Source organism: Marinobacter sp. (assembly GCF_041984545.1).
Lineage (GTDB): Bacteria > Pseudomonadota > Gammaproteobacteria > Pseudomonadales > Oleiphilaceae > Marinobacter.
Genome location: NZ_JBHIXV010000006.1, coordinates 1 through 56,324, shown reverse-complemented (window position 1 = coordinate 56,324; position 56,324 = coordinate 1). Strand labels below are relative to the sequence as shown.

The window sequence follows — 56,324 nt, the reverse complement described above, 5'->3', positions numbered from 1 at the left end:
ATGCCCACTGCGCCGATGCCCTGGTGTGCATTTCCAACTGCGACAAGATCACCCCGGGCATGCTGATGGCCGCCATGCGCCTGAACATACCCACCGTTTTTGTCTCCGGCGGCCCCATGGAGGCCGGCAAGACCAAGCTGTCGGAACACAAGCTGGATCTGGTGGATGCCATGGTGATCGCGGCCGACCCCAATGCCAGCGATGAAATGGTCGAGGAGTACGAGCGCAGCGCCTGCCCCACATGCGGATCCTGCTCCGGCATGTTCACCGCCAACTCCATGAACTGCCTGACCGAGGCCATCGGCCTGGCCCTGCCCGGCAACGGCTCTCTGCTGGCCACCCATGCCGACCGCGAGCAGCTGTTCCTGAAGGCCGGTCGCCAGATTGTGGAGAATGCGAGACGCTATTACGAGCAGGACGATGCCAGCGTGCTCCCCCTGAGCATTGCCTCCATGGCCGCCTTCGAAAACGCCATGGTGATGGACATTGCCATGGGCGGCTCCACCAATACGATCCTGCATCTGCTGGCGGCGGCCCAGGAAGGTGGGGTGCCGTTCACCCTCAACGAGATCGATCAACTGTCCCGCCGTGTCCCGCAGCTGTGCAAGGTGGCGCCCAACTCCCCGAAATACCACATGGAAGATGTGCATCGGGCCGGCGGTATCATGGGCATCCTGGGTGAGCTGGAGCGCGGCGGACTGATCAATACCGATCTTCCCACGGTGCACAGCAAGACCATGCGGGAGGCGCTGGAGACCTGGGACATCATGCGCTCGCCAACGCCCGAGGTGGTGGAATTCTACAAGGCCGGGCCGGCAGGCATCCCTACCCAGACCGCTTTCTCCCAGAGTACCCGCTGGCCTTCCCTGGACGGTGACCGGGAAACCGGCTGCATCCGTTCGGTGGAGAACGCCTACAGCTCCGAGGGCGGCCTTGCCGTGCTCTATGGCAACATTGCCCTCGACGGCTGCGTGGTCAAGACCGCCGGTGTTGACGAGAGCATCTACGTGTTCGAAGGGAGGGCCCGGGTGTTTGAGAGCCAGGATTCGGCCGTGGCCGGGATTCTCGCCGACGAGGTGAAACCGGGAGAGGTTGTCATCATCCGTTACGAAGGTCCCCGTGGTGGGCCTGGCATGCAGGAGATGCTGTACCCCACCAGTTACCTGAAATCCAAGGGGCTGGGCAAGGAATGCGCGCTGCTGACCGATGGCCGGTTCTCCGGGGGAACCTCCGGCCTGTCCATCGGGCACGCCTCACCGGAGGCGGCAGCCGGCGGTGCCATCGGCCTGATCGAAAATGGCGATCTTATCCGGATCGACATTCCCAATCGGACCATCAACGTCGAGCTCGACCAGCGTGAACTGGACCGTCGCCGTGAGGCCCGCGATGCCAAGGGCTGGAAACCGGAGCTGCCCAGAGACCGCAAAGTGTCTGCCGCACTCAAGGCCTATGCGCTTCTGGCCACCAGTGCCGACAAAGGCGCCGTTCGGGATCTTTCCAAGCTCGACTGACCCGCGGAGCGCGCTTCAGGCACAAAAAAACCGCCGACAGACTGTCGGCGGTTTTTATTTGGCTGGCCAGGATTTACCAGAGGGACCAGCCGCCGTCCTCGTCTTCCTCAATGGCGCCATCCTGCGACTGCTCCGACTGCTCGCCAGCGGCTGCCGCGCTGTCCGACGTCTTCGCCTGCGAACCGGAAGTGTTGGCCGTCTGCTCGGGCTTGGCAGCTGCCACCTGCACTTCGATCATGCCAAGAGCCTTCTTGGTCGGCTCATCAAGAATGCCAGTGGCCTGGAGCCCCTGGTCTTTCTGGAACTTCGTCAGCGCGGCCCGGGTGCTGTCGTCCATCTGCGGGCTGACATTGGTTACTTCGTACCCTGCGCCGTAAAGTGCATTTTTGAGTGCAACAATCTCGTCTGCGAATGCCGCGGGGGCAAAGCCCAGGGTAACGGCCAGGCCGGCTGCAGCGGCCAGTCGTCCCAGTCGGGTGGTTGCTTTTCTCATGGTACTCACCTGCTCAACTCCTGATATCCCACCGATATCGGTTTCTTTCTTGTTATGTGGTGCCTATCTCCACAGGCTGGGGCAAACACTTCAAAGACTACCATACTTTTGTCTCATGTCGCCTTGATCGACATCACCTGCCTCTGCCTCCGGCTACTCGGGGCTTTTCGGCCCCCGGGAATCTCGCTCCGCATTGGGGCTCTGGGCCCCTTCACTGAACTCCCGGATAAAAATGCCCCAGAAGGCCATGAACAGGGCGGCCACCAGGGGGCCCATCACGAAGCCGTTCACTCCGAACATGACAATACCGCCGAGCGTTGACAGCAACACGATGTAATCAGGCAGCTTGGTATCCCGGCCCACCAGAACCGGGCGCAGCAGATTATCCGCCAGCCCGATGACCACCACGCCAAACGTGGTGAGAATGGCCGCCTCGAAAATATCGCCAATCGCCGCCAGGTAGATGGCAGCCGGCACCCACACCAGGGCCGCACCCACCGCCGGTAACAGGGAGACAATCGCCATGACAACGCCCCACAGAAGGGCGCCGCTGATGCCGAGTATCCAGAAAATCAGCCCGCCAAGGGCACCCTGGATGATGGCAATCAACAGATTGCCTTTTACGGTTGCCCGTGTGACCTCGGCGAACTTGGCGAACAACAGCCTTTCCCGCTCGTCGCCCAGGGGCAGGGCCCGGATGATCAACTCCACCAGGGCACTGCCGTCCCGCAGCAGGAAGAACGCCAGGTAGACCATCAACGCCAGCCCCAGGAAGAACTGGAAGGTATTCTGGCCAACGCCCAGGGCCTGCCTGGCCAGGAACTGGCTGCCACCGACAAACAGATTGACGGCGCGATCCCGAAGTTCCGCGAAACTGATATCGAACTGGGCCAGAAACGCCTGAATGGCCGGAAACGACTGGTTGACCCGGTCAATATACTCGCCCGGGCGAATCTCGCCGCTCTGGATCTGCTGATAGAGCGCGACGCCCTCCGCCACCAGGGACGTAATCAGCACCAGCACCGGAATAACCACGATCACCAGACAGATAAACAGGGTAATCAAGGCATTGAGATTCGGGCGCTCGCCGAACTTTCGCACCAGCAGCTGCTGGACCGGATGGAAGATCAGGGCGATGGCGACGGCCCAGAAGATCGGCCCGAAAAACGGCTTCATCAGGAAGACAAACGCCAGGGAAACCCCTACCAACAGGGCCAGAAAAGTCCGTGTTTCAAGTTTTGCGTACATAGATCAGGCTGTTCCCCGAAAATGAATCCTGGATTTGGCGCCCGATGCGGTTCAGACCGGGCTGCCCGGCTAGCTAGCCTACCACGCTGTCATGGCCACTGTAGCCCTCTTCGGGGTATAGTGGTCGGTTATTGATCAGCCAACTGACAGGTAATGTTATTGGATTTGGAAACCTTTACCGTTGAATCGGCACTTGAGGCCGCCACAGAACTGCGCCGGGTGCTCGCGGCCAGAACCCACCGGCGCAAAGTCCTCGGGCAGGAGGTGATCGTGCCCGGACAGTTGGGCGAGGCCCTGCAACTGCCCCGGATCATCAACCGGTTGCAAAGCAAGCAGCAGCGACAACGGGAAGCCGGCCTGGAGGATTTCCAGGACCTGTGGCCGACGCTGTCACCCCAGACCCGGGAGCGGGTACTGACGGCCATCGGCTGGTACGACCCGAAGGAACTGGACTGGGACGACAAGCGTTCGAACCGGCGACCGGTGGTCGATCCGGACAGGTGAACCGTATTTAACCGTCGATCCGACTTTGAAATGTCATACTTGACCCATATGTTGGCATTAAGCAGGAGGTTATCTATGACTCAACATCAACATTACACAGCACTTCTGGCCGAAGGCAGCGCCGTTCCCACTCTGCTCTGCGGCCATTGCCACTCCATTCTCTCCCGTGCCCGGATTTTCCGGAACGAGGGCAACCAGCACCAGGACATCGAGTGCCGAACCATCGGACTGTGCTCGGCCGACGATTGTGGCGCGGTGAATTGCTGCGATCAGGCGCTGGCTCGCGTCGACAACCCCGAGCGTCTGTTCGGCATCGCATCCTGACACACAGACAACGCTCTGTTACGCAACTCAAACACAGTAACGTTCCATCTGATTTATCCTGATATTCGACGATTGTAGTAGGGCTGAAACACCCGCCGGGAAGCCCGACAATCACGCATTCAATCAGTCAGGACAGTCGATGGCATGCGTATTCTGAGAACCGATGAAGCCCGCTTCGCCGGCCTTCCGGATTACCCTTTCGCTCCTCACCACCTCAACGTAGCGCCCGGCCTCCGGATGCATTATGTCGACGAGGGACCGCGCGACGGCTCACCGGTGGTGATGCTGCACGGAGAGCCTTCCTGGTCGTACCTGTACCGACACATGATTCCTCCGGTTGCCGGTGCCGGACACCGGGTGCTGGCGCCCGACCTGATCGGCTTCGGCAAGTCTGACAAACCCGCATCGGTGGAAGACTACAGTTACAGTCGGCACCTGGCCTGGCTGGCGAGCTGGCTGGAACAGCTTGACCTGAGCAACATCACCCTGGTGTGCCAGAACTGGGGCTCGCTCCTGGGTCTGCGACTCGCCGCCGAGCACCCTCAGAGGTTCAGCCGTATCATCGTAGGCAACGGCATGCTGCCCACCGGCGATACGCCGGTGCCGACCGTGTTTTCCGTATGGAAGGCGTTTGCCAGCCATAGCCCCTGGTTCCCGGTTGGTCGCATTGTCCAGTTAGGCACTGACCGCACCCTGAGCAAGGCGGAACTGGCCGCCTACGAGGCGCCATTCCCGTCCTCGGAGTTCAAGGCTGGCGCGCGGGCGTTCCCCAAACTGGTTCCAACCGAACCTGGCTCACCGGACAGCCTGGCCAATCAGGCCGCCTGGCGGGTACTCGAGAAGTGGAAAAAGCCCTTTATTACCTGTTTCAGCAACGGCGACCCGATCACCCGGGGTGGCGAGAGAACCATGCAACGCCGCATTCCCGGCGCCCATGGCCAGCCCCACATTACACTCCGGGGTGGCCACTTCCTCCAGGAAGATTCACCGGAGGACTTTGCCCGGATCGTCATTGATGCCCTGAGATCGGAGTTGGCCGCCTGAGGCGGGGCGTTATCCGAACACCTTATCCGGGCACCTTATCCGAGCACCTTACCCGAACACCGTTACCGTCTGGCGACTGAGCGCGACCAGCTCGCCGCGTGCCGTCCAGATACCGGCCTGGGTATGTCCATAACCCGCGCCGGCCTGGTCAATCGACGCTTTGTACAGCAGCCAGTCGCCCGGCTCGATGACTGGCCTGGGGTGCAGGATATCCAGCGCCCAGCTCAGGGAGCTGGCGCTGACCGGTTTGCCAAAGTGAGGCAACAGGGCCGGAGGCCAGGCATCCACCAGCGCGACGATGTGAGCATCGGTGAATGTCCGGGGAGGGGTCCGGAACTGCATCCAGCCGCCCATTTCCCGCCCACCCTTGCCACTGAAGGGAAAGTGACCAAACGCCCAGCGCATCTCGATGTGCTGAACGAAATCGGGAGTCACACCCGGGATATGATCAAGGCTCGGGCACTGGTCTACCGGGGAAGCGTCCGGCGCAGGCTGTGGCTCCAGTTGCACCTGTGATTCCCGGTCACCGCCGAAGCTTGCCAGGCACACCAGCCGCGGCTCGCCGTTCTGCATGATCCGGCCCTGCACCTGGCTGACCGCCCGCCCCTCACGCAGAATGTCTGTTTCGAAGCTGGCTGGCACCCCGGGCTCCACCGGCCCTACGAAGGAGACCTGCATGGATCGCATGGCACGATCCTTGGGTACCCTCTGCGCCATACGTTCAAACACCAGCGCTGCCGTAAGACCACCAAAGGTCGCCCGCCCCTGTGACCAGCTTTTGGGCATCGCCAGTGGCTGGCCGCTGTCGGCGGCCTGTAACAACTCATCAAAAGTCATCGTGTGTTTCCTGTTAGCAACCTATCGGGATAAGGAGCAAGATTGCCCAATATCCGCCGACAACGCAACGGCGCATCCCCGGCAACTACCTACGCGACGGAATTGGTTTTTCATACAAAAAGCTGGACAAAACCGCTATACTGCGCCCACATCATGCATGGCCATTGCCCGGCCATGCTCTACCTCCCGAATTCCGAGTAAATCCATGTCTGAATTGACCTTTGCCGAACTGGGGCTTGATCCGGCCGTCCTTGATGCCGTCTCCGCCGTTGGCTACGAAACCCCGTCTCCCATCCAGGCGCAGTCCATCCCTGCGCTGCTGGCGGGCAATCACCTGCTGGGCGTTGCCCAGACCGGCACCGGCAAGACCGCCGCGTTCGCCCTGCCCCTGCTCAGCCGGATCGACGCCTCCATCGCCGAGCCCCAGATTCTGGTGCTGGCACCGACCCGGGAACTGGCCATCCAGGTGGCAGAAGCCTTCACCACCTACGCCAGCCGATTCCGCAACTTCCATGTGCTGCCGATCTACGGTGGCCAGGACTTTTACCCCCAGATCAAGGGGCTGCGCCGCGGTGCCCAGGTGATCGTAGGCACACCGGGCCGGATGCTGGATCACCTGCGCAAAGGCACATTGAAGCTGGACAACCTGAAGGCACTGGTTCTGGACGAAGCAGACGAAATGCTGCGCATGGGCTTTATTGACGACGTTGAGGCGATTCTTGCCAAGACGCCGGAGAACTGCCAGCGCGCCCTGTTCTCGGCCACCATGCCGCCACAGATCAAGAAGGTGGCCCAGACTTATCTGAAGAACGCCACCGAAGTGCGGATCGAGAGCGAAACCCGCACCGTGGAGCGCATTGCCCAGTTCGTGCTGCCGGTCTACGCCGAGCGCAAGCTCGACGCCCTGACCCGCATCCTCGAAGTGGAGCCGTTTGACGCCTCGATCATCTTCGTGCGCACCAAGGCGGAAACCACCCTGCTGGCCGAGAAGCTATCCGCTCGCGGCCATGCCGTGGCGCCCCTGAATGGCGATCTGAACCAGCGCCAGCGGGAACAGACGGTGGAAGATCTCAAGCGCGGCAAGAAAGACATTATCGTGGCAACGGACGTGGCGGCACGCGGCCTGGACGTGCCGCGCATTACCCACGTGATCAACTACGATGTGCCTTACGACACCGAAGCCTACATCCACCGGGTTGGCCGCACCGGCCGCGCCGGTCGGGAGGGCAAGGCCATTCTGCTGGTTACGCCCCGGGAGCGGAGCTGGCTGCGCACTCTTGAGCGCGCCACCAACTCCCCGATGCAGGCCTACGAGCTGCCCTCGCCGGTGGAACTGAAGAAAATGCGCGAGCAGCAGTTTGAAACCCAGCTGCTGGCGTTCGCCGAAGACAAGAAGCTGGCCAAGACCATGGCCCTGCTGGACGAGATTGCCGAACGCAACGAAATGGACATGGCCATGGTAGCCGGTGCCCTGGCCTGCTGGATGGAGGCCGCCCAGCCTGGATCACTGCCACTGGAGCAGCCAGATGCCCTGCCGGTGGTTTCCGCCACTCCGCCGCCCCGTCGCGATCGCAAGGGTGGTCGCCCGGGCGAGCATCGCAAGGGCCCCAAGGGCGGCTTCAAGAAAGGTCGTGGTGGCCCCGGAGCCAAGGGAAAAGCGCCCGGCAAGGGTGGCAAGCCCTCAGGCAAGCGCCCTCCGCGTCAGGCCGACGCCAAGCGCTGATAAACCACGAAACTGTAGTCGTAAGGGTTGTTGTCGGACGCGGAGAAATCCTCCCGTCCGATTTCTTCCCATTCATCCCAGTTCACTTCCGGAAAGAACGCATCTCCATCCACCTCGGCGTGTACCTGGGTGATGTACATGCGATCCACCATCGGCAGGGCCTCGGCGTATATCTGCCCGCCACCGATGATCATCACCTCGTCACCCCCTTCGAGCTCCGCCTGAGCTTCGGCCTTTACCAGGGCCTCCGGCAGTGACGCAGCGGCCACGGTGCCTGCTGGTGCCTCCCATGCCTCACTCCTCGAAATCACCACATTCATTCTGCCTGGCAGCGGCCGGCCAATGGAGTCCCAGGTTTTCCGCCCCATGATGATGGGCTTGCCCATGGTGGCCTGCTTGAAGTAGCGGAGGTCGCCCGGCAGGTACCAGGGCAGTTTGTTGTTGCGGCCGATGACCCGGTTGCGGGACATGGCAACGATCAATGCTTTTCTCATGTGCTCGCCTGTCTCGATCGGTCAGATGGCAATGGGCGCCTTGATGCCCGGATGCGGGTCATAGCCCTCAAACTCGAAGTCCTCCAGCTCGTACTCGAAGATACTTGCCGGCCGGCGCTTGATCACCAGCGTTGGCAGCGGCCGGGGCTCGCGCTTCAGTTGCTCGAAGACAATGTCGTCGGTCAGGTGGTTCTGGTAAAGATGGCAGTCACCAAAGGTGTGGACAAACTCGCCCACGTCCAGGTCGCACTGCTGCGCAATCATGTGGGTAAGCAGCGCATACGAAGCGATGTTGAAGGGCACGCCCAGAAAGAGATCCGCACTGCGCTGATACAGCTGACAGGAAAGCCTGCCATCGGCCACGTAGAACTGGAACAGGCAATGGCAGGGGGCCAGCGCCATCCGACCCTGGCGGACATTGTCCTGGGGGCCAATGGATTCGTCCGGCAGCTCCGCCGGATTCCAGGCCGAGACAATCAGACGCCTTGAATTCGGCTTGGTGCGGATCTGCTCGATCACCTCGCTGATCTGATCGACTACCTCGCCGCTGGGGCACTGCCAGCTGCGCCACTGCTTGCCGTAGATGGGGCCCAGGTCGCCATTCTCCAGTGCCCATTCGTTCCAGATGGACACTTTCCGCTCCTGCAACCAGGTGTTGTCAGTGGAGCCACGCAGGAACCACAGCAGCTCGTAGATGATGCTGCGCAGATGAACCTTCTTGGTGGTCACCAGGGGGAAACCTTCCTGCAGGTTGAAGCGGATCTGCCGGCCAAACACAGACCGGGTTCCAACACCGGTCCGGTCTCCCTTGTCAAACCCGTTGTCGACAACGTCCTGCATCAGGTCGAGGTAGGCTTTCATCAAGCTTGTCTCCGGTAAGCAATGAACATCAGGACAGCGCCGGCGACGATCATGGGAGCGGACAGGACCTGCCCCATGGTCAGCCAGTCAAACGCGAGGTAGCCCAGCTGTGGATCGGGCTGACGCACGAACTCCACCATGAACCGGAACACCCCGTAACCGATCAAAAACAGCCCCGACACGGCCATGGTTGGCCGCTGACGGGACGAAAACCACCACAGAATCACGAACAGGGCCACGCCTTCAAGTGCAAACTGGTAGAGCTGGGACGGATGCCGGGCCAGGGAGTCTGGCGCGGTTCGGAACACCATGCCCCAGGCCACATCCGTGGGCTTGCCCCACAATTCACCATTGATGAAATTCCCGATACGCCCGGCTCCCAGGCCTACCGGCACCAGGGGGGCGACAAAATCGGCTAGGCGCCAGAAACCACAACCCACCTTACGGCCGTACCACCACATGGCAAACATGACGCCGAGCAGCCCGCCGTGGAAGGACATTCCGCCCTCCCATACCCGGAACAGCCAGAGCGGGTCGGCCAGGAAGGCATCAAAGTTGTAGAACAGCACGTAACCGAAACGGCCCCCGAGAATAACGCCGAGGGCCAGATAGAACAGCAGATCCCCCATCTGTTCCTCATTGATCGGCGACCAGGGCTTGCGGGTGCGCAGGCGGCCCAACCACCAGCCTGCGACAAAGCCGACCAGGTATGTCAAACCGTACCAGTGTATTTTCAGGGGGCCGATGGCGATGGCCACCGGGTCAATCTGGGGGTGCTGCAGCATCAACTACCTCTCAGCTCAATAGAAAACGGAGCCCCACCAGCAGAAGCATGATGGAGAAAATTCGCTTCAGGCGATTGGCGTTCAGTCGGTGTGCCAGATTGGCGCCAACACGGGCGAAGAATACGCTGGTGAGAATCACACCAACCAGGGCCGGCAGGTAGATAAAGCCCACGCTCAACCCCGGTAGTGCCGGATTCTGCCAACCGGTCCAGATGTTTCCGAGTGTACCCGCAATGGCGATGGGCAAGCCGCAGGCGGCAGAGGTGCCAACCGCCTGTTGCATGGTCACATTTCGCCACACGAGATAGGGCACGGTCAGCGTACCTCCGCCAACGCCAAAGATGGCAGAGGCCCAGCCAATGCCCCCGCCCGCTACGGTCAGCCCTCGCGAACCCGGCAGACCTCGATCCGACTTCGGATCCACCTGAAAAAACATCTTGAGACTCATGACAATCACGAAAACACCGATGGTAAGCTCAAGAGCCCGACCACTCAGCAGCGACGCAGTCCATGCCCCGGCCAGCGCACCCACGACGATTCCGATCACCATGGGGCGGAACAGTTCCCACCGAACGGCTCCGTGGAGATGGTGCGACCGGATGGAGCTGACCGACGTGAACATGATGGTAGCCAGGGAGGTGCCAACCGCAAGATGGGGGGTGATATCCGGGTCCATGCCCTGCAGGTCAAAACTGAAGATCAGCACCGGCACAATGATCAGACCACCACCGATGCCGAACAGGCCGGCGAGGGTGCCCGCGAAGGCTCCGAGGGCAAGGTACGATGCAAGAACGAAAAAAATAGTCATGGACAGGGGGCACCCGGAAAAACCAAGGCTGGTATGATACACAGCGCAACGGTCAACTTCATTACCATTAACTGTGGGAGCGACATCCGCCACCATGTGCCTGATTGCCTTCGCCCTGGGCCAGAATCGTCACTTCCCTCTGGTGGTTGCCGCCAACCGGGACGAATTTTTTCGGCGACCCACTGCCGCCATGGACTGGTGGACCACCAATAACGGTAACCGGGTCCTTGCGGGCCGCGATTTGCAGTCCGGCGGAACCTGGCTGGCCGTGACCTCCGCTGGCGAGGTCAGTGCCGTGACCAACGTGCGCGAAGGTGCTTCGGAAACCGGCTGCATCAGCCGTGGGGAGTTGCCGCTTCGGGCGGTGGAGAGCTCCCGGGAGGAGCTTGCCGACCACCTTCACAACCGGGGCGACCGGTATTCCGGCTTTAACCTGGTCCATCTGACGCCTCGAAGTGGATGGTATTACAGTAACCGGGATGCCCATCCAGGGCGTCATATTCACCGCGGCGTCTACGGTCTCAGCAACCACCTGCTCCAGACGCCCTGGCCCAAGCTGCTTCGCCTTCGCGAAGCGGTTGGCGAGACCGTCATGGCTGCAGGCGACGATGCAGAGGGCCTGCATCGTCGCCTGATACCGTTACTCCAGGACACAACCCCCGCACCAGACCGCCTGTTGCCAGACACCGGCGTGGGCCTGGACACCGAACGCTTCCTGTCTTCTCCATTTATCGCCGGCACCGACTACGGCACCCGCGCCACCACCATCGTCACCGTCTCTGCCGCAGGCGACATCCAGGTTACCGAGCAATCCTGGGGTCCGGATGCCGAAGCCGGAGAACGGCGTCGCTTCCACTGGCAGCGATAGCGCTCAGGCTCTGATATAATCCGCCAAATTCTGTTACCCGATCGGAGGGTCCCTGATGGCCGGTGAACAAGGCACCACGTCCATAGCCGACTTTGAGAAATCCCTTGATGAGCTGGAGAAGCTGGTTCGCGATCTGGAACAGGGCGAGCTGTCCCTGGAGCAGTCTCTGACCGCCTTCGAGCGAGGGGTGAAACTGACCAGGGAATGCCAGCAGGCACTGAAAAGCGCGGAGCAACGGGTGGAGCAGTTGATGCAGAACAGCGATGGCAGCCTCGAGACGCGACCGTTCTCTCCGGATGATGCCGAGTGATGTCAGCACAGAACTCGTTTGCGATAGACTTTCTTGAGATCTGCCGGGCCCGGGTAGACGCGGAACTCGACCGCTGCATCAGCAGGGAATCCGCCTCTGATCGCTTGCAGGCCGCCATGCGTTACAGCGTGCTTGGCGGTGGCAAAAGAATTCGACCGGCCCTGTGCCTGGCAGCCGCCCGGGCAGTCGGCGACACCGGGGACAACGCACTCGCCCCGGCCTGCGCCGTGGAACTGATCCACGCCTACTCACTGATACACGACGACCTGCCGGCCATGGACGACGATGACCTGCGCCGGGGCCGTCCCACAACCCACATTGCCTTTGATGAAGCTACTGCCATTCTGGCCGGCGACGCCCTGCAGGCCCTGGCCTTTGGCCTGCTTGCCGATGCCACAGGGCCGTCCGAATCCGCCCGGCTTACCATGGTCCGCGAGCTTGCCCGGGCCAGTGGCCACGGTGGCATGGTGGGCGGCCAGGCCATCGACCTGGAGGCCGTGGGCAAGACCCTGACCCTCGCGCAGCTGGAAGTAATGCACCGGCACAAGACCGGCGCCCTGATTGAAGCCAGTGTCCGTATCGGCGCTCTCTCAAGCCCCCGGACGCGGGAACAGGACCTCGAGGCCCTGGCCGGATACGCCAGAGCCCTGGGCCTGGCGTTTCAGGTGCAGGATGATCTGCTGGACATCGAGGGAGACACTCAGGTGATTGGCAAGCGACAGGGTTCTGATGCCGCCAGGGCCAAGCCCACCTACCCCGCCCTGCTTGGCGTTGATGGCGCCCGGGCTCGCCTTGCCGAATTGCTGGACAACGCCCAGCAAAGCCTGGCCGTGTTCGGCCCTGAAGCCGACCCACTTCGTGCCATGGCCGATTACGTGGTGGCGCGGAACCACTGAGTTCTCTCGACCGAGTTCTGTGCATTGAGGTCTCACCATTGAATGCTGGCGCCGGAAAGGCGCACACTGGACATCAACATTTTCGTAACAACTGGCCCTGTTTGTGTGAAACAGCCTCCCCTGTTCCCTTATAATGCCAGGCAGTTACGGAACGTACCGGAAAGACCCGAGCAGATGCAGGACACATACACTTTCAAGGAAATCCCGTCGCAACGGCCCAACACACCGTTGCTGGACCGGATTGATGAACCCGCCCAGCTACGAGAACTGGCGCCAGAGCAGCTGACCCAGCTGGCCCGGGAGCTCCGGGCGTTTCTGCTGTGGTCCGTGGGCCAGACCGGCGGCCACTTCGGCGCCGGCCTGGGCGTGCTCGAATTGACCGTTGCCCTGCACTATGTCTTCGAAACCCCGCGCGACCGCCTGGTGTGGGACGTGGGCCACCAGGCCTACCCGCACAAGATCCTGACCGGCCGCCGGGAGGCCATGGGCAGCATTCGCCGCAAGGGAGGCCTGGCGGGTTTCCCGAAACGGGCCGAAAGCGAGTACGACACCTTCGGCGTGGGTCATTCCAGCACCTCCATCAGCGCGGCACTGGGCATGGCCATCGCGGCCCGTCTGCACAAGACCGGCCGCAAGAGCATTGCCGTTATCGGCGATGGCGCCATGACCGCCGGCATGGCGTTCGAGGCCCTGAACCACGCCGGCCACCTGCATGCCGACATGCTGGTGATCCTCAACGACAACGACATGTCGATTTCCCGGAACGTGGGCGGGCTGTCGAACTACTTCGCCAAACTGCTCTCAAGCCGAACCTACAATCAGGTTCGCGACAGCAGCAAGAAGGTACTGCAGGGAGCGCCCCACCTGATGGCCCTGGCCAAAAAAACCGAGGAGCACTTCAAGGGCATGATTGCCCCGGGCACCCTGTTCGAGGAGCTTGGCTTCAACTACATTGGCCCCATCGACGGCCATGATCTGCCTCTGCTCGTCGAAACCCTGGAAAACATCCGCGAACTGGAAGGCCCGCAATTCCTCCACGTGGTGACCACCAAGGGCAAGGGCTTTGCGCCAGCCGAAGCAGACCCGATCGGCTATCACGCCATCAACAAGATCGAACCGGTGCCGCCAAGCAAGCCCGAGCCGGTCAAACCCAAGGCCGCCAGGCCCAAGTACGCCAATGTCTTCGGCCAGTGGCTGTGCGATGCTGCTGAACAGGACGAGCGCGTGGTGGGCATCACGCCGGCCATGTGTGAAGGCTCGGATCTGCTTGCCTTTTCGCAACGGTTTCCCGACCGCTATTTCGATGTCGCCATCGCCGAACAGCACGCCGTCACCCTCGCGGCCGGCCTGGCCTGCGATGGCGCCAAGCCGGTGGTGGCCATTTACTCCACTTTCCTGCAACGGGCCTACGACCAGCTGATACACGACGTGGCCATCCAGAATCTGGACGTGCTGTTTGCCATCGACCGCGCCGGCCTGGTGGGCGAGGACGGCCCCACGCACGCAGGAGCGTTCGACATCAGCTACCTGCGCTGCATCCCTAACATGGTGGTGATGACGCCCTCGGACGAAAACGAAACCCGACAGCTGCTGCAGACTGGCATGTTGTACGACGGGCCCGCTTCGGTACGCTACCCCAGGGGAACCGGGCCCGGCGCGACCATCGAACAGGCACTGACACCGCTTGAGATCGGCAAGGGGCGCCGTATCCGGGATGGTAAGAACGTCGCCATACTGAACTTTGGCACGCTGCTGGCGCCGGCCCTGGAGGCTGCAGAGGCGCTCGGCGCCACCGTGGCTGATATGCGCTTCGTCAAACCCCTGGATGAGGAGTTAGTGCTGGAGCTGGCCGAGCAGCACGATGTTCTGGTGACCCTGGAAGAGAATGCCGTTGCCGGCGGTGCGGGCAGCGCGGTCACCGAGTTTCTCAACAGCCGCCTGGTGTCCATGCCGGTACTGCAACTGGGACTGCCGGACACATTCATGGACCACGGCAAGCACGGCGAGTTGCTGTCAGAGTGTGGCCTGGATGCGGCGGGCATTGAAGCTGCCATCCGCGACCGGCTGGAGCAGCTCAGTCACCAGAACCTGAAAGTAGTCAAATAGCGGCATCCGAAGAGACGCCAGCCGCCACAAAAAAAGCCCGCCTGTTGAGCGGGCTTTTTTCTGCGCCATTGGTTACGGACCCTACACCTCAGGATCGTCGTCCTGATGGGTCTCCAGCCAGTGGCCAAGCTTCGACTGCTTGGTGTCGAGATAATGCTCATTGTGCGGATTACGGCCCACATGCAGTGGCACACGCTCGGCAATATCAATACCGTAGGACGACAGCGCTTTGACTTTCCGCGGATTGTTCGTCATCAGCCGCAGGCTCTTGATACCCAGGTGCTCCAGCATGTCCTTGCACATGCTGTAATCCCGCAGGTCTGCGGCGAAGCCCAGGCGCTCGTTGGCTTCAACCGTATCGGCGCCCTGGTCCTGCAGGTGATAGGCGCGGATCTTGTTGAGCAGGCCAATGCCCCGACCTTCCTGGCGCAGGTACATGAGAATGCCACGTCCTTCGCGGGCAATGCTGCGCAGCGCTTCTTCCAGCTGATAGCCGCAGTCACAGCGCATGCTGTACAGGGCGTCACCGGTAAGACACTCGGAGTGGGTGCGGGCAAGCATCGGTTCGTCACTGTCCAGATCGCCCAGAGTCAGGGCAACGTGCTCCTTCCCGGTATCCGGCTCCTCAAAGCCGTGCATGTCGAATACCCCGAACGGGGTCGGCAGCCGGCAGGTCTGGATGTAACGAACAGCCACAGTGCTTCCTCGTGGTTCAGTCAATCGGGCCGCGCATTCTATCACGGGCCCGCCCGCTTGGCGTAGTCTATCCACTGTCGCTCCTCCGGCGTGGTCTCAGTAACCAACACTTACGAGCGCAGCATCACGCCAGATCAGGAATGACCGGCCACCCAGTGCCCGCTGCGACCGCCTTTTTTCTCAAGCAGTCGGACAGCATCAATCTCCATGCCACGGTCCACGGCCTTGCACATGTCGTACAGGGTCAGTGCGGCAACGCTGGCCGCAGTCAGCGCTTCCATCTCGACGCCGGTCTGGCCAGACAGCTTGCAGCGGGTGAGGATGTACACCGAGGCGCCGTCTTCGCCGGGCGTCAGCTCGACCTTCACCGACGTCAGGTTGAGCGCGTGGCAGAGGGGAATCAGGTCGTGGGTTTTCTTGGCCGCCATAATGCCGGCAATGCGCGCCGTGGCGAGTACGTCGCCCTTGGGGTGTTCGCCATCGATGATCATTTTCAGGGTGGCGGGCGCCATTCGGATGGTCGCCTCGGCCCTGGCTTCCCGTTCCGTGACCGCCTTGTCGGTCACGTCTACCATCCGGGCTTCGCCCTTCTCATCCAGATGCGTCAATTTTGCCACTGCTGTCTCCCGTTTGATGCTAGCTGGTGTTGGCAGTCATCCTGCCACCAGAATCCAATGCCCGCGATGCCCTGGGCCCCGTGGCGCCGGGCGATCTCAAGATGGCCAGTGCTCATGCCCCCGAGCGCGTAGACCGGAAGCCTCGCCGCTGCCACCAGATCGGCGAACCGCGACCAGCCCATACCGGATTCGCCCGGATGGCTGGGGGTCGGCAACACGGGCCCCAGTACTGCGTAGTCTGCGCCCAGGGATTCGGCGTGGGCGAGCTGCTCGGCCGAGTGACAGGAAACCCCGAGCCAGCTGCTCGCCGGAATCGGCCGCTCCGATAGCTTCTCCGCCTCCCGCCACGGCAGATGCAAACCGGCGGCGCCTGGTGTCTGCCCGCAGCGCTCCGGCGAACCGTGCACGAGCACATCGACCCGGTTCGCCTGCGCCAACGCCACCGCTTCCCGAGCGAACTGACGATAGTCAGCCTCCTCCAGCGACGGCGCCCTTAGCACCACCAGAGCCGGCGGCTGCCCGGTCAGGGATTGAGCCAGGCAAGACACACCCTGGCCCACTGAGCCGATGGTGCCGGTCAACGCCAGCGCCGCAGGCAGACGCAGGGCGCGGATGATCGGTCGATTGGCCGCCGGAAACTCCTCGTCACACAGGCTTTCCGGACAACGCCATTCCACAGGCTGTCCTTCCCGCCCTACCGGCTCGCCGTCGGCGTCTGTGGTGCGCCAGACGTCCAGCAACACGCATTTGTCGCCATAGTCGTGACGGATGGTGATAACAGGCGTAAGTCCGGACTCTGACAGCCTCAGACCGGTTTCCTCGTGAATCTCTCTCACCAGGGCCTGCTGCACCGTCTCGCCCGGTTCCACCTTGCCCCCGGGGAACTCCAGCAAACCACCCTGGTGGGCATGATCAGGCCTCCGGGCAATCAGTACGCGCCCCGATCGTTCGATGACCCCGACCGCAACATGAACTAGCTTACTGGTCATGCTTCCGGGCCACTCAGGTGCGATATTCGGCGTTGATGGTCACGTAGTCGTGGGAGAAATCACAGGTCCACACGGTTTCGCGAACATTACCGCGCTTGAGGTCGATGGCGATGGTAATTTCTTCACCGTTCATGACCGCCTGGCCACGAGCTTCCGAATAATCCTCGGCTCGCCCGCCGTTGCGTACGAGACAGACATCGCCCAGGTAAATTTCCAGGGCCGCCAGATCGAGGTTCTCGACACCGGCCCGCCCCACGGCCGCCAGAATGCGCCCCCAGTTCGGATCCGAAGCGAACAGCGCGGTCTTGACCAGCGGTGAGTGAGCGACAGTGTAGGCCACATCCAGCGCCTCCTGCTGAGACGCTGCGCCGGCCACGTCGATGGTAACAAACTTGGTGGCTCCCTCGCCGTCCCGGACAATGGCATGGGCCAGTTCCAGGTAGACGGACTCAAGCGCCTCCCGCAGCTTCGGCAGCTGCGGACTGTCCGCCGTGATTTCCGGGCCGCCGTACTGGCCGGTTGCAACCAGCATGCAGGCGTCATTGGTGGAGGTATCGCCATCAATGGTGATGCGATTGAACGACTTTTCACCCAGCTCCGAGGCCAGGGTCTGGAGCAGCGCAGGCTCGATACGTGCGTCGGTGCCGATGAAGCCGAGCATGGTGGCCATGTTCGGGCGAATCATTCCGGCACCCTTGCTGATCCCGGAAATGGTAACCGTGTGATCTCCCAGGGTTACCTTGCGAGTGGCGCCCTTGGGCCGGGTATCGGTGGTCATGATTCCCCGTGCTGCCTCTGCCCAGCGGTCTTCCCGCAGATCGGCCAGAGCCTCGGGCAGGGCCGAGACTATCTTCTGAACCGGCAGCGGCTCACCAATCACGCCGGTGGAAAACGGCAGGATCTCCACATCTCGCGCACCCGCCTGACTTGCCAACGCCTGGCAACAGGCCTCCGCGTCATGCAGGCCGCGGGCACCGGTTCCGGCGTTGGCGTTACCGGTATTGATCAACAGGTATCTGGGAGCGGCTTCGGCCAGGTGACGGCGACTGAGCGTAACCGGCGCGGCGCAGAACTGGTTCTTCGTGAAGATACCGGCCACCCGGCTGCCCTGGGCAAGCTCGAAGACCACCACATCCTTGCGCCCCGGCCTTTTGATCCCGGCGCTGGCAATGCCAAGCCGGAGACCGGCCACCGGATGAAACTCGGGTAAGGTTTCCGGACCTACCGCCATTATGCCACTCCTCTTTTGCAAAAACGGAATCCACCTGACCAGAACGGAAAAACCCGCAGCCCGCCAACGTTCGCCGGCAGAGTGCGGGTTCCGGATTCTGGGTCAGTGTTGTGTATCAGCTGACCTTGCCACAGCACTGCTTGTACTTTTTCCCGGACCCGCAGGGACAGGGCTCGTTGCGCCCCACCTTGCGCTCCTGACGCACAAAGGTTTCCGGCGTCGACGGACGCCCACCTTCGGCCTCACCCTCGCCCTGGCTCTCGGCCGCGGCGCTGGTTTGATCGTGACGCAGACGGGCACGGGCGAGCTCCTGTTCAAGCTCCTGCTTGCGACGGCGCTCCACCTCTTCCATTTCTTCGCGGCTCTGGACACGCACGTGACAGAGAACACGGGTAACATCCCGCTTCATGGTCTCCAGCATGTCCTCGAACAGGTTGAAGGCTTCGCGCTTGTATTCCTGCTTGGGGTTCTTCTGGGCATAGCCACGCAGATGGATACCGCGACGCAGGTGGTCCATGTTGGACAGGTGCTCTTTCCAGAGCGTATCCAGCACCTGCAGGAACACCTGCTTCTCGAATTTGCGCATAGCCTCGGAACCGGCAATGGCTTCCTTGGCCTCATAGGCGGCAACGATCTCGTCGAGGATCTTCTGACGCAGGTTTTCCTCGTACAGCTTGCTGTCTTCCTCGAGCCACTTCTGGATCGGCAGATCGATCGCCATCTCCGACTGCAGCTGGGATTCCAGGCCAGCCACGTCCCACTGCTCCGGCATGCTCTGGGGCGGAATGTACTCGCTGATCAGCGCGTCTACCACATCCTCCCGGATGGTTTTGACCATCTCGGAAATGTCATCCGAGGACATCACCTCGTTGCGCTGGTCGTAGATCACCGTCCGTTGGTCGTTGGCCACGTCGTCGTATTCCAGCAGGGTTTTCCGCATATCGAAGTTGCGGCCCTCCACCTTGCGCTGGGATTTCTCGATGGCATTGGTCACCATGCGGTGCTCGATGGCCTCGCCTTTCTTCATGCCCATGGCCTGCATCAGGCTCTTGACGCGATCCGGGGCGAAGATGCGCATGAGATTGTCTTCCAGTGACAGGAAGAAACGAGAGGAGCCGGGGTCGCCCTGACGGCCTGCCCGGCCGCGAAGCTGGTTATCGATCCGACGGGATTCGTGACGCTCGGTACCGATGATGTGCAGACCACCGGCTTCCAGCACCTGGTTGTGGCGCTCGGTCCACGCCGCCTTTACCCGGGCAACCTCTTCCTCGGTCGGGTTGTCCATGGCGGCCACTTCGTGCTCCCAGTTACCGCCCAGCACGATGTCGGTACCCCGACCTGCCATGTTGGTGGCGATGGTCACTGCGCCCGGCCGCCCGGCCTGGGCGATAATATGGGCCTCGGACTCGTGCTGCTTGGCGTTCAGGATCTTGTGTTCGATACGGGCCTTCTTGAGCAGCATGGACAGCAGCTCGGAAGCCTCGATGGACGCCGTACCCACAAGGATAGGCCGGCCCTCGGCGGTCACGTCCTTGATCTCATCAATAATGGCGTGGAACTTCTCTTCCTGGGTGAGATACACCAGATCGTTATAGTCGACCCGCTGGATCGGCTTGTTCGGTGGGATGACGACCACATCCAGGCCGTAGATCTGGCGGAATTCGAAGGCTTCGGTATCGGCGGTGCCGGTCATGCCGGCCAACTTGTCGTACAGACGGAAGTAGTTCTGGAAGGTTGTGGAGGCCAGGGTCTGGCTTTCGGCCTGGATCCTGACACCCTCCTTTGCCTCGATGGCCTGATGCAGACCCTCACTCCAGCGACGCCCCGGCATGGTACGGCCGGTGTGTTCGTCAACGATGACCACCTGTCCGCCCTGGACGATGTAGTCAACATCCTTCTGGAACAGGTGGTGCGCCCGCAGCGCCGAATGCACGTGATGCAGCAGGCTCAGGTTGGCGGCGGAATACAGGCTTTCGCCTTCGTCCAGCAGGCCCTTGTCCAGCAGCAGTTGCTCTACCTTCTCATGGCCGCTTTCGGTCAGTTCGACCTGTCGGGATTTTTCGTCGAGGGTAAAGTCGCCGGTAGGCTCACCCTCTTCCGGCACTTCCCCCTTCTCCAGCTTTGGAATCAGTTCGTTTATCGCCTGATACAGCTTTGAGCTGTCTTCCGCGGCACCGGAGATAATCAGCGGTGTACGGGCCTCATCAATCAGGATCGAGTCCACCTCGTCGACGATGGCGTAGTTCAGGCCGCGCTGAACCTTGTCTTCGGTGCTGAACGCCATGTTGTCGCGCAGGTAATCAAAGCCGAACTCGTTGTTGGTACCGTAGGTGATGTCTGCCTGATAAGCGGCGCGCTTTTCCTCCGCAGGCTGCCCCGACGCGACAACACCCACCTGCATCCCAAGGAACCGGTACAGCTTGCCCATCCACTCGGCATCCCGGCGGGCGAGGTAGTCGTTCACGGTAACCACGTGCACACCCTTGCCCGGCAAGGCGTTGAGATAAACGGCAGCCGTGGCCACGAGGGTCTTGCCCTCACCGGTTTTCATTTCGGCTATGCGGCCTTCGTGCAGAGTAATACCACCGATCAGCTGAACATCGTAATGACGCATGCCCATGACCCGGCGACCGGCCTCTCGCACTGTCGCGAAGACCTCAGGCAGGAGCGCGTCGAGGCTTTCGCCTTCATCGATGCGGCGGCGGAACTCCGCGGTCTTGCCTTGCAACTCGGAGTCGGACAGATTGCCGTACTGTTCCTCAAGCTCATTAACGCGCGAGACAACCTTGCGCATTCTCTTGATTTCACGGGCGTTTTTACTGCCGAACATCTTGGTTGCAAGCTTTGTGAACATAGACCACTGCTTCTTTGATTAAACGGAGGAAGCCGGCATTCTAACCTTATTTTGTAACAGGACAAAAGGCAGGCCGCACACGAGGGAGTTTGTGCTGCGGAACCAGCCGGCTTCCTGACAGGAAAACCGGCCTGGGATCACTGCTGGCGCTAGATAACCGGAACTGGTGGGAATAGGATCAGCGGCTGGCGCGCTTGATGTAGGTTTCCGGATTCTCGGACTTGCCGTTCCGGATAACCTCGAAATGAACGTGGGGGCCGGTGGAGCGACCGGTGCTTCCCATCAGGGCAACCACCTGCCCTTTCTGCACCACATCACCAACAGCAACCTTGACGGTCTTACAGTGGGCATACCGGGTAATGAGGCCATCGCCGTGGTCGATTTCAACCAGGTTGCCATAGCCGTAGCGCTCACCGGCGTAGGTCACCACGCCACCGGCAACCGATATAATGTCGCTACCTTCTTTTCCTGCCAGATCCACCCCGGCATGCCAGGTGCGTTTGCCGGTGAAAGGATCGGAACGGTAGCCGTACTTCGAAGACAGCCAGCCCCAGGTAATCGGGCGCCCTTCAACGTAAAGCTCATCCTCCAGGCGCTGGGTAGAGGCCAGTTGATCAAGCAACCGGAGCTGCTGCTCCCGGTCCTCGATCCGCTGCTCCATTTCCGCGATCATGCGGGTCAGCTGCGGTGCGGAATAGGATTCACCCGAAAGCGTGTCCTCGGGGCCACCAACGGCCGCCGGCTGATCAAAATCGAATTCGTCACTGGCCACCAGGCCAGACTCGACAAACCGCTGACCGAGGGCGTCCAGCCGCAACAGGCGACCCTGGATTTCACCCAGCCTCAGTGTCAGCGCGTCCACCTGCTGCTGCACGTTCTCTCGGAGACGCGCAAGGTCGGCTTTCTGCTCAGACAGGCGCAACTGCCAGTCCGCCACCAATTCGGATTCACTGGGCTGTTCGGCACTGGCCTGCTGGACCGCAACCTGATATCCGGCCCAGCCGGCCCCGATCAGCAGAGACATCACCAAGACAAGAAGAGCGCCTGCGCGGGCCCCATTGATCGACAAAACACGAGACTTTCCGTGGTTTTTGCCAACGAGAATAATGTTCATATCGTCATCTGGTTTCATCGTTGAGCCGCAACCACCTCCTGTAGCGTTGCGCCCCGGAATATTCCGAGTGGGTCTGCCATCCTTTGGCAACAGCTACATACTGAAAAAATTGCAGCGCCCGGTAGACATACTCATTTGACACAATGTAAAACGAGTCCAATGCAGGCACTACGCACAAACCGTGCCGAAGTGTAACCAATCGTAATCGGAGCCGTCGAGCAAAAAAGCACCATGAACGGAAAAAGCGATCAGAAAATGACCTTCGACAAGCTCGGCAGAACCCCGGTACTCAGGGATCTGGTGGCCCGGGCGGAGCTGCACCGCCAGGCGGAGCAAGAGGTTCTGGCCGCCATGCCCGCGGAGCTCGCCGGCGGGGTACGTTTTGTCAGTTGTACGGATGGCGAACTGGTACTGACCGCAGAAACCGCGGGAAAAGCCAGTCAGATTCGCTTCCGCCAGCATGAAATCCTCGAGGCCGTGCGTAACATCGAGCTGTTCCGGTTTACCTGGAAGCTGAAGGTCAAGGTGGCCCCACCCAGGTTTCGGGAAAAACCTGTTCGTAAAAAAGAGCCCCTGAGCAAAGAAAATGCCCGGCTCCTCAAAGAGGAAGCCGGGCACACGAAGGATAAAGCCTTACGCGAGGTTCTCGAAAAACTCGCGAGCCACGTCCGGGACTGAAGCTTCCTGCTTCAGCCCGCCGCCAGCACGGGTTTCATGTAGGAAATCGGGGCAGTGGCCTCGTCGTCAAAGGTCACCACTTCCCACGCATCCTCTTCAGCCCGAAGCTTGCGCAGCAACTTGTTGTTCAGGTCGTGGCCGGATTTGATACCACGGAACTCACCAATCAGGCTGTTGCCGAGCTGGTAAAGATCGCCAATGGCATCAAGCAGCTTGTGCTTCACAAATTCGTCGTCGTAACGCAGGCCGTCCTCGTTGAGGATTTTGTAGTCATCCACAACGATGGCGTTGTCAACGCTACCACCAAGCGCAAGGTTCATGGCCCGCAACTTCTCGATGTCCCGCATGAACCCGAAGGTCCTCGCACGACTCACTTCCTTAACAAAGGAGGTGCTGGAGAAATCAACGGTCGCGGTCTGGGCGCGCCCCTTGAACACCGGGTGATCGAAGTCGATGCCGAAGCTCACCTTGAAGCCTTCGAAAGGCAGCAGGGTGGCCTTCTTGTCGCCCTCTTCAACCGTTACCTCACGCTTGATGCGAATGAAACGCTTGGCCGCGTCCTGCTCGGCAATGCCGGCGGACTGCAGAAGAAACACGAACGGACCGGCAGAGCCGTCCATGATCGGCACTTCCGCTGCGCTCAGTTCGACGAAGCAGTTATCAATGCCGAGACCAGCCATGGCCGACAGCAGGTGTTCTACCGTCGCCACACGGACACCGTCTTTTACCAGCGTCGTGGACAGCATGGTCTCACCCACGTTCTCCGCACAGGCACGGATCTCGACCATGGGGTCCAGATCGGTGCGGCGGAAAACAATTCCCGAGTCCACCGGGGCCGGCTTGAGTGTCAGGTACACCTTTTCACCTGAGTGCAAACCAACTCCGGTGGCACGGATGGTGTTCTTGAGGGTCCGTTGTCTGATCATCGGTACATAATTCCGTCACAAAATGGCGATATTCTGGGCAAAAATCTGCCCGGAGGATACCAGAAAGCAAGACTGAATACCATTTAACCAACCTATCGTTGCCATTTGTTCATCCACAACGATATCGGGCAGTCAATGCTCGCACTGGCCGGCTCACAGGGTCCGTTGTTCGAACCCGGAGCGTAACCGGATCACAAGTGCGACACGTTATCAGTCAGCCTGCCGACGGAGGAATGCGGGAATATCGAGATAATCGACACCCTGCTCCTCACTGTCCTTGCTCTGGTCGATCGCGACGTTGCCGTGAGACACCGCACGACGACGCAGCACCGCCGGACGATCCAGCTGGTTGTAATCGGTCTTGCCATCCAGGGTTCGGGTGTTATCCACCACCTTGGTCGGCTTCTCGCGATCACCACCCAGGCCGGTTGCCACAACGGTCACCTTCAGCTCGTCGGTCATCTCCGGATCGATCACGGTACCGACCACAACGGTGGCGGAGTCTGAGGCAAACTCACGCACAATGTCGCCAACCTCGGAGAATTCGCCCAGGTTGAGGTCCATACCGGCGGTGATGTTGACCAGGATGCCTTTGGCGCCCTGCAGGTTGATATCTTCCAGCAGCGGGCTGCGAACGGCGGCTTCGGCCGCTTCCCGGGCACGGTTCTCGCCAGTGGCCCGCGCGGTACCCATCATCGCCATGCCCATCTCGGACATCACCGTCTTCACGTCTGCAAAATCGACGTTGATCATACCGTTGCGGGTGATCAGGTCGGCAATACCCTGCACCGCGCCCAGCAGAACATCGTTGGCGGCGGCAAAGGCATCCAGCAGGCTGGTCTTTTTGCCCATGACCGCCAGCAGTTTTTCGTTGGGAATGGTGATCAGCGAGTCGACGCTTTCCTCCAGCTCCTTGAGACCGGATTCGGCGACGCTCATGCGCTTGCCACCTTCAAACATGAACGGCTTGGTGACCACGGCAACGGTCAGGATACCCAGTTCGCGGGCCACTTCGGCCACGATGGGTGCCGCGCCGGTGCCGGTACCGCCGCCCATGCCCGCGGTAATAAACACCATATCGGCACCTTTGAGCGCCTCGGCGATGCGATCACGGTCTTCAAGTGCGGACTGGCGCCCCACTTCCGGGTTAGCACCAGCGCCCAGCCCCTTGGTGATATTGCCGCCCAACTGGATGATCTGGCGGGCGTCCAGGTCGGTCAGGGCCTGGGCATCGGTATTGGCGCAGATAAATTCCACACCTTCGATGTCGCTGTTGAGCATGTGACGCACGGCGTTGCCGCCGCCTCCGCCAACACCGACGACTTTAATGACAGCGTTTTGCTGGACATTATCGACGAGTTCAAACATTTCCCCTACTCCTTCGTGCTGTTTTCAGCCTTTTCCAGACTGTTTGTTCGAGATTGTGTTTTCGAGATACCTTCGTGTACTGCCTCCCGGGATACCGTCAGAAATGACCGGTAAACCAGGCTTTCATGCGCTCAAACAGCGAGGGTGCATCTTCACCCTTGAGCACCGGTGCCCGCCCAAGATCCATCTGGCGGAACCCATGGATCAACAGCCCGACGCCAGTGGCGTAGATGGGGTTGTTGACCACTTCCGTCATGCCGGAGACCGCCTGCGGACAGGCCAACCGTACCGGCATGTGGAAGATTTCCTCGGCCAGTTCCACCACCCCTTCCATGGTGGAGGAACCGCCGGTGATAACGATGCCCGCCGGGATCAGGTCTTCAAATCCCGATCGACGAAGCTCGGACTGAACCAGGGTGAACAGCTCCTCATAACGGGGCTCCACCACCTCGGCCAGCGCCTGCCGCGACAGATCCCTCGGGGCACGGTCACCAACACTCGGCACCTTGATGGTCTCGTCGGCGCCGGCCAGCTGGGTCAGTGCGCAGGCATACTTGATCTTGATCTCTTCGGCATTCTGCGTGGGTGTGCGCAGCGCCATGGCGATGTCGTTGGTGACCTGGTCGCCGGCAATCGGGATCACCGCGGTGTGGCGAATGGCGCCTCCGGTAAACACCGCGATATCGGTGGTGCCGCCGCCAATGTCCACCACGCAGACCCCCAGCTCCTTCTCATCCTCGGTGAGGATGGCGTGGCTGGATGCCAGCTGCTCCAGGATGATGTCGTCCACCTCCAGACCGCAGCGCTTCACGCACTTCTCGATGTTCTGGGCCGCGTTCACGGCACAGGTCACCAGATGCACTTTCGCTTCCAGACGCACGCCAGACATACCCATGGGCTCCTTGATGCCTTCCTGGCTGTCAATCACGAACTCCTGGGGCAGAATGTGCAGGATCTTCTGGTCGGCCGGAATCGCCACCGCCTGGGCTGCGTCGATCACCCGGTCGATGTCGGCCTGGGTCACCTCACGGTCGCGGATGGCCACGATGCCGTGGGAGTTCAGGCTCTTGATGTGGCTGCCGGCAATCCCGGCATACACCGAATGAATGCGGCACCCGGCCATCAGCTCAGCTTCTTCCACGGCGCGCTGGATCGCCTGGACGGTGGTCTCGATATTCACCACCACACCACGCTTCAGCCCCCGGGACGGGTGGGAACCAATGCCCACCACTTCGATGGTGCCGTCCATCTTGCGCTTGCCGACGATCGCGACCACTTTCGAGGTTCCGATATCGAGGCCGACAATCATGTTTTCCGTTTCAACCGATGACATGTGTTTCACCAAACCGTAGGTCTGAACAAACCGTTGCTAGGATTTCGGGCCGGAAGCTTCCGCTTCGGCCTTCCACTGGACCGCTACCCCATTGGTGTAGCGGGCATCCACCCGACTGACTTCATTCGATCGTGCCGCCAGCCGGTTTTCATAAACTGTCATAAATCGCTCAAAGCGCTGCTCTACCTGATCACGACCAAGAACTACCTCAATGCCGTTGGCCAGCTGCAGCGTCCAGGCGCCCCGATGCTCCAGCGCCAGGCCGGAGAAGCCAAGCCCGCGGGCCACCAGCCGGTCGCTCATGGTTCGCGCCATGGCGATCACATCCCGCACCCGCTCATCGGGCCCGGCCAGTCGCGGCAGCGGCCCGGCCACCTCCGGGTTGGGAGGAGCAAACAGCTGGCCGGTACGACTGACCAGGCGACCGTCGGTCCAGTAGGCCAGCGGCTTTTTCTCCCGGATGTCGATCACCAGCCGATCCGGCCACACCCGGCGAACCGCTGCGGATTCCACCCAGGGCCGGCGTTCCAGGCTGGCCTTGATTTCGGACAGATCAGTAGCGAAGTAGCTCTTGCCAATCCAGTTACCGGCCGCTCTCTCGATCGCCACCCGGCTGTCGCCTACAAAGTTCCCTTTCACATCCACCGCCAGGATCTGCTGGTCCATGGCGGTAAGAACCTTGCCGGTCCCCCAGGGCACCAGCCCGGCCAGCAGAACAATCACCGCGCCCAACCCCACCTGGAGCCAGGGCACTGCGGCCAGCACGCCTCGCAACAGGCCAAACCGGTCCCGCTCAGGCTCCAGGGAGGTGGCCCCCCGACGCCGTGGCGGCTCGGGCGGGGTCGCCCGGCTCCGGATCAGCACTGTTTCAAACATCGCTGCCCTCCAGCGTGTCCTTGAGTATCCGCACCACCAGTTCCTCGAAAGAGATGCCGGCGGCCCTGGCCGCCATGGGCACCAGGCTGTGATCGGTCATACCCGGTACCGTATTCACCTCCAGCAACCAGAACTGCCCGTCGCTGTCCTGCATAACATCCACGCGACCCCAGGTGCGGCAGCCCACCACCCGAAACGCTTCCAGCGCCAGGTGCTGGAGGCGGACTTCGTCCTCCGGGGCCAGACCACAGGGAATGCGGTACCGGGTGTCGTCGGCCAGATACTTGGCTTCGTAGTCATAGAACACGTGCTCGGTGCTGGCACTCAACCCGATGGCCGGCAGGGCCTGATCCTGCAGCAGGCTGACGGTAAACTCCGGCCCTTCAACCCATTCCTCTACCAGCACCATGCTGTCCAGGGCAGCCGCCGCCTCGTAGGCATCAACCAGTTCCGCTGCGGTGTGCACCTTGCGGATACCGATGCTGGAGCCCTCCCGGGAAGGCTTCACGCTGAGCGGGGCCTTCAACTCCTTCAGTATCTGTTCGGCCTGCCCGACATCGGACATGGTCCGGAATTTCGGCGTCGGCAAGCCGCAACCCTCGAACACGTATTTGGTTCTGAGCTTGTCCATGGCCAGAGCGGAGGCCATCATTTCACTCCCGGTATAGGGAATGCCCGCCTGGGACAGGATCGCCTGCAGCGTACCGTCCTCCCCGCCGCGCCCGTGGAGGGCGATAAAGACCCGGTCAAAATCGGGGTTATCGACGGTTCGAAGTAAACATCCCTGAACGTCAACGGCAAAGGCATCAACCCCTGCGGATACCAGCGCCGCCAGAACCGCCTTGCCACTTTTCAGGGAAACGTCCCGTTCTGCCGAATCCCCGCCCATGAACACGGCCACGCGCCCGAAGGCCCGGACCAGCTCGGGATCGGCCTGATAGGCCTGGGGTTCGGGATGATGCATATCACTCACTGGCCATCACTCCTGCGGCCGCCAGACGGGCCGCTACGCCACCAATATCACCGGCGCCCTGGGTAATCAGCAGGTCGCCATCCTGCAGCATGTTGGCCAGCAGGGATTCAATTTCACGGTTATCCTCGACAAATACCGGTTCCACCTGGCCCCGCTGGCGAATACTGCGACACAGGGCACGCCCGTCGGCGCCAGGAATGGCCGGCTCGCCGGCGGAATAGACATCCATAAGCAACAGGCCATCCACTTCCGACAGTACCCGGACAAAATCTTCATAGAGGTCGCGGGTCCGCGTGTAACGATGGGGCTGATACAGCATCACCAGACGCCGATCCGGCCAGGCGTCATGGGCTGCACGGATGACAGCCTCAACCTCGGTGGGGTGGTGCCCGTAATCGTCCACCAGGGTGACCGTGCCCCTGGGCGTCTTGTAATCCCCGTAGACCTGGAATCGGCGCCCGACACCGGCAAATCCGGCAAGGCCACGACAGATGGCGTCGTCTTCCACGCCCTCATCGGTGGCCACGGCAATGGCCGCCAGGGCATTGAGTACGTTGTGTCGGCCCGGCATCTTGAGCTCGACAGCCAGATCACTGCGGCCACCCGGGCGCTTGACAACAAAATGCGTCCGCAGACCATCGGAGGAAATATTCTCCGCCCGGTAGTCGGCGTCAGGATTATCGATGCCGTAGGTGATGATGGCCCTTGAGATTCTGGGAATAATCTCCTGCACATAGCCGTCGTCCACGCACATCACCGCAACGCCGTAGAACGGCAGGTTGTGCAGGAAGTCCACGAAGGTCTGCTTGAGCTTCTCCACATCACCACCATAGGTGTCCATGTGGTCCGCCTCGATGTTGGTGACCACCGAGATCACCGGCGTCAGGTGCAGGAACGAGGCGTCGCTTTCATCGGCCTCGGCCACCAGGTAGCGGGAACCGCCCAGCTGGGCATTGGTGCCTGCACTGTTGAGTTTACCGCCAATCACAAAGGTCGGGTCCAGGCCAGCCTCGCCGAGGATGGAGGCAATCAGGCTGGTCGTTGTGGTCTTGCCGTGCGTGCCGGCCACCGCGATGCCGTGCCGGTAACGCATGATCTCCGCCAACATCTCTGCCCTCGGGACAATCGGCACGCGACGGCTCCGGGCCGAAGCCACCTCCGGATTGTCGGCGCCGACGGCAGAGGAAACGACCACCACATCAGCACTGGCACTGTTCTCTTCCCGGTGACCAATCTGGACGTCTACGCCCATGGCCTTGAGGCGTTCGGTGACCGCGCCTTCTTTCAGGTCCGAACCCGATACGTCGTAGCCCTGATTCTTCAGGACCTCGGCTATACCACTCATGCCCGCACCGCCAATGCCAACAAAATGGATGTGGCGGATCCGGCGCATTTCGGGCACCTGGTAGACCAGGGGCGGATTTGTTGCATCAGCCATGAGCGGCCTCCAGACAATAATTCACGACTCTCTCCGTGGCGTCCGGTCGCGCCAGAGCACGGGCTGCTTTCGCCATGTCCATCACCCGGTTGCGGTCCCGGGCCAGGTCGCCCAGGGTTTCCGCCAGCACCGTCGGAGTCATTTTGGATTGAGGAATCAGGATGGCCGCCTTCGCCGCCACCATGTGTTCGCCATTGCGGGTCTGGTGGTCGTCCACCGCATGGGGAAACGGCACCAGAACCGCACCCACGCCCACTGCGCAGAGCTCGGACACCGTAAGCGCGCCGGATCGGCACAACACCAGATCGGCCCACTGATAGGCTTCCGCCATGTCCTTGATAAATGGCTCCACGCTGGCCTCCACGCCACGGCGCTCGTAGGCGCCACGGGCGGCATCGGCATGACGCTCACCACACTGATGACGAACCAGAGGGCGCTCCTGTTCCGGCAGGAGGGCAAGCGCCTCCGGCAATTGTTCATTGAACGCCTGCGCACCGAGGCTGCCACCAATCACCAGCAATTTCAGGGCTCCGGAACGTCCTGCAAGACGTTCGCCCGGCTCGGGCAGCGCGGCCAGATCCGAACGCACCGGATTACCGGTACAGCGGGTGACGACCCTGGCGCCAAAACTGCCAGGAAACGCTTCCAGTACGGTATGGGCGAATCGCACCAGCAACCGGTTGGTCAGACCGGCAATGGCGTTCTGCTCATGAATCACCAGTGGCGTGCGAGTCAGCCAGGCAGCGACGCCGCCGGGGCCAGTCACGAAACCACCCATGCCCACCACACAGTGGGGCCGGATGCGCCGCAATATGGTGTAGGCCTCGCCCAGCGCGCGCATCAGGCGGAAGGGCGCGGCCAGCAGGGCTAACCGGCCCTTGCCCCGCAGCCCGGAAATATGGATCAGCGATAGCGGAATCTCGGTGTCCGATATCAGTCGTTGCTCCATGCCTCCGCTGGCGCCCAGCCAGTACACCTGGTGACCGCGGGCCTCCAGCGCCCGGGCAGTCGCCAGGGCGGGGAAAACATGGCCACCGGTGCCACCGGCCATCATCAGGAAACGGCGCTGGTCAGTCATACACCGCACCTCCCCGGCTCCCGGGACCAGTCTTCTCCCGAGCCAGCTTTTCCTGGTCCAGGCGCTCCATCTCGATACGGGCCAAAACCCCGATACAGACACAGGTGATCATCAGGCTGGAACCGCCGTAACTGACCAGGGGCAGCGTCAAACCCTTGGTGGGCAGCAGCCCCGTGCTCACAGCCATGTTAATGCCGGCCTGCAGGCCGATCAGCAGTGTCAGCCCGTAGCCAAAACAGGCCCCAAACGGCATGTCCGCTTTCTCGGCCCGCCGCGCGATCACGAATCCACTCACCACCAGCAGTGTGAACAGCGCCAGTACCAGCAATGACCCCAGCAGGCCGAACTCCTCGGCAATGATGGCGAAGATAAAGTCCGTGTGGGCCTCTGGCAGGTAGAACAGCTTCTGGATCGAGTTGCCAAGACCAACGCCAGCCCACTCACCGCGACCAAAGGCAATCAGTGACTGAGTCAACTGGTAGCCACTGTCGAACTGATCCTTCCAGGGATCGAGATAGCTGACCACCCGCTTCAGACGGTAGGGCTGGGTCACGATCAGAATGGCGCCGAGCACCACCAGGGTGCCGATCAGCGGCATGAACCGGCTGAGCCGCACACCACTAAGGAAGATCATGCCCGCTGCCGCCGTCACCAGCACCACCGTGGCCCCGAAATCCGGTTGGATCACCAGCAGGACCGACGCCACGCCCAGCACCACCAGCGGTTTCAGGAAACCCGGCCAGGTGTTGAGCAGCTCTTCCCGGCGGCGGACCACGTAGCCGGCCAGATAGGCAATCAGACACAGCTTGGCAACTTCCGAGACCTGAACGTTGAACAGGCCAAAGGGAATCCAGCGGGTGGACCCGTTGACCGTTCGGCCCAGGGGCGTGAGCACCAGGAACAGGGACAGCAATCCGATACCCAGAAGCAACCAGCCGCTGCGCTCCCACCAGGCAACAGGCACGTTGACTGCCACCAGCGCCAGCAGGCAACCCAGGGCGGCAAAAATGAGCTGACGAATCACGTAGTAGTAGCTGCTACCCACGGTTTCGGCGGCCATGTCCATGGACGCCGAGGAGATCATGATCACACCCAGCACCAGCAGGGCCGCGGCGCTGACCACCAGCATGGGCAGTGGCTGGATTTCTCCAACCCAGGCGTTACGACGTTGCAGTGAAAAATCTGCGTGCATCACAGGCCCTCCACCAGCGAACGGAACTGATCACCACGATCCAGGTAATCCCGGAACATGTCGAAACTTGCGCAGGCCGGAGACAGCAACACCCGGTCACCCGACTGGGCGAGCTCGGCCGACAGCGCAACGGCTTCTGTCAGATCTCCGGCGTAATGCACCTCGATACCACTGCCGAACACGTCCGCGATGGCCCGTGCATCCCGGCCGATCAGCACCACGGCGCGACAATGCAGGGCCACGGGCGCCTCCAGAGCGGTGAAATCGGCGCCCTTGCCATCTCCGCCGGCAATCAGAACGACTTTGCCATCGCGCGGCGCGAGGCTTTCGATGGCCGCCACCGTGGCACCCACGTTGGTACCCTTGGAATCGTTGATGAAATCGACACCGTTGAGCCTCCGGATGAACTCGCACCGGTGCGGCAGGCCCGGAAACTCCCGGGCTACCGCCAGCATGATGTCCATGGGCAGCCCGGCGGCATGCCCCAGGGCAAGGGCCGCCATAACGTTACTGATGTTGTGGCTCCCCATCAGCTTGAGCTCGCTGGCCAGCAACAGGTTGTCGAAACCGAAGGTAATCCAGGTGCCCTGGTCGTCGTCACGGGTACTGAAAGTCTCGGGATTGACCCGGTGAAACCCGAAGCACAGGAAGCGCAGGTTATCCCTTGCCATAGGGGTGCTGAGCGCATCGTCCAGGTTGACAATGGCATTCTGGCATCCACGGAAGATCCGCTGTTTGGCCTGGAAGTACGCCATCTTGTTCGGGTAGCGATCCATGTGATCGTCACTGACGTTCAGCACGGTGGCAGCCAGAGCGTTGAGTTCTTCGGTGGTTTCAAGCTGAAAGCTGGACAGTTCCAGAACATACAACTCTGCCCCCTGCCCAAGCAGGTCCAGCGCTGGAGTGCCGATATTGCCGCCAACGGCCACCCTGCGACCGGCCGCCCTGGCCATCTCACCCACCAGGGTGGTGACGGTGGTTTTACCGTTGGAGCCGGTGATGGCAACGATGGGCGCGTCCGCCGCCTCGGCGAACAGATCGATATCGCCGCGAATCCGCGCACCCTTACTGGCGGCAGCAGCGATGGCCGGCTCGGCGACACTGATGCCCGGGCTGACCACCAGTTCGTTGAAACCGCAGAACAACTCCGGATCAAAACGGCCCAGGTACACTGGCACGTCCGGCCACTCGGCCTTCAGCTCTGCCAGCCCTGGCGGCTGCTCACGATTATCAGCGACAGCGATTTCCCGGCCTTGTCCGGACAGATAGCGCACGCACGAGAGCCCGGTTTTACCGAGCCCTACGATCAGTGTGCGACGATCCGAAACAATGACACTCATAATTGCAGCGTTGTCCTATCTCAGTTTCAGACTGGCAATGCCAATCAGTACAAGAACCACGGTAATGACCCAGAACCGCACAATCACTCGAGGCTCGGGCCAGCCCTTGAGCTCAAAATGGTGATGCAGCGGCGCCATCCGGAAAATCCGGCGTCCGGTCAGGCGGAACGACGCCACCTGGAGGATCACCGACACGGTTTCCATTACAAACACGCCGCCCATGATGAACAGTACGATTTCCTGGCGCACAATCACCGCGACCACACCCAGCGCAGCACCCAGGGCCAGAGCGCCAACGTCGCCCATGAACACCTGGGCCGGGTAGGTGTTGAACCACAGAAACCCGAGGCCGGCGCCGACCAGAGCACCGCAGAACACAATCAGCTCACCGGTGCCGGGCAAATGCGGTATCAGGAGGTAGTTGGCGAACTGGGCATGGCCCGACACGTAGGCGAAAATGCCCAGGGCAGCCGCTACCATCACCGTCGGCATGATCGCCAGACCATCCAGGCCGTCGGTGAGATTGACCGCGTTGCTGCTGCCGACAATCACGAAATAGGTCAGCAGGATGAAGAGCACCGGCCCAAGCGTCAGCGAGACCTGTTTGACAAATGGCACGTAGAGCGACGTCTCCTGGGGCAGCGAGGAACTGAAGAACAGCACCACGGCCGCCGTGGCCCCGATCACCGATTGCCAGAAATACTTCCAGCGCGCGGGCAGGCCCCTTGGATTGCGCTCCACCACCTTGCGGTAGTCGTCCACCCAGCCAATCGCACCGAACAGCAGGGTCACCAGCAACGTCACCCAGACATAGCGGTTGCTGAGGTCTGCCCAAAGCAGGGTACTGATACCAATGGCCACCAGAATCAGCGCCCCGCCCATGGTCGGCGTGCCGGCCTTGCTGAGATGAGTCTGGGGGCCGTCGTCCCGCACCGCCTGGCCAATCTGGTACTGACTGAGCTTGCGGATCATCACCGGGCCGATGATCAGCGAGATCAGCAGCGCCGTGAGGGTTCCGAGGATCCCGCGCAGGGTCAGGTACTGAAACACCGTCAGGGCGGAGAAATACTGTGATAGAACCTCTGTCAGCCAGAGCAGCATGAATCGTTCACCTTTTCTTTTATTCCCTCCACCACTCGATCCATGGCGGAACTGCGAGAACCCTTGACCAGCACGGTCAAGGCTGTCTGTCTTGCCCCGAGGGCAGATTCAACGGCCTGCTCGTGGCTCAGCCCCAGCTCGGCAGCCTCACCAAAACCGTCGCCATAGCCTTCGCAGCCGGGGCCGACAGCAATCAACCGGTCGATCCCAAGATTCCGGGCGTGTTCACCCACTTCCCGGTGCATCCTTCGGGCGTCCGGACCCAGCTCGGCCATGGCACCGAACACCGCGATCTTCTGCCCCGCACGGCCAGCCAGTACATCCAGCGCGGCCTTCATGGAGGACGGGTTGGCGTTGTAGCTGTCGTCAATGACCGTCAGCTCCGGCGTGAGTGGCAGGATCTGCAGCCGCCCCTTTGCCGGGGCAACACTTTCCAGACCGGCAACAATGGCCTCATCGCCGGCACCCAGCTCCCGGGTTGCTGCGATTGCCAGCAGCATATTGGTCAGATTGTGGTCCCCCGCCAGGTTCAGCCGAACCCGCAGACGCCACTGGCCAGGGCCGGTCACCATCAACTCCCGAACGCCTGAGTCCTCGTGCTCAACCACCACCTGATAATCGGCGTTGGCACCAAGCCGACTGACACCGACACACCGGCGGGAACCGGCACGGCGCCGCCATTGCTCAAACGCCGGATCGTCCTGGTTCAGGACCACCAGGCCATCGTCGGTTACACCATCAATAATCTCGCCTTTGGTGAGCACGATGTTTTCATAGCTACCGAACCCTTCGAGATGAGCCTGGCCAGCGTTGGTCAGAATGCTCACCCGGGGCCTGGCCATGGCGACGGTGTGGGCGATCTCACCCACGCCGCTGGCGCCCAGTTCGATAACACCAAAGCGGTGCTCCCGGGACAGCCGGAACAGGGTCAGAGGCACACCGATGTGGTTGTTCAGGTTTCCCTCTGTAAACAGGGTGTTGCCCACCTGACGCAGGATTGCGGCACACATCTCCTTGACCGTGGTTTTGCCGCTGCTGCCGGTGATGGCCACGATACCGGCATCGCTTTCGAGACGATTCGCCGTGGCCAGTTGCGCCAGTGCCTCGATGGTGTCGGTAACCACCAGTTGAGGCATGGCCACCTCGGCAACCGGCGTGTCCACCACAGCAGCCACGGCGCCGGCTGCCGCCGCCTGCGACAGGAAACGATGGCCGTCAAAATTATCGCCCCGAAGCGCCACGAAAAGCTGGCCCGGCTGGAGGCTGCGGGTGTCCGTTGAAACGCCTTCGAACACCAGCGCATCGAGGCCGCCGGTCGCGCATTCTGCGCCGAGCCATTGCCTGGCTTCCGCCAGGGAAAAGGCGCGCATCATGCCACACCTCCGTTCAGGTCAAGCATGTGGCGTACCTGTTCGGCATCGCTGAACGGATACCTCTGCCCTGCAATTTCCTGATAGGCCTCGTGCCCTTTGCCAGCCACCAGAACCAGGTCGTCCGGGCCGGCAGAACCGATCGCGGCCTGAATGGCACTGGCCCGATCATGAATCACCCGGACCATTTGCGGATCTTTGAACCCGGCCAGGATATCCCGGACAATGGCCTCGGGATCCTCGCTACGGGGGTTGTCATCGGTCACCATGACCAGGTCGGCCAGAGCCTCGGCCTCACGGGCCATTTCCGGACGCTTGCCCGGATCCCGGTCGCCGCCACAACCAAACACGCAGATCAGCTTACCGGTCACATGGGGCCGCAACGCCGACAGCGCGTTGGCCAGGGCATCGGGGGTATGGGCGTAATCCACCACAACCCGCTTACCCTGGGCACTGGCAAAACGTTCCAGGCGCCCAGGGGGCGGTGTCAGGCGACTCGCCGCCTGCTGAACACGTTCTACCGGAACCCCCAGGGTCAGCACCGTGGCCATGGAAGCCAGCACGTTGCTGGCGTTGAAGCTGCCCATCAGGGGTACCGAGATGTCAAACCGGCCCCATTCACCGTCCAGCTCAGCCTCGAAGCCATGATCGTTGGGGCGGAACTCCCGCATCCACAGTTCGGTCTGGGCCTCATGCAGGCTGTACCGAACCCGATCACATTTGCCTTCCAGCTGACCAAACAGCTGCCGACCGAACGGATCATCGAAATTGATTACGGAAAAATGCAGCTCTTCCCGTTCGAAAAGACGGGCCTTGGCAGCGCCATAGGCTTCCATGGACCCGTGGTAATCCAGATGGTCGCGGGTCAGGTTGGTAAACACGGCACCGGTCATGGTCAGGTTATCCACCCGGCCCTGGTCGAGGGCGTGCGAGGACACTTCCATCACCGCTGCCCGGGCATCCTGCTTCAGGATACGCGCCAGCACCCTGTTAACCTGAACCACGTCGGGTGTGGTGTGGCTGGCAGGTTGCAAAGCACCCGGCATGCCGTAGCCCAGGGTGCCCAGTGTCCCACAGGGCGTTCCGGTTTCCTTGAGCAACTGGGCCACGAACTGGCAGACCGAGGTCTTGCCATTGGTACCGGTCACCCCGAGCAGGCGCAGACGCTGGGACGGGTGCTCGAAAAACCGGTCGGCAAGCCGCCCAACCAGCTTTTGCAAACCGACAACGGGCACCACGAGGGCGCCATGGCGTTCCCGGCACGGGCCATCCTGCTCTGTCTGCAGAAGAATAACGGTGGCGCCCGCCTCAATGGCGCTGTCGACGTAATAGTCCGCCGGCGTTCGGGCTCCGGGCAGGGCAATGAAGGCATCGCCCGTCGTCACGTCACGGCTGTCGGTCTTCAGACCGTGGATGGTCACGTCAAATACTGACGGGACCGCGACCATGCCTTGCAACAGAGTGCTGAGTGATGTGATGCACATAGGCCTACCCTCGTTCTCCGGCAGCGGGAGCACCGTGTTTCATTTTTCCCACTTCCAGCTCAGGCTTCACGTTCAACAGTCGCAGTGCGTCACTCATCACCCTGGAGAACACCGGCGCCGCTACTTCGCCACCGTAGTATTCTCCGGACTGCGGCGCATCAACGGCCACAACCGTAACCAGTCTGGGGTTATCGATAGGCGCCATACCGGCAAAAATGGCCTTGTACTGGCTGTCCTCATAACCCTGGGCACCCACCAGGTGCACTGTGCCGGTCTTGCCACCGGCTGAATAGAAACCGGGCTGGGCTCGCTTGCCGGTGCCTCGAGCCACCGCCTCGCGGAGCATGTTGCGCACCTGGAAAGTGACCTGCTCTGACAACACCCGCTCGCCCACCGGCTTTTCATCTCGGCGCATCAGGCTCAGTGGATAGCGCACCCCGCCATTGGCAATCACCATGTAGGCCTGGGCCAGCTGCAGGGCGTTCACACTCATGCCATAGCCATAGGACAACGTGGCTTCCTCAACCGGGCGCCACTTGGGGGGTGCCGGCAGAACGCCGACCGCCTCGCCGGGGAATCCGATACCGGTGGGCTGCCCCAGGCCCAGACGGGCGTAGAGGTCCCGGATCACGTCTCCGCCGAGGTCGGTCGCAATTCTGCTGATGCCGACGTTACTGGATTTGACAATGATCTCAGTCATATCCATCACGCCATAATTGCGATGATCACGGATGGTAAAACGACCGAATCGCCGGAAGCCCGGATTGGTATCAATGGTACTGCTTACCGTATACCGACCGGACTCGAGCGCGGCCGCCATAGTGATTGGTTTCATGGTCGACCCGGGCTCGAACAGATCTGTGATGGCCTTGTTTCTCAGATTCTCCGCCGCCAGCTGACTGCGGTCGTTCGGGTTGTAGGACCCCTGATTGACCATGGCCAGCACTTCCCCGGTATCCACATCCAGCATCACCAGAGTGCCGCCCCGCGCGTTATGGGCCGCAACAACAGCCTTGAGCTCCCGATAGGCCAGGTACTGCAGCCTCAGATCAATACTGAGGGCAAGATTACGGCCGGGGCTGGCATCGCGAATGAGGGTAAGATCCTTGATGACGCGACCCCGGTTGTCCTTGAGCACGCGCTTCAGGCCGGTTTCACCAGATAACCAAGGGTTGTACGCAAGCTCGAGGCCTTCCTGGCCGCGCTCGTCAATGTCGGTGAAGCCGACCACGTGGGCGGTAACCTCGCCCGCCGGATAGTAACGCCGGTATTCCTGGCGGGTATAGACGCCATTGATGTCCAGGGCCATCACCTCGCGGGCGAGATCAGGCTGGACTTTGCGGCGCAGGTAGATAAATTCGCGCCCGGCATAGTCCTTGACACGTTGCCTCAGTGACGCCTCACTGATATCCAGCAACCTGGCCAGGTTAGTCAGACGGGGTTCCGTGGGGTCGGCTTCCGAGGGGTTGGCCCAGATGGTCTGCACCGGCGTGCTGACAGCCAGCGGCTCATCGTAGCGATCGGTGATCATGCCCCGGTGGGCGTCAATGCTCTCCACCCGGATGGTACGCACGTCGCCCTGCTCTCTGAGGAACTCGTTATCAACGACGTGCAGATCAACCAGGCGCCAGCCCAGAACGCCCACAACCAGCAAAAAGACGCCCACCACGGAGCCAAAGCGCCAGGCTGCCAGCCCGGACGCCAGACGCTGTCCCCATGTTGTCTTCTTTCCCTGATCGGACACGTCGATCACCCTGAAGGTTTGTTGTTATCGTGAATTACCGGCTCGCTACCGGAGACATCAAAGGCACCAGCACAATATCCTGGCGCTCGGGCACCACCATGCTGAAACGCTCGGCCGCCAGCTTTTCAACCCGGCCATGGGCGCTTAACGCGCTCTGTTCGAGCAAAAGCTGACTCCACTCACTCTGGTAACGGTCGCGCTCCGCCTGAAGCTGTGACAGGGTGTTGAACAACTCCCGGTTATCGTGAGCGCTGACCACTACGCCAATGGACGACGCCAGCAGCACCCCAACAAGGGCCAGCGTCACCAGCATCCGACCCTGACGCATGGCATCGAACACCCGGCGGGAAATCCGGACAGCGGTTGCCACACCCTCTCTGACTCTCTGCTTGTTCAGCTTTGCCGTTCTGACCGGCTCTTCTATAGCTACCGCGCCCATGATTACGCGCTCCCCTGCGAGTTTTTCCTGATATCGGTGCGTTCGAGCACCCGCATCACTGCGCTGCGGGCGCGTACGTTATCGCTCACTTCCTCGGCGGCCGCTTTGCTGGCCTTGCCCACGAGACGAAAATCCGAGGCATCCTGCTCAGCGGTCACCGGAACCCCCTTGGGCAGCTGAGGCCCTCGAGCCAGATCCCGCATGAAGCGCTTGACCAGGCGATCCTCCAGCGAATGGAAGCTGATAACCACGAGGCGCCCTCCCGGCGCCAGATGATCCACCGCTGCCCTGAGGCCCACCTCCAGATCTTCCAGCTCCCGGTTGATAAAAATCCGGATGGCCTGGAACGTTCGAGTGGCCGGATGTTTGTGCTTTTCCTTCTTGGGCACCGCCTCGCTGACCAGCTCGGCCAGCTGCCGCGTGGTTTCCACCGGCGTTTCCTGGCGACGCTCGACGATCAAACGGGCGATACGGCGAGAGAAGCGCTCTTCGCCGTATCGGAATATAACGTTGGCAATGTCTGTTTCTTCCGCCGTGGCCAACCACTCGGCGGCACTGGGCGACTGCTCCGTATTCATTCGCATGTCCAGCGGCCCATCGCGCATAAAGCTGAAACCGCGGGAGGCATCATCGAGCTGGGGCGACGATACTCCAAGATCGAGCAGGACACCGTTGACCAGGGGCCAGCCCCGGCTCTCCAGAGCGCGCCCCAGATCCGCAAACGATCCGTGAAAACAACGGAACCGGGCGTCCTCGGTTTCAAGATTTTTTGCCACCTTGATTGCCTCGGGATCCTTGTCGATGCCCAGCAATCCACCGGCCTTGCCAAGCCGACCAAGAATGAGACGACTGTGGCCACCCCGACCAAAGGTGCCGTCCACGTAGTGTCCATCGGGGTCGTTGACCAGATAGTCGACCGCCGAGTCCAGAAGCACCGAGCGATGCGAGTATGCCGCTCCGGCCTCCTGGCTGCGATCGGAGGTCATAGGGACAGCGCCTCCATTTCCGGCGGCATCTCTTCGTCATCGGAGGACTCGTCCAGCCAGGCAAACCAGCGCTCCTCGCTCCATAACTCGAGCTTCTTGCCCTGCCCGATCAACATCAGCTTTTTCTCCAGATGGGCATAGCTTCTGAGCGTGGGCGGAATCAGGATGCGGCCCGCAGAATCCAGCTCCATGGGCGCGGCGTTACCCAGAATCAGCCTTTGCAGGCGCCGGGCGGCCTTGTTCATGTTGGGCAGTGCTTCGATCTTGGGACGCAAAACTTCCCATTCAGGTTCGGGATACACCAGAAGGCAGCGCTCCTCGTCGGCGTTGGCCGTCAACACAATGCGCCCGCCGCAGGCCTGCGCGAGCTCTTCGCGCACCTTGGCGGGGATCGCCAGGCGACCCTTCGCATCCATGTTGATGGCATGACTGCCGAGAAAATTGCTCATTTACGCCGTCTCTGGGTGCTCGATATCCACAAAAAACCACTAGAAACCACTTTTTCCCACTTCTGCACACTATAGAAACACGCAATACACAATGCAAGCGCCGCAAACAGCGCCACTCTTGGGAAAGTTTCTTTAATGACAGGGGGTTACGAAGACGGATTCGATGAATTGCTGAGATTACGGAAAAGAAAAGAAATAAAATCAAACACCTGCAAAAACCTCTGAAGAAGGCAAGTGAGGTGTAAGATTTTTTGGCTATAAAGAACGCCTGCTGAGAATGATGGGCGTCACAGAAAGGGAAAAGAGCGAGCTCGCCGATAAGCCGGGTTCTGTCGTGGACAGTCATTCATCTAGGGTCTGCGTCACCACAGACCTCAAGCAACCTACCCGAATCCAGCGCGGGCCACGCCATCGGATTCCTATTTGGTCTTGCTCCAGGTGGGGTTTACCATCGCCGTGGACTGTTGCCAGCCACGCGGTGCGCTCTTACCGCACCATTTCACCCTTACCGGCGCCCGAAGGCGCTTAGGCGGTATACTTTCTGTTGCACTTTCCGTCGGCTTGCGCCGCCCAGGCGTTACCTGGCACCTTGCCCTGTGGAGCCCGGACTTTCCTCCCCCGGTGAAACCGGCGGCGACTGTCTGGCGAGCTCGGCGCTGACCATACTCCTGCCCTCCCCACCATGCAAGAAAAACCGGATTGCGGCCGACTCACCCTTCCTTCAGGGCGAGCGCCCTCTGATAGAGCTCGTTCTTCGACAACCCGGTGAGCTCGGAGGCAATCCTGGCCACCTTCTTTACCGGCAGTTCCGGCAAAAGCGCCCGGATAAGCCTGTCCGTGTCCAGCTCACCGGCGTTTTCCTTGCCGGTCTCCGCCTGCGCGCCGCGAATCATCAACACAAACTCTCCGCGACTGCCATGAGGGTCAGCCTCCAACGCGTCCTGCACCGCCGAAACGGCGCCGGAATAAAAGGTCTCGAACGTCTTGGTGATTTCCCGACCGAGGACGATTTCCCGGTCCGGCCCCAGAATGTCCGCCACATCCTGCACACAGTCCAACACCCGATGCGGCGACTCATAGAAAACCAGGGTCGCTGTTTCCGAACCCAGGGACTCCAGAGCTGATCGACGGGCAGCGCGCTTGGCAGGCAGGAACCCTGCGAACAGAAACCGATCGGTAGGCAGGCCGGCCGCACTCAGGGCGGCCACCAACGCGCAGGGACCGGGGATGGGACTTACCGGATAGCCAGCCAGGCGAGCTTCGCGGACCACCACGTACCCGGGGTCGGAAATCAGCGGCGTGCCCGCGTCCGAGATCAACGCAACATCGCGCCCGGCCGCCAGCTCGGCAATCAGCGCCGACGCCCGGTCTTTCTCGTTGTGGTCGTGCAGGGCAATCAATCGCTTGTGCAAGCCGAGATGACTGAGCAGCCGCCCGCTGTGCCGGGTGTCCTCCGCTGCGACCACGGCCACGTGCGCCAGCGTTCGGGTGGCCCTGGTAGACAGATCATCGAGATTGCCAATGGGCGTTGCCACCACATAGAGAGTGCCCACAGAAGACTCCTTCCCACCGACGTGGTTACCCGATTCATTACCCTCGATCTTCAAGCTGACTGCCTCTCTGGTATGGAACACCGGCTCCGTGACAGTTACGTCATGTGAATTGAACCGGGAGCTGTTAAACTTGCCACCGTTAAACTGGCGCTACAAGCCCAATCATCCGGAGTATGTCGAGCCTGCCATGATAAAGATCCGCGTTCATCACCGAGCCCTGGCCAGCATTATAACCGCGGTCCTTCTATCCGCCGGTTGTGCCAGCGTGAACCTTGAATCACACGTCGCCCAGACCGCAAACGAGGCCCTCCAGCTGGCCGGTAACGAAGACAACGCGGAAACCGCCCAGGCCTATCTGCTCCGGATTGCCAGCCGGTTCCAGGACCAGGGCAATCACGAGGCCGCACGAACACTACTGCAGAGCGATCAGCTGGCGCAACCAGCACCAGCCCTTGCTGGCCAGAAGCAACTGCTTGCCATGGCCAGCGCTGTCGCGCTGGAAGACAGATCATGGGCCAAACAGCTCACCACAAACCTGTCGCCTGCCGATTTTGTTGACTACCCCGCCAACCTGATCACAAGGGCCGCCAATCTCCAGGCCGATACCTTCCTGCTCGCGGGCAAACCCCTGCCTGCAGCCAACACCCTGATGGTTCTTGCCCAAACCGATACTTCCGCCGATGCCCAGAAGATTCACAACCGGATCTGGTCACTCCTGGAGAAGGTATCCGATGAGGAACTGGCGTCTGCTTCGGCCGACGCCCTTGGCTATGAAGCTCAGGGCTGGCTCGAGCTGGCCAGCCTCGTCCGGGCGCCGGACGTCAGCATTGATGAGAAGGGCCGCATTATCAGGAGCTGGCAGAACAACTGGCCGGGGCACCCGGCGGCCCAGGTGCTGCCCTCGGAACTTCGTCTGATTGCCAGTCTTGCTGCAAGCAGGCCGGAAAGAATTGCACTGGCCCTGCCGATGCAGGGCCCTCTGGCAACGGCAGGCAAGGCTATACGGGACGGGTTCCTGGCAGCCTACTACCTGGATCAGTCGGCCGACCGGAGCGAAACTGATATCCGGATCTTCGATACGTCCGAGACCTCCTTCACCGATCTGTACCAGCAGTTGTCACGGCAGAACATTGATCTGATTGTCGGCCCCCTGGAAAAAGACGCCCTGGCGCAACTTGGCAATATGAACACGTTGCCGGTGCCCGCCCTGGGCCTCAATTACCTGCCCGCCGATATCCAGCCACCCGATGGCCTCTACCAGTTCGGCCTTTCTGCCGAAGACGAAGCCCGCCAGATCGCCGATCGTCTGGCTGCCCGGGATCTGCAGCAGGTGCTGGTTCTCATCCCCCAGGGTGAATGGGGTGACCGCGTGGAGGCGGCACTACTTGAACGGATGGACACTCATGGCGGCACCGCCCTGGATATAGAGCGCTTTTTCCGGGAGGACAATCTTCGCGCCGTAACCGCAGACCTGCTGGGCATTACCGTGTCCCGGGACAGGGCCATTCAGGTGGAACGAACCATCGGCATGGACGTGGAGTTCGAGCCGCGCCGCCGGCAGGATGCCGACGCCATCGTAATGGTGGCCGAGCCCACCATCGCCCGCCAATTCAAACCACTTTTTGCCTTCTACTTTGGCGGCGACCTGCCGGTCTATTCCCCATCCATCGTGTATGAAGGCTCACCGGCGCCGGGCCGGGACAGGGATCTCAATGGCGTTACCTTCACTGACATCCCCTGGGTCCTTGGCGCTGAGAATGAGCTACGCGAGCAGGCCACCGACCTGTTGTCATCTACACGCGGGCAACCTGGCCGACTGTTCGCCATGGGTGCCGATGCCTGGCAACTGAGCAAGCGCTTGCCGCTATTGAGGCAAGTGCAGAGCGCCTCCATTGCCGGACACACGGGCATACTTACCATGACCAGCGAAGGCAGCATTCATCGTGAACAGCTGTGGGCAAAGTTCCGGGATGGCGTTCCCGAACTGATTCCAGACCTCGCTCCCGAAGAAACCGACACCACTGAAAACACCGAGGCCAGTCTGCCCCCGCAAAACTGACTGCCAGCATAATGAGGACCCGGAGCCATGGATGGCAACAGAACACTCGGCAATCACTTCGAGGGCGTGGCTGCCCGCTATCTCAAACGCAAAGGCGTGAGGCTGATCGAGCGCAACGTGTATAATCGCGGCGGCGAAATTGACCTGATTGGCGAGGACGGCGAGACACTGGTTTTCTTTGAGGTTCGCTACCGGGGCCCCGGGCACCTCGTTGACCCGGCAAGCTCCATCAACCACACCAAGCAGCAGCGACTCGTTCGGGCCGCCTCGTTCTACCTCCACAAACACGGACTCTGGGACCGGATAGCACGCATCGATGTTATTGCGATAACCCCCGGAACCGTCAGCAAATACCGGGTACAATGGATCCGGAACGCAATCCTGGCAGCATGAAGTAAGTACCATGACCGACACCGAACACCAGATCAACCAATGGTTCGCCAGCCATATGGAGCACACCGCACAGGCAGCCAGCAGCACCGCTCCGGCTATTGAAGGAGTTGCCAATGCGTTTGTGGCCACTCTGCTCCAGGATGGCAAGATAATCACCTGTGCCAACGGCAATGCCAACATCCTGGCCCAGTATTTCTGCACCGCGCTGCTCAACCGGTTCGATCAGGACCGTCCGGCGCTGCCTGCCCTGAACCTCGGAGCAGACGCCACAACCTACTCCGCGATCTGTCGGGACAATCGCTTCAATGACACTTTTTCACGCCAGGTTCGCGCCATTGGCAAACCCGGTGACCTGCTCTTCGTAATCGTCGACGATGGCCACAAGGCCAACCTGATTCAGGCCATTCAGGCGGCCCACGATCGGGAAATGAACGTGATAGTTCTGAGTGCCCGGGAGAAATCCGACATTACCTCACTCCTTCACCCTGAAGATCACGAGATCGCACTCAATAACCTGAGCCCGTCGGAGGCTTCCCCGCTTCTGTTGCTCATCGTCAACGCCCTGTGCGGACTTATCGACAGCAAACTTTTCGGGGGCTAACAAAAAAGCCAGCGGCTGCTGGCTTTTTTCGGGCTCTTTCTGGCTCTTTCTGGCTCTACTTGACCACTTTCAGGGTCGGCCTTCCAGAGGGGCGCTCCTCACCACCATTTGACGTATCCGATTCGCGTTCACGCCCGGTGCCATCTGGATCAGGGGAGCCCGGCTCACTGCCAAACACCATGCCTTCGCCATTTTCCTTGGCATAGATTGCCATGACAGCCTGCAACGGAATAAACACCTGCATGGGGACACCCCCGAAGCGAGCGCTGAATTCCAGGGCACCATTGCCAATCACCAGACCACGGACGGCACCCGGACTGATATTCAGGACGATCTGCCCGTTCGCCACATGCTCCGTCGGGACCTGTACACCCTGTACACCGGCGTCGACAACGATGTAGGGAGTGCAGTCGTTATCGAGAATCCATTCATTGAAGGCCCGCACCAGGTACGGACGACTGGACGTCATGGTGTGCTTGCTCTCTACCACTGCCACTCTCCTGCTCCGGCTGGCGATGCCTGGATCAATCAGCTGCGAATGTCTTCTTCCAGGTCGGACAGGCTTGCCTTGAAGCCCTCCCGGCTAAAAATACTGTCCATATACTTCTGCACCGGCTTCGCCTGCTTCTCGGTCAACTCGATACCCAATGCCGGCAATCGCCACAGAATCGGAGCAATGCAGCAATCGACGATGGTGAATTCCTCAGACAGGAAGAACGGCATCTCACCGAACAGCGGCGCCGTCGCCAGGAGACTTTCTTTCAATTCCTTACGGGCCGATTCCGAAGCCTTGGCCGTCGGTTGCGCCAGAATCTGATCAACCAGGCCACACCAGTCTTTCTGGATACGGTGGATCATCAGACGGCTGTTCGCGCGCGCCACCGGGTAAACCGGCAGAAGCGGGGGGTGGGGAAAACGCTCGTCGAGGTATTCCATCATGATATTGGGCTCGTAGAGCACCAGATCACGATCCACCAGGGTCGGCAGGGCGTTGTACGGGTTCAGATCGGCCAGCTCGCCCGGCGGGTTGTCAGGATCCACGTCCACGATATCGACAGTAACACCCTTCTCGGCCAGCACGATACGCACCCTGTGGCTGTAATGGCTGGCAGGATCCGAGAAAAACGTCATTGATGACCGCTTGGTCACAACGCCCATAGAACTACCTCACGAGTAAACAAACCGAAATGATCCTGAAAAACGCAAAAATCCAGCGGGCCGGTTATTGCCCGCTGGAACTCAGGGACGGGGATTATACCCTATTTCTCAGTGCACGTCCTTCCAGTACTCACGATTGAGCAGGTAGGCGAAGACGAAGAAAATGGCGACGAAAATCAGTACGAAGATCCCCAGGCGCTCTCGCTCCAGTTTGACCGGGTCACCCATGTAGGACATGAAGTTGGTCAGGTCGTACATGGCCTGGTCAAACTCCGCACCAGACATGGTGCCCTCAATGGCATACTCCGGACACACGTCGGCGTTGTTGATGTTCCCGCTGAGCGGCTCCACGGAGGCCTCAACGCCAATTTTCGGCTTCACCGCACACAGCCCCTGCATACTGACCATCACATGGGGCATACCGACATTCGGGAACACCACGTTGTTGACACCCAGGGGACGGCTTTCGTCCTTGTAGAAACCACGCAGATAAGAGTACACCCAGGCTTCACCGCGTAGGCGGGTCTCAAGCGTCAGATCAGGTGGCGGCGCACCGAACCAGTCGGCCGCCATTTCTTTCTTCATGGAGTTCTTCATTAGCTCGCCGATCTTGGCGCCGGTGAAGATCAGGTTTTCCTCGTACAGCTCGTCCGGGATATCCAGATCTTCGGCCACACGCTTGTAGCGGGCGAACTCCATGGAATGGCATCCCATGCAGTAGTTGGTAAACAGGGCTGCGCCCCTCTGGAGAGAGGCGTCGTCTGAATGATCCGCCTCAAATTCATCCAGCGGAACCGACGACCCTGCTGCCAGCGAGAGAGCCGGCAGGATTGCGATGAAAAGACCAAGTATCAGCTTTCTCATTACCCTGTCACCCTCTCTGGAACTGGCTTGGTTTTCTCCATGCGCGTGTAGAACGGCATGAGAATAAAGTAGAGGAAGTAAAGCACGGTCAGGATCTGGGCGACCGCGGTACGACCGGCGGTAGCAGGCACCAGCCCCAGGTAGCCGAGCACCACGAAGCTCACCACAAAGATCGCCAGCGCGATACGACTCATCCAGCCCTTGTAACGCATGGAGCGTACCGGGCTCTTGTCCAGCCAGGGCAGAACAAACAGGATCGCAATCGCGCCGCCCATGACCACGACACCCCAGAATTTGGCAGGGAGGCCGAACAGGTCGACAGTAACCGCACGAAGCATCGCGTAGAACGGCGTGAAATACCAGACCGGGGCAATGTGCTCAGGCGTTTTCAGCGGGTTCGCCGGCTCGAAGTTCGGCTTCTCGATGAACAGCCCGCCCCCTTCCGGGAAGAAGAACACCACGATAAAGAAGATGAAGAAGAAAACGCCCACACCCAGCAGGTCGTGAACCGTGTAGTAAGGATGGAACGGGATACCATCTTTGGGTATGCCATTCTCGTCCTTGTTCTTCTTGATATCGATACCGTCAGGGTTGTTTGAACCCACTTCGTGCAGAGCCAGGATATGCAGAACCACCAGACCGAGCAGAACGATGGGCAGGGCCACCACGTGCAGGGCGAAGAAGCGGTTCAGTGTGATACCCGAGATCAGGTAGTCACCACGGATCCAGAGCGACAGATCTTCACCGATGACCGGAATAGCGCCAAACAGGTTAACGATAACCTGGGCACCCCAGTAGGACATTTGCCCCCAGGGCAGCAGGTAACCCATGAACGCCTCGGCCATGAGGATCAGGTAAATCAACATGCCGAAGATCCAGATCAGCTCACGGGGCTTCTGATAGGAGCCGTACATCAGGCCGCGGAACATGTGGAGGTAGACCACGATGAAGAAAGCAGATGCGCCCGTGGAATGCAGATAACGGAGCAACCAACCCCACTGAACGTCACGCATGATGTACTCCACGGAGGCGAAGGCACCTTCCGCGGTCGGGTTGTAGCTCATGGTCAGCCAGATGCCGGTAACCAGCTGGTTTACCAGTACCAGCATGGCCAGAGAGCCAAAGAAGTACCACATGTTGAAGTTCTTCGGCGCGTAATACTTGCCGACGTGCTTGTTCCAGGCGTCAACGACCGGCAGACGTTCATCCACCCAGTTAATGAACTTGTTCATCACGCAGCCTCCGGATCAAGACCAATGGTCAGGGTGTCGTCATCGTCGTAACGGTATGGCGGCACTTCGAGGTTCAACGGCGCAGGCTGCGCTTCATAGACCCGGCCAGCCAGATCGTACTTGGAGCCGTGGCAGGGACAGAACAGACCGCCCAGCCAGTCCTCGCCCAGGTCTTCCGGGGACACTTCCGGGCGGTAGCTGGGCACGCAACCGAGGTGGGTACAGAGCCCGACGAGCACTGCGATTTCCGGCTTGAGCGCGCGGTAGATACCGTCAATGTACGGCGGCTGCTGAGGCGCTTCTGACTGAGGATCTTTCACTTCCTCATTCAGCTTCTCGATGTTTTCAAGCATGGTATCGGTTCGGCGGATGATCCAGACCGGCTTACCGCGCCACTCGACCGTAATCTGCTGACCGGGCTCAATCTTGCTGACATTGACGGTTACCGGTGCACCGGCTGCTTCCGCTTTTGCGCTGGGGTTCCAGGACCCCAGAAACGGAACCGCCGCACCGACGACGCCCGCTCCACCTACCACAGACGTAGCACCGATCAAAAACCGGCGCCGGCCCTGGCTAACGTCGCCATTACTCATTATGGTTTTCTCCCATCAGGCGATGCTACAGCCCGCAGAACCGCCGGCACGTGCATCTTAAAGGACTTCACAACCCAAAAATATAAGCGCCCAAATGGTAATGAAATTACCAGGGGCTTACAAGTCGGAAAGCCCCGGCCAGACGCCCACACCCTGCGCCACGTCAATTCGGGGACCAACCGGCAAGACATAAAAAAACCCGACCGGAAGGGTCGGGTTTTTTCGGTTCTGCACCAGCGTGATTAACGCTTGGAGTACTGAGGACGCTTACGCGCCTTGCGCAGACCCACTTTCTTACGCTCGACTTCACGGGCGTCACGGGTAACGTAACCCGCTTTGCGCAGAGCCGGACGCAGGGTTTCGTCATAGTCCATCAGAGCGCGAGTCAGGCCGTGACGAATAGCGCCTGCCTGGCCACTGATACCACCACCCTTGACAGTGATGTTGATATCGAAACGATCGGTGGACTCGGCAACCACGAGCGGCTGACGAACGATCATGCGCAGGGTCTCACGACCGAAGAAATCTTCGATGGAGCGACCATTGATGGAGATGTTACCGCTTCCCGGCTTGATGAAAACCCGAGCCGTGGATGTCTTGCGGCGACCAGTACCGTAATTTTGTGCTACAGACATATCCGCCTTCCGTTAAATGTCGAGTTCTTTGGGCTGCTGGGCTGCGTGAGGATGCTCAGCGCCGGCATAGATTTTCAGCTTCTTGAACATGGCACGGCCGAGCGGGCCTTTCGGAAGCATGCCTTTGACAGACTTCTGGATGATTTGCTCGGGCGCCTTGTCGACCAGCTTCTCGAAGTTGATGGATTTGATTCCACCTGGAAAGCCGGTATGGCTGTAGTACATCTTGTCAGATGCTTTTTTGCCGGTAACCCGCACCTGGCTCGCATTGATCACAACAATGTAATCGCCGGTGTCTACGTGAGGGGTGTACTCAGGCTTATGCTTGCCCCGCAGACGAAGGGCGATTTCGGTTGACAGACGACCCAGCGTCTTGCCGGCTGCGTCTACAACGTACCAGTCACGTTTTACTGTTTCTGGTTTCGCACTCAGAGTCTTCATGATTCCGCCTTGAACGCTATAAAAGAAACGTTAAAAACCACCACCGGTAAATGCAAGGCATCCGGAGGAGGTTCCATACCTGTGTTGCGCTGCCATCATTCGGGGCTGAGATAATGACATCGCCTTGAAAAGCCAGGGCGCGAAGTATACTCGAACCACCCGGGAAAACCAACCCCGCGCCACACTGTTTCGTTATTCACTTATCCGCACGCCGGGCCAGCCGTACAGTCGGTACGCGTTGTCGATCAGAGCCCGGGCCAGAACGTCCTCAGGCTCTGGCCGGATGCCTGAAAGGGCCCGGAAAATTTGCGGCAGATACACAGGGGAATTGCGCCCCTTGTCCACCCCCTCCGGCGCCATATCCGGGGCGTCGGTTTCCAGCACCAGGCAGTCCAGGGGTAATCCGGCAACCGCCTCCCGGGTCTTACGGGCCCGCGAATGGGTAATCACGCCCCCAATGCCGATAAAACACCCCAGATCGGCCAGCTTGCCGGCCTGTTCCTTGCTGCCGGAAAACCCGTGGATCAACGCACGACCGGACCAATGGCGCTGCCTCAGGCAACCGTGAATCTCGTCATGAGTTTTGACCGAATGCACCACCAGTGGCAGCGCAAGCTCCGAGGCCAGATTGATCTGCGCCTCAAACCAGGGCCACTGTTCGTCAAGACTGCCATGCAAACGGTCAAGACCACACTCACCCACGGCCACGCACCCCGCAGGCCTGGCAACCAGTTGCCGGCGCAGCTCCTCGAGGTCTTCCTCGGCATGCTCGGCAACGAACCAGGGATGAATGCCCAGGCAGTAGTAGAGGCCTTCATGGGCGTTCGCCGTCTTCTGCACGCGCGCCCAGTCGGCGCGTCTTACGCCCGGGATGACCAGGCGGCTCATGCCCTGGGCGCGAGCGGCCTCCAGCTCAGCAGCGCGGCAGTCGTCAAAGCGGGGAAAGTCGAAATGGCAATGGGCGTCAATCAACTCCATGGTCACCTCCCTGCCCCGGTAACCTCAATGCTCCCGGGTTTTGTGGAACTGAATGTCCGGGTAACGCTCCTGAGCCAGGTTCAGGTTTACCATGGTTGGCGCAATGTAGGCGAGCCTGTCGCTGCCATCCAGCGCCAGGTTGTCGTTGTTCTTGCGCTGGAACTCGTCGAGCTTGCGCTCGTCCTTGCAGGTCACCCAGCGCGCCGTCGCCACGTTGATCGGCTCGTAGATGGCTTCCACCTTGTACTCGCTTTTCAGGCGACTGACCACAACATCAAACTGCAGTACGCCGACGGCGCCTACAATCAGGTCGTTGTTGCGAAGCGGCCGGAACACCTGCACCGCGCCTTCCTCGGACAGCTGGATCAAGCCTTTCTGCAACTGCTTGGCCTTGAGCGGATCCTTCAGGCGGATCCGGCGGAACAGTTCCGGAGCGAAGTTCGGTATACCCGTGAACTTCATGTCCTCGCCCGCAGTGAAGGTGTCGCCCAGCTGAATGGTGCCGTGGTTATGCAGTCCGATGATATCGCCAGCAAAGGCTTCGTCTGCGTGCTCGCGGTCTCCGGCCATGAAGGTCAGAGCGTCAGAGAACCGAACCTCCTTTCCGATGCGCACATGGCGTGCCTTCATGCCCTGGCTGTATTTGCCAGACACAATGCGGAGGAAGGCCACCCGGTCCCGGTGCTGGGGATCCATGTTGGCCTGTATCTTGAAGACGAAGCCTGAAAAGCCGTCTTCCGCCGGCTCCACAAGTCTCTGGTCGGTCTCCCTGGGCTGTGGCGCCGGCGCCCAGTCCACGAGACCATCCAGCATGTGATCCACACCAAAATTACCGAGGGCGGTACCGAAGAACACCGGGGTCAGCTCACCGGCGAGAAACGCCTGCTGGTCGAATTCGTGGGATGCCCCCTTGACCAGTTCGATCTCGTCTCTCAGGTCTGAGGCGTAGGCGCCAATAGCCTGATCCAGCTCGGGATTATCCAGCCCGGAAATGACCCGCTTCTCCTGAATGGTGTGCCCCTGGCCAGACTGGTAAAGAATCACCTCGTCCCGCAACAGGTGGTAGACGCCCTTGAAGCTCTTACCCATACCGATGGGCCAGGTGATCGGCGCACAGGCAATCTTGAGCACGTCCTCAACCTCATCCATGAGCTCCACAGGGTCCCGCGTGTCACGGTCGAGCTTGTTCATGAAGGTCAGGATCGGGGTATCGCGAAGGCGAGTAACTTCCATCAGCTTGATGGTTCTCTCCTCAACGCCCTTGGCGCTGTCGATCACCATCAGGCAGGAGTCCACGGCAGTCAGCGTCCGGTAGGTGTCTTCCGAGAAGTCCTCGTGGCCCGGCGTGTCCAGAAGGTTCACCAGCCGGCCACCGTAAGGAAACTGCATCACCGAGGTGGTGACGGAAATGCCCCGTTCTTTTTCCATCTCCATCCAGTCGGATTTGGCATGCTGTCCCGATTTCTTGCCCTTGACGGTTCCCGCCTTCTGGATAGCCTGCCCGAACAGAAGGACCTTCTCGGTAATGGTGGTTTTACCGGCGTCCGGGTGCGATATGATGGCGAAGGTACGGCGCTTGGCCACTTCCTTGGAAAGGGTAGACATAATCGAAACGGAACCTGAATCTGAAGTTCGTAAAAAGGCCGTCATTATAGGGCCTATGGTCTGAATTCGCGAACACCGGCGTATGGACTGCGAGCTACCGCGACAGCGTGCGAACCATGACCAGAGCATCCTCACGGCCATCGGGGGCGGGGTAGTATCCGGGGCGCTGCCCGATCTCGCGAAAGCCCTCCCGACGATACAGATCAATGGCGGGCCGATTACTTACCCGGACTTCCAATAGCAGCTGCGACATGCCTTCGTGGGCGGCGGTGGCAAGCAGGTGTTTAAGGAGGTACCCCCCGACGCCCTGCCCCCGGGCCAGCGGATGGACACAGAGATTGAGCAGGTGCGCCTCGCCGGCCATGTAGGCAACAACGGCATAGCCCGCAAGCTGATCCCCCTGGCTGGCAGCCCAGAGGCGGTAACTGTCCTTGAAACAGTCGAGGAAAACGGCCTCGCTCCATGGGTGGGAATAGCCCTGGCGCTCAATATCCAGAACCGAAGGCAGGTCCTCCTCTACCAGAGGTCTCAGTTGCAGATCGGACAGCAGGACCTGTTGATAGACACCTGGACGAGCCATCAACGGGCGCCCAGAGGCTTGATCAGGTGCCAGAGCTTGCGCTTGAGGTCCGCATCACCCGCAAGCTCAGCCAGTGAATAGGAAAAGTTCACCGCCGGCGACCGCCCAAAGGCTTCTGCAATCCAGTCACTATTGCCCTTTGACGCACTCCTGAGCACCATGATCTCATGCTCATTGATTCCAGCCACCAGGCTGCGGAGGACCTCCTGCACGTCACTGCCAGTCCTGGCCAGAACTCGCAGATTGTTGAAGATTGGCCAGCCGATCCGGCCCAGGTCACGGGGCCGCTGCTCTCCAACGCTGGCCAGAATGTTGGCGGCCAGGACTTCCTGAAGCCGCTGACTGGCGTCTGAAGAAAAGTCGGCAATCAACGCCACCCGGTTGCCAGCCCAGATCCTGATATCGATGACCTCGCCCAATCCGGAGACGGGCCGATCTGATCTCTCACTGTCTGACTCCCTCGCGGCCTCCGATCCAGGGGTGGTAGCCGCTGGCTCCTGCTCCGGCCCTTTGCGGGCGACGGGCTGGTCTTCCATGAGGGCCTGAAGGTCGGCAATGCGCGCTCCGCCGTCTCTCGCCTTCGTTTGTGACGGTGACGATTTCCTGGCCGCTCCGGGTTTCATACCGGGGGATGCAACCGGTCCCGGTGTTACCTGGTCGCCACGGGGCGGCTCCGGGAGGAACTCGAAATCAGGGCTCGGGGCCGCACCGGGTAACGGCCTGCGGGCGTACCACAGGCGAATGCCCACGGTGCCCAGGTAAAACTGCCGCTCGGTTTCGGTTCGAATCATTCAGGATGCCTGTCTCTGTTGATTGCCTGCTTCAGACATCCGCCACCTGCGGATGCTGCCGAACGCCACCCCGGCTGATCAGATTGAGCGCTTCAATGTAAGCCTTTGCGGAAGCGATGATAATGTCCGTGTCGGCCCCGACGCCGTTCACAATCCGGCCACCGCGCTCAAGCCTCACCGTGACTTCGCCCTGGGCGTCGGTGCCGCTGGTGATGTTGTTGACCGAATACAACTGCAGGTTACAACCGGAATCCACCAGGGACTCAATGGCCTTGAAGGTGGCATCCACCGGGCCACTGCCCTCCGCCTCCACCTGGTGCTCCTTGCCATCGACCGTGAGGGTAAGGTTGGCTTTTGGCACCACACCGGTTTCAGAACAAACCTGCATGCAAACCAGTCCGTACCGGCCTTCTTCCTCTTTCTGCCGGGTATCGCTGGCAATGGCCTGGAGATCCTCATCGAAAATCTCATGCTTGAGGTCGGCCAGCGCTTTGAAACGGGTAAAGGCTTCGTTCAACTCGGTTTCCGTTTCAAACTGAATACCGAGTTCGAGCAGCCGGGTCCGGAACGCGTTGCGACCGGAATGTTTGCCCAGTACCAAGCTGTTCGTGTGCCAGCCCACGTCCTGGGCCCGCATGATTTCGTAGGTTTCCCTGTGTTTGAGGACGCCATCCTGATGGATGCCCGATTCGTGGGCAAAGGCGTTCGCCCCGACAATGGCCTTGTTGGGCTGAACCGGAAAGCCGGTAATTGTCGACACCAGCCGCGAAGCCGGCACGATGTGCTGGGTATCTATCCGGGTATCGATATTGAACAGATCCTGGCGGGTGCGCACAGCCATCACAATCTCCTCAAGCGCCGCGTTGCCGGCACGCTCGCCCAGACCGTTGATGGTGCATTCTACCTGCCGGGCACCCATGGACACGGCAGCCAGGGAGTTGGCCACGGCAAGGCCCAGGTCATTGTGGCAATGCACCGAGAAGATCGCCTTGTCGGCATTTGGAATCCGGTTGAGCAACTGGTGGATGGTCTCGCCAAACTGCTCGGGAATGGCGTAGCCCACCGTGTCCGGAATGTTGATGGTGCGGGCGCCCGCGTCAATCGCAGCCTCGATGATCCGGCAGAGAAAATCCAGCTCTGAACGGCCGGCATCCTCACAGGAGAACTCGACATCGTCTACATGGCTGCGAGCACGCTTCACGGCCCGAACCGCCTGCTCAACCACTTCATCCGGCTGCATTTGCAGCTTGTGCTTCATGTGGATAGGAGAGGTTGCAATAAACGTATGAATACGCCCTTTCGCCGCCGGCCGAATAGCCTCCGCTGCGCGGTCAATGTCATTATCCAGCGCCCGGGCGAGGCTGCAGACCGTGGATTCCTTGATCGACTCGGCGATGGCTTTTACCGCCTCAAAGTCGCCCTGACTGGCAATCGCGAATCCCGCCTCGATCACATCCACCCGAAGCTTCTCAAGGGCCTTGGCGATGCGGAGTTTCTCGGCCTTGTTCATGGTCGCCCCGGGGCTCTGCTCGCCATCACGGAGCGTTGTATCGAAAATTACCAGATGGTCGGTCGCAGGCATTGTCAGGCTCCATTGGGGGATTGGGGTTGTAGTGGAAAGAGTATATCACCGCGAACGCGGGAACTTTTATCCGGCCAATAAAAAACCCCAGCATCAAGGATGCTGGGGTTTTGGTATTAGGAGCCTGACGATGACCTACTCTCACATGGGCAACGCCACACTACCATCGGC

55 protein-coding genes and 1 other RNA gene (1 of these 56 running past the window's edge) are annotated in these 56,324 nt (G+C 60.7%); 13 read left to right on the top strand and 43 right to left on the bottom strand.

The annotated features are described in order from the left end of the window. Positions 1 to 1,511: the 3' portion of a dihydroxy-acid dehydratase gene (gene ilvD / locus ACFC20_RS04500; protein WP_375191956.1), read on the top strand. The gene continues 325 nt to the left of window position 1, outside the view; 1,511 of the gene's 1,836 nt are visible here — the last part of the coding sequence; its start codon lies off the left edge, out of view; it ends in the stop codon at positions 1,509 to 1,511. 73 nt (positions 1,512 to 1,584) lie between these two features. Here the strand turns inward: ilvD and ACFC20_RS04495 are convergent, their stop codons facing one another. Next, entirely contained in the window at positions 1,585 to 2,004 is a 420-nt protein-coding gene (locus tag ACFC20_RS04495; protein ID WP_375191955.1) for a peptidoglycan-binding domain-containing protein, read from the bottom strand. A 153-nt stretch (positions 2,005 to 2,157) separates the two neighbouring features. Then, positions 2,158 to 3,252 (bottom strand): AI-2E family transporter, encoded by a 1,095-nt coding sequence (locus tag ACFC20_RS04490; RefSeq protein ID WP_375191954.1) that lies wholly within the window; start codon positions 3,250 to 3,252, stop codon positions 2,158 to 2,160. 153 nt (positions 3,253 to 3,405) lie between these two features. Between ACFC20_RS04490 and ACFC20_RS04485 the strand changes: the two genes are divergently transcribed. The 3 genes from ACFC20_RS04485 to ACFC20_RS04475 all read left to right on the top strand — a co-directional run bounded on the left by ACFC20_RS04485 (position 3,406) and on the right by ACFC20_RS04475 (position 5,124). Further along, positions 3,406 to 3,756 carry a hypothetical protein gene (locus tag ACFC20_RS04485; protein WP_091991771.1) on the top strand — a complete coding sequence of 117 codons (351 nt, stop codon included), beginning with the start codon at positions 3,406 to 3,408 and terminating at the stop codon, positions 3,754 to 3,756. Between the two features lie 75 nt (positions 3,757 to 3,831). Next, a complete protein-coding gene (locus tag ACFC20_RS04480) occupies positions 3,832 to 4,080 on the top strand; it encodes a hypothetical protein (protein WP_375191953.1) in 249 nt (82 codons plus the stop codon). Between the two features lie 144 nt (positions 4,081 to 4,224). After that, complete coding sequence (locus ACFC20_RS04475) at positions 4,225 to 5,124, top strand: haloalkane dehalogenase (protein WP_375191952.1); 900 nt, start codon at positions 4,225 to 4,227, stop codon at positions 5,122 to 5,124. 48 nt (positions 5,125 to 5,172) lie between these two features. On the opposite strand, the gene ACFC20_RS04470 is transcribed toward ACFC20_RS04475, so the two are convergent. After that, positions 5,173 to 5,961, bottom strand: a complete 789-nt coding sequence (locus tag ACFC20_RS04470) for an acyl-CoA thioesterase (RefSeq protein ID WP_375191951.1) — start codon at positions 5,959 to 5,961, stop codon at positions 5,173 to 5,175. A gap of 205 nt (positions 5,962 to 6,166) precedes the next feature. Between ACFC20_RS04470 and ACFC20_RS04465 the strand changes: the two genes are divergently transcribed. Further along, complete coding sequence (locus ACFC20_RS04465) at positions 6,167 to 7,684, top strand: DEAD/DEAH box helicase (protein WP_375191950.1); 1,518 nt, start codon at positions 6,167 to 6,169, stop codon at positions 7,682 to 7,684. Here the strand turns inward: ACFC20_RS04465 and ACFC20_RS04460 are convergent. Genes ACFC20_RS04460 through ACFC20_RS04445 form a run of 4 tightly spaced genes read right to left on the bottom strand, consistent with a single transcriptional unit; the run spans position 7,663 to position 10,632 of the window. Continuing rightward, positions 7,663 to 8,178: a dihydrofolate reductase gene (locus ACFC20_RS04460; protein WP_375191949.1), complete on the bottom strand. Its 516-nt coding sequence runs from the start codon at positions 8,176 to 8,178 to the stop codon at positions 7,663 to 7,665. The genes ACFC20_RS04465 and ACFC20_RS04460 overlap by 22 nt on opposite strands. A gap of 21 nt (positions 8,179 to 8,199) precedes the next feature. Further along, the gene (locus tag ACFC20_RS04455; RefSeq protein WP_375191948.1) at positions 8,200 to 9,039 is read right to left on the bottom strand and encodes a thymidylate synthase; all 840 of its coding nucleotides are present in this window, start codon (positions 9,037 to 9,039) and stop codon (positions 8,200 to 8,202) included. Continuing rightward, complete coding sequence (gene lgt, locus ACFC20_RS04450; RefSeq protein WP_375191947.1) at positions 9,039 to 9,824, bottom strand: prolipoprotein diacylglyceryl transferase; 786 nt, start codon at positions 9,822 to 9,824, stop codon at positions 9,039 to 9,041. Before lgt ends, ACFC20_RS04455 begins: the two co-directional genes overlap by 1 nt. Positions 9,825 to 9,834: 10 nt before the next feature. After that, the gene (locus ACFC20_RS04445; RefSeq protein ID WP_375191946.1) at positions 9,835 to 10,632 is read right to left on the bottom strand and encodes a sulfite exporter TauE/SafE family protein; all 798 of its coding nucleotides are present in this window, start codon (positions 10,630 to 10,632) and stop codon (positions 9,835 to 9,837) included. Positions 10,633 to 10,726: 94 nt separating this feature from the next. On the opposite strand from ACFC20_RS04445, the gene ACFC20_RS04440 reads away from it, so the two are divergent. The 4 genes from ACFC20_RS04440 to dxs all read left to right on the top strand — a co-directional run bounded on the left by ACFC20_RS04440 (position 10,727) and on the right by dxs (position 14,812). Then, a complete protein-coding gene (locus tag ACFC20_RS04440; protein WP_375192022.1) occupies positions 10,727 to 11,500 on the top strand; it encodes an NRDE family protein in 774 nt (257 codons plus the stop codon). A gap of 55 nt (positions 11,501 to 11,555) precedes the next feature. Further along, the gene (locus tag ACFC20_RS04435; RefSeq protein WP_375191945.1) at positions 11,556 to 11,810 is read left to right on the top strand and encodes an exodeoxyribonuclease VII small subunit; all 255 of its coding nucleotides are present in this window, start codon (positions 11,556 to 11,558) and stop codon (positions 11,808 to 11,810) included. Continuing rightward, positions 11,810 to 12,706, top strand: a complete 897-nt coding sequence (gene ispA, locus ACFC20_RS04430; RefSeq protein WP_375191944.1) for a (2E,6E)-farnesyl diphosphate synthase — start codon at positions 11,810 to 11,812, stop codon at positions 12,704 to 12,706. Before ACFC20_RS04435 ends, ispA begins: the two co-directional genes overlap by 1 nt. A 174-nt stretch (positions 12,707 to 12,880) precedes the next feature. Beyond that, positions 12,881 to 14,812: a 1-deoxy-D-xylulose-5-phosphate synthase gene (gene dxs / locus ACFC20_RS04425; protein WP_375191943.1), complete on the top strand. Its 1,932-nt coding sequence runs from the start codon at positions 12,881 to 12,883 to the stop codon at positions 14,810 to 14,812. An 81-nt stretch (positions 14,813 to 14,893) separates the two neighbouring features. Here dxs and ribA read toward each other — a convergent pair whose 3' ends face one another. The 6 genes from ribA to ACFC20_RS04395 form a co-directional block, all read right to left on the bottom strand. Then, the gene (gene ribA / locus ACFC20_RS04420; protein WP_230707817.1) at positions 14,894 to 15,508 is read right to left on the bottom strand and encodes a GTP cyclohydrolase II; all 615 of its coding nucleotides are present in this window, start codon (positions 15,506 to 15,508) and stop codon (positions 14,894 to 14,896) included. A 134-nt stretch (positions 15,509 to 15,642) separates the two neighbouring features. Next, complete coding sequence (moaC, locus tag ACFC20_RS04415; RefSeq protein WP_091991799.1) at positions 15,643 to 16,125, bottom strand: cyclic pyranopterin monophosphate synthase MoaC; 483 nt, start codon at positions 16,123 to 16,125, stop codon at positions 15,643 to 15,645. Further along, on the bottom strand, positions 16,113 to 17,114 hold the full coding sequence (locus tag ACFC20_RS04410; RefSeq protein ID WP_375183330.1) for a Nudix family hydrolase: 1,002 nt from the start codon (positions 17,112 to 17,114) through the stop codon (positions 16,113 to 16,115). The genes moaC and ACFC20_RS04410 overlap by 13 nt, the downstream gene beginning before the upstream one ends. 13 nt (positions 17,115 to 17,127) lie before the next feature. Next, on the bottom strand, positions 17,128 to 18,345 hold the full coding sequence (gene argJ, locus ACFC20_RS04405; protein WP_375183329.1) for a bifunctional glutamate N-acetyltransferase/amino-acid acetyltransferase ArgJ: 1,218 nt from the start codon (positions 18,343 to 18,345) through the stop codon (positions 17,128 to 17,130). Positions 18,346 to 18,460: 115 nt separating this feature from the next. Next, on the bottom strand, positions 18,461 to 21,199 hold the full coding sequence (secA, locus tag ACFC20_RS04400; RefSeq protein ID WP_375191942.1) for a preprotein translocase subunit SecA: 2,739 nt from the start codon (positions 21,197 to 21,199) through the stop codon (positions 18,461 to 18,463). A gap of 178 nt (positions 21,200 to 21,377) precedes the next feature. Then, positions 21,378 to 22,331, bottom strand: coding sequence for a M23 family metallopeptidase (locus ACFC20_RS04395; protein ID WP_375191941.1), 954 nt, complete (start codon positions 22,329 to 22,331; stop codon positions 21,378 to 21,380). 213 nt (positions 22,332 to 22,544) lie between these two features. Here ACFC20_RS04395 and ACFC20_RS04390 point away from each other — a divergent pair, with 213 nt between their 5' ends. After that, a complete protein-coding gene (locus ACFC20_RS04390) occupies positions 22,545 to 22,991 on the top strand; it encodes a DciA family protein (protein ID WP_375191940.1) in 447 nt (148 codons plus the stop codon). A gap of 11 nt (positions 22,992 to 23,002) precedes the next feature. Here the strand turns inward: ACFC20_RS04390 and lpxC are convergent, their stop codons facing one another. The 18 genes from lpxC to rsmI form a co-directional block, all read right to left on the bottom strand. Beyond that, positions 23,003 to 23,917, bottom strand: coding sequence for a UDP-3-O-acyl-N-acetylglucosamine deacetylase (gene lpxC / locus ACFC20_RS04385; RefSeq protein ID WP_375191939.1), 915 nt, complete (start codon positions 23,915 to 23,917; stop codon positions 23,003 to 23,005). A 210-nt stretch (positions 23,918 to 24,127) separates the two neighbouring features. Then, positions 24,128 to 25,285 (bottom strand): cell division protein FtsZ, encoded by a 1,158-nt coding sequence (ftsZ, locus tag ACFC20_RS04380; protein ID WP_091991813.1) that lies wholly within the window; start codon positions 25,283 to 25,285, stop codon positions 24,128 to 24,130. Positions 25,286 to 25,382: 97 nt separating this feature from the next. Then, a complete protein-coding gene (ftsA, locus tag ACFC20_RS04375) occupies positions 25,383 to 26,618 on the bottom strand; it encodes a cell division protein FtsA (RefSeq protein ID WP_008176504.1) in 1,236 nt (411 codons plus the stop codon). 36 nt (positions 26,619 to 26,654) lie between these two features. Continuing rightward, on the bottom strand, positions 26,655 to 27,494 hold the full coding sequence (locus ACFC20_RS04370; protein WP_375191938.1) for a cell division protein FtsQ/DivIB: 840 nt from the start codon (positions 27,492 to 27,494) through the stop codon (positions 26,655 to 26,657). Beyond that, complete coding sequence (locus ACFC20_RS04365; protein WP_375192021.1) at positions 27,487 to 28,458, bottom strand: D-alanine--D-alanine ligase; 972 nt, start codon at positions 28,456 to 28,458, stop codon at positions 27,487 to 27,489. The genes ACFC20_RS04370 and ACFC20_RS04365 overlap by 8 nt, the downstream gene beginning before the upstream one ends. A gap of 1 nt (position 28,459) precedes the next feature. Further along, on the bottom strand, positions 28,460 to 29,905 hold the full coding sequence (murC, locus tag ACFC20_RS04360; RefSeq protein WP_375191937.1) for a UDP-N-acetylmuramate--L-alanine ligase: 1,446 nt from the start codon (positions 29,903 to 29,905) through the stop codon (positions 28,460 to 28,462). After that, the gene (gene murG, locus ACFC20_RS04355) at positions 29,898 to 30,983 is read right to left on the bottom strand and encodes an undecaprenyldiphospho-muramoylpentapeptide beta-N-acetylglucosaminyltransferase (RefSeq protein ID WP_375191936.1); all 1,086 of its coding nucleotides are present in this window, start codon (positions 30,981 to 30,983) and stop codon (positions 29,898 to 29,900) included. The genes murC and murG overlap by 8 nt, the downstream gene beginning before the upstream one ends. Next, positions 30,976 to 32,175 (bottom strand): putative lipid II flippase FtsW, encoded by a 1,200-nt coding sequence (gene ftsW / locus ACFC20_RS04350; protein ID WP_375191935.1) that lies wholly within the window; start codon positions 32,173 to 32,175, stop codon positions 30,976 to 30,978. The genes murG and ftsW overlap by 8 nt, the downstream gene beginning before the upstream one ends. Further along, a complete protein-coding gene (murD, locus tag ACFC20_RS04345) occupies positions 32,175 to 33,515 on the bottom strand; it encodes a UDP-N-acetylmuramoyl-L-alanine--D-glutamate ligase (protein ID WP_375191934.1) in 1,341 nt (446 codons plus the stop codon). Before murD ends, ftsW begins: the two co-directional genes overlap by 1 nt. Before the next feature lie 15 nt (positions 33,516 to 33,530). Next, positions 33,531 to 34,616 (bottom strand): phospho-N-acetylmuramoyl-pentapeptide-transferase, encoded by a 1,086-nt coding sequence (gene mraY / locus ACFC20_RS04340; protein WP_091991827.1) that lies wholly within the window; start codon positions 34,614 to 34,616, stop codon positions 33,531 to 33,533. Then, the gene (gene murF / locus ACFC20_RS04335) at positions 34,601 to 35,989 is read right to left on the bottom strand and encodes a UDP-N-acetylmuramoyl-tripeptide--D-alanyl-D-alanine ligase (protein ID WP_375191933.1); all 1,389 of its coding nucleotides are present in this window, start codon (positions 35,987 to 35,989) and stop codon (positions 34,601 to 34,603) included. The genes mraY and murF overlap by 16 nt, the downstream gene beginning before the upstream one ends. Then, on the bottom strand, positions 35,986 to 37,470 hold the full coding sequence (locus ACFC20_RS04330; RefSeq protein WP_375191932.1) for a UDP-N-acetylmuramoyl-L-alanyl-D-glutamate--2,6-diaminopimelate ligase: 1,485 nt from the start codon (positions 37,468 to 37,470) through the stop codon (positions 35,986 to 35,988). The genes murF and ACFC20_RS04330 overlap by 4 nt, the downstream gene beginning before the upstream one ends. 4 nt (positions 37,471 to 37,474) lie before the next feature. Next, positions 37,475 to 39,214, bottom strand: a complete 1,740-nt coding sequence (locus ACFC20_RS04325) for a peptidoglycan D,D-transpeptidase FtsI family protein (RefSeq protein ID WP_375191931.1) — start codon at positions 39,212 to 39,214, stop codon at positions 37,475 to 37,477. Between the two features lie 34 nt (positions 39,215 to 39,248). Next, on the bottom strand, positions 39,249 to 39,653 hold the full coding sequence (gene ftsL / locus ACFC20_RS04320; protein ID WP_375191930.1) for a cell division protein FtsL: 405 nt from the start codon (positions 39,651 to 39,653) through the stop codon (positions 39,249 to 39,251). A 2-nt stretch (positions 39,654 to 39,655) separates the two neighbouring features. Then, entirely contained in the window at positions 39,656 to 40,639 is a 984-nt protein-coding gene (gene rsmH, locus ACFC20_RS04315) for a 16S rRNA (cytosine(1402)-N(4))-methyltransferase RsmH (RefSeq protein ID WP_375191929.1), read from the bottom strand. After that, positions 40,636 to 41,088 carry a division/cell wall cluster transcriptional repressor MraZ gene (gene mraZ, locus ACFC20_RS04310; protein ID WP_296933794.1) on the bottom strand — a complete coding sequence of 151 codons (453 nt, stop codon included), beginning with the start codon at positions 41,086 to 41,088 and terminating at the stop codon, positions 40,636 to 40,638. Before mraZ ends, rsmH begins: the two co-directional genes overlap by 4 nt. A gap of 302 nt (positions 41,089 to 41,390) precedes the next feature. After that, positions 41,391 to 41,741, bottom strand: an RNA gene (gene rnpB, locus ACFC20_RS04305) — RNase P RNA component class A. A 57-nt stretch (positions 41,742 to 41,798) separates the two neighbouring features. Beyond that, a complete protein-coding gene (gene rsmI / locus ACFC20_RS04300; protein WP_375191928.1) occupies positions 41,799 to 42,641 on the bottom strand; it encodes a 16S rRNA (cytidine(1402)-2'-O)-methyltransferase in 843 nt (280 codons plus the stop codon). A gap of 265 nt (positions 42,642 to 42,906) precedes the next feature. Here rsmI and ACFC20_RS04295 point away from each other — a divergent pair, with 265 nt between their 5' ends. The 3 genes from ACFC20_RS04295 to ACFC20_RS04285 are packed head-to-tail and all read left to right on the top strand — an operon-like array spanning position 42,907 to position 45,694. Next, a complete protein-coding gene (locus ACFC20_RS04295) occupies positions 42,907 to 44,700 on the top strand; it encodes a penicillin-binding protein activator (protein ID WP_375191927.1) in 1,794 nt (597 codons plus the stop codon). Between the two features lie 27 nt (positions 44,701 to 44,727). After that, the gene (locus ACFC20_RS04290; protein WP_375191926.1) at positions 44,728 to 45,093 is read left to right on the top strand and encodes a YraN family protein; all 366 of its coding nucleotides are present in this window, start codon (positions 44,728 to 44,730) and stop codon (positions 45,091 to 45,093) included. Positions 45,094 to 45,103: 10 nt separating this feature from the next. After that, on the top strand, positions 45,104 to 45,694 hold the full coding sequence (locus ACFC20_RS04285; RefSeq protein ID WP_375191925.1) for an SIS domain-containing protein: 591 nt from the start codon (positions 45,104 to 45,106) through the stop codon (positions 45,692 to 45,694). 55 nt (positions 45,695 to 45,749) lie between these two features. On the opposite strand, the gene ACFC20_RS04280 is transcribed toward ACFC20_RS04285, so the two are convergent. The 12 genes from ACFC20_RS04280 to ACFC20_RS04225 all read right to left on the bottom strand — a co-directional run bounded on the left by ACFC20_RS04280 (position 45,750) and on the right by ACFC20_RS04225 (position 56,153). After that, positions 45,750 to 46,163 carry a ClpXP protease specificity-enhancing factor gene (locus tag ACFC20_RS04280; protein WP_375192020.1) on the bottom strand — a complete coding sequence of 138 codons (414 nt, stop codon included), beginning with the start codon at positions 46,161 to 46,163 and terminating at the stop codon, positions 45,750 to 45,752. A gap of 59 nt (positions 46,164 to 46,222) precedes the next feature. Continuing rightward, a complete protein-coding gene (locus ACFC20_RS04275) occupies positions 46,223 to 46,852 on the bottom strand; it encodes a glutathione S-transferase N-terminal domain-containing protein (RefSeq protein WP_375191924.1) in 630 nt (209 codons plus the stop codon). A 108-nt stretch (positions 46,853 to 46,960) separates the two neighbouring features. Next, positions 46,961 to 47,716 carry a cytochrome c1 gene (locus tag ACFC20_RS04270; RefSeq protein ID WP_375191923.1) on the bottom strand — a complete coding sequence of 252 codons (756 nt, stop codon included), beginning with the start codon at positions 47,714 to 47,716 and terminating at the stop codon, positions 46,961 to 46,963. After that, positions 47,716 to 48,948: a cytochrome bc complex cytochrome b subunit gene (locus ACFC20_RS04265; protein WP_091991855.1), complete on the bottom strand. Its 1,233-nt coding sequence runs from the start codon at positions 48,946 to 48,948 to the stop codon at positions 47,716 to 47,718. The genes ACFC20_RS04270 and ACFC20_RS04265 overlap by 1 nt, the downstream gene beginning before the upstream one ends. Further along, complete coding sequence (petA, locus tag ACFC20_RS04260) at positions 48,948 to 49,541, bottom strand: ubiquinol-cytochrome c reductase iron-sulfur subunit (protein WP_091991857.1); 594 nt, start codon at positions 49,539 to 49,541, stop codon at positions 48,948 to 48,950. Before petA ends, ACFC20_RS04265 begins: the two co-directional genes overlap by 1 nt. A gap of 242 nt (positions 49,542 to 49,783) precedes the next feature. After that, positions 49,784 to 50,176, bottom strand: a complete 393-nt coding sequence (rpsI, locus tag ACFC20_RS04255; protein WP_064226992.1) for a 30S ribosomal protein S9 — start codon at positions 50,174 to 50,176, stop codon at positions 49,784 to 49,786. Between the two features lie 12 nt (positions 50,177 to 50,188). Then, positions 50,189 to 50,617 (bottom strand): 50S ribosomal protein L13, encoded by a 429-nt coding sequence (rplM, locus tag ACFC20_RS04250; protein ID WP_008176556.1) that lies wholly within the window; start codon positions 50,615 to 50,617, stop codon positions 50,189 to 50,191. 192 nt (positions 50,618 to 50,809) lie between these two features. Next, a complete protein-coding gene (locus ACFC20_RS04245) occupies positions 50,810 to 51,595 on the bottom strand; it encodes a TatD family hydrolase (protein ID WP_375191922.1) in 786 nt (261 codons plus the stop codon). A 24-nt stretch (positions 51,596 to 51,619) separates the two neighbouring features. Then, complete coding sequence (gene prfC, locus ACFC20_RS04240; protein ID WP_375191921.1) at positions 51,620 to 53,200, bottom strand: peptide chain release factor 3; 1,581 nt, start codon at positions 53,198 to 53,200, stop codon at positions 51,620 to 51,622. A gap of 94 nt (positions 53,201 to 53,294) precedes the next feature. Then, on the bottom strand, positions 53,295 to 53,780 hold the full coding sequence (gene rimI / locus ACFC20_RS04235; protein ID WP_375191920.1) for a ribosomal protein S18-alanine N-acetyltransferase: 486 nt from the start codon (positions 53,778 to 53,780) through the stop codon (positions 53,295 to 53,297). Beyond that, a complete protein-coding gene (locus ACFC20_RS04230) occupies positions 53,780 to 54,571 on the bottom strand; it encodes a 2-isopropylmalate synthase (protein ID WP_375191919.1) in 792 nt (263 codons plus the stop codon). The genes rimI and ACFC20_RS04230 overlap by 1 nt, the downstream gene beginning before the upstream one ends. A gap of 31 nt (positions 54,572 to 54,602) precedes the next feature. Then, positions 54,603 to 56,153: a 2-isopropylmalate synthase gene (locus ACFC20_RS04225; protein WP_375191918.1), complete on the bottom strand. Its 1,551-nt coding sequence runs from the start codon at positions 56,151 to 56,153 to the stop codon at positions 54,603 to 54,605. Positions 56,154 to 56,324 lie beyond the last annotated feature (171 nt).

Excerpts from the sequence above, each read along its gene's own strand:
- ACFC20_RS04495 (WP_375191955.1), bottom strand. The coding sequence starts at position 2,004 with ATGAGAAAAGCAACCACCCGACTGGGACGACTGGCCGCTGCAGCCGGC.
- ACFC20_RS04490 (WP_375191954.1), bottom strand. The coding sequence starts at position 3,252 with ATGTACGCAAAACTTGAAACACGGACTTTTCTGGCCCTGTTGGTAGGG.
- ACFC20_RS04485 (WP_091991771.1), top strand. The coding sequence starts at position 3,406 with ATGTTATTGGATTTGGAAACCTTTACCGTTGAATCGGCACTTGAGGCC.
- ACFC20_RS04480 (WP_375191953.1), top strand. The coding sequence starts at position 3,832 with ATGACTCAACATCAACATTACACAGCACTTCTGGCCGAAGGCAGCGCC.
- ACFC20_RS04475 (WP_375191952.1), top strand. The coding sequence starts at position 4,225 with ATGCGTATTCTGAGAACCGATGAAGCCCGCTTCGCCGGCCTTCCGGAT.
- ACFC20_RS04470 (WP_375191951.1), bottom strand. The coding sequence starts at position 5,961 with ATGACTTTTGATGAGTTGTTACAGGCCGCCGACAGCGGCCAGCCACTG.
- ACFC20_RS04465 (WP_375191950.1), top strand. The coding sequence starts at position 6,167 with ATGTCTGAATTGACCTTTGCCGAACTGGGGCTTGATCCGGCCGTCCTT.
- ACFC20_RS04460 (WP_375191949.1), bottom strand. The coding sequence starts at position 8,178 with ATGAGAAAAGCATTGATCGTTGCCATGTCCCGCAACCGGGTCATCGGC.
- ACFC20_RS04455 (WP_375191948.1), bottom strand. The coding sequence starts at position 9,039 with ATGAAAGCCTACCTCGACCTGATGCAGGACGTTGTCGACAACGGGTTT.
- lgt (WP_375191947.1), bottom strand. The coding sequence starts at position 9,824 with ATGCTGCAGCACCCCCAGATTGACCCGGTGGCCATCGCCATCGGCCCC.
- ACFC20_RS04445 (WP_375191946.1), bottom strand. The coding sequence starts at position 10,632 with ATGACTATTTTTTTCGTTCTTGCATCGTACCTTGCCCTCGGAGCCTTC.
- ACFC20_RS04440 (WP_375192022.1), top strand. The coding sequence starts at position 10,727 with ATGTGCCTGATTGCCTTCGCCCTGGGCCAGAATCGTCACTTCCCTCTG.
- ACFC20_RS04435 (WP_375191945.1), top strand. The coding sequence starts at position 11,556 with ATGGCCGGTGAACAAGGCACCACGTCCATAGCCGACTTTGAGAAATCC.
- ispA (WP_375191944.1), top strand. The coding sequence starts at position 11,810 with ATGTCAGCACAGAACTCGTTTGCGATAGACTTTCTTGAGATCTGCCGG.
- dxs (WP_375191943.1), top strand. The coding sequence starts at position 12,881 with ATGCAGGACACATACACTTTCAAGGAAATCCCGTCGCAACGGCCCAAC.
- ACFC20_RS04410 (WP_375183330.1), bottom strand. The coding sequence starts at position 17,114 with ATGACCAGTAAGCTAGTTCATGTTGCGGTCGGGGTCATCGAACGATCG.
- argJ (WP_375183329.1), bottom strand. The coding sequence starts at position 18,345 with ATGGCGGTAGGTCCGGAAACCTTACCCGAGTTTCATCCGGTGGCCGGT.
- secA (WP_375191942.1), bottom strand. The coding sequence starts at position 21,199 with ATGTTCACAAAGCTTGCAACCAAGATGTTCGGCAGTAAAAACGCCCGT.
- ACFC20_RS04395 (WP_375191941.1), bottom strand. The coding sequence starts at position 22,331 with ATGAAACCAGATGACGATATGAACATTATTCTCGTTGGCAAAAACCAC.
- ACFC20_RS04390 (WP_375191940.1), top strand. The coding sequence starts at position 22,545 with ATGAACGGAAAAAGCGATCAGAAAATGACCTTCGACAAGCTCGGCAGA.
- lpxC (WP_375191939.1), bottom strand. The coding sequence starts at position 23,917 with ATGATCAGACAACGGACCCTCAAGAACACCATCCGTGCCACCGGAGTT.
- ftsZ (WP_091991813.1), bottom strand. The coding sequence starts at position 25,285 with ATGTTTGAACTCGTCGATAATGTCCAGCAAAACGCTGTCATTAAAGTC.
- ftsA (WP_008176504.1), bottom strand. The coding sequence starts at position 26,618 with ATGTCATCGGTTGAAACGGAAAACATGATTGTCGGCCTCGATATCGGA.
- ACFC20_RS04370 (WP_375191938.1), bottom strand. The coding sequence starts at position 27,494 with ATGTTTGAAACAGTGCTGATCCGGAGCCGGGCGACCCCGCCCGAGCCG.
- ACFC20_RS04365 (WP_375192021.1), bottom strand. The coding sequence starts at position 28,458 with ATGCATCATCCCGAACCCCAGGCCTATCAGGCCGATCCCGAGCTGGTC.
- murC (WP_375191937.1), bottom strand. The coding sequence starts at position 29,905 with ATGGCTGATGCAACAAATCCGCCCCTGGTCTACCAGGTGCCCGAAATG.
- murG (WP_375191936.1), bottom strand. The coding sequence starts at position 30,983 with ATGACTGACCAGCGCCGTTTCCTGATGATGGCCGGTGGCACCGGTGGC.
- ftsW (WP_375191935.1), bottom strand. The coding sequence starts at position 32,175 with ATGCACGCAGATTTTTCACTGCAACGTCGTAACGCCTGGGTTGGAGAA.
- murD (WP_375191934.1), bottom strand. The coding sequence starts at position 33,515 with ATGAGTGTCATTGTTTCGGATCGTCGCACACTGATCGTAGGGCTCGGT.
- mraY (WP_091991827.1), bottom strand. The coding sequence starts at position 34,616 with ATGCTGCTCTGGCTGACAGAGGTTCTATCACAGTATTTCTCCGCCCTG.
- murF (WP_375191933.1), bottom strand. The coding sequence starts at position 35,989 with ATGATGCGCGCCTTTTCCCTGGCGGAAGCCAGGCAATGGCTCGGCGCA.
- ACFC20_RS04330 (WP_375191932.1), bottom strand. The coding sequence starts at position 37,470 with ATGTGCATCACATCACTCAGCACTCTGTTGCAAGGCATGGTCGCGGTC.
- ftsL (WP_375191930.1), bottom strand. The coding sequence starts at position 39,653 with ATGGGCGCGGTAGCTATAGAAGAGCCGGTCAGAACGGCAAAGCTGAAC.
- rsmH (WP_375191929.1), bottom strand. The coding sequence starts at position 40,639 with ATGACCTCCGATCGCAGCCAGGAGGCCGGAGCGGCATACTCGCATCGC.
- mraZ (WP_296933794.1), bottom strand. The coding sequence starts at position 41,088 with ATGAGCAATTTTCTCGGCAGTCATGCCATCAACATGGATGCGAAGGGT.
- ACFC20_RS04290 (WP_375191926.1), top strand. The coding sequence starts at position 44,728 with ATGGATGGCAACAGAACACTCGGCAATCACTTCGAGGGCGTGGCTGCC.
- ACFC20_RS04285 (WP_375191925.1), top strand. The coding sequence starts at position 45,104 with ATGACCGACACCGAACACCAGATCAACCAATGGTTCGCCAGCCATATG.
- ACFC20_RS04280 (WP_375192020.1), bottom strand. The coding sequence starts at position 46,163 with ATGACGTCCAGTCGTCCGTACCTGGTGCGGGCCTTCAATGAATGGATT.
- ACFC20_RS04275 (WP_375191924.1), bottom strand. The coding sequence starts at position 46,852 with ATGGGCGTTGTGACCAAGCGGTCATCAATGACGTTTTTCTCGGATCCT.
- ACFC20_RS04270 (WP_375191923.1), bottom strand. The coding sequence starts at position 47,716 with ATGAGAAAGCTGATACTTGGTCTTTTCATCGCAATCCTGCCGGCTCTC.
- ACFC20_RS04265 (WP_091991855.1), bottom strand. The coding sequence starts at position 48,948 with ATGAACAAGTTCATTAACTGGGTGGATGAACGTCTGCCGGTCGTTGAC.
- petA (WP_091991857.1), bottom strand. The coding sequence starts at position 49,541 with ATGAGTAATGGCGACGTTAGCCAGGGCCGGCGCCGGTTTTTGATCGGT.
- rpsI (WP_064226992.1), bottom strand. The coding sequence starts at position 50,176 with ATGTCTGTAGCACAAAATTACGGTACTGGTCGCCGCAAGACATCCACG.
- rplM (WP_008176556.1), bottom strand. The coding sequence starts at position 50,617 with ATGAAGACTCTGAGTGCGAAACCAGAAACAGTAAAACGTGACTGGTAC.
- ACFC20_RS04245 (WP_375191922.1), bottom strand. The coding sequence starts at position 51,595 with ATGGAGTTGATTGACGCCCATTGCCATTTCGACTTTCCCCGCTTTGAC.
- prfC (WP_375191921.1), bottom strand. The coding sequence starts at position 53,200 with ATGTCTACCCTTTCCAAGGAAGTGGCCAAGCGCCGTACCTTCGCCATC.
- rimI (WP_375191920.1), bottom strand. The coding sequence starts at position 53,780 with ATGGCTCGTCCAGGTGTCTATCAACAGGTCCTGCTGTCCGATCTGCAA.
- ACFC20_RS04230 (WP_375191919.1), bottom strand. The coding sequence starts at position 54,571 with ATGATTCGAACCGAAACCGAGCGGCAGTTTTACCTGGGCACCGTGGGC.
- ACFC20_RS04225 (WP_375191918.1), bottom strand. The coding sequence starts at position 56,153 with ATGCCTGCGACCGACCATCTGGTAATTTTCGATACAACGCTCCGTGAT.